47 protein-coding genes, 3 tRNA genes, 1 pseudogene and 1 riboswitch are annotated in these 57671 nt (G+C 45.4%); of the genes and pseudogenes, 21 read left to right on the forward strand and 30 right to left on the reverse strand.

The genetic code is table 11. The features are described 5' to 3' along the window. Window positions 1–10: 10 nt before the first annotated feature. From KO537_RS03895 to KO537_RS03905, 3 genes are all read left to right on the forward strand, one after another. Window positions 11–87, forward strand: a tRNA-Arg gene (locus KO537_RS03895). A gap of 45 nt (window positions 88–132) precedes the next feature. Continuing rightward, window positions 133–224: transfer RNA gene (locus tag KO537_RS03900), tRNA-Ser, on the forward strand. Between the two features lie 101 nt (window positions 225–325). After that, a tRNA-Arg gene (locus tag KO537_RS03905) sits at window positions 326–402 on the forward strand. 604 nt (window positions 403–1006) lie between these two features. On the opposite strand, the gene KO537_RS03910 is transcribed toward KO537_RS03905, so the two are convergent. From KO537_RS03910 to pepA, 3 genes are all read right to left on the reverse strand, one after another. After that, window positions 1007–3883 carry a valine--tRNA ligase gene (locus KO537_RS03910; protein ID WP_173243512.1) on the reverse strand — a complete coding sequence of 959 codons (2877 nt, stop codon included), beginning with the start codon at window positions 3881–3883 and terminating at the stop codon, window positions 1007–1009. 20 nt (window positions 3884–3903) lie between these two features. Further along, window positions 3904–4407 (reverse strand): DNA polymerase III subunit chi, encoded by a 504-nt coding sequence (locus tag KO537_RS03915; protein WP_219233905.1) that lies wholly within the window; start codon window positions 4405–4407, stop codon window positions 3904–3906. A gap of 340 nt (window positions 4408–4747) precedes the next feature. Further along, window positions 4748–6256 carry a leucyl aminopeptidase gene (pepA, locus tag KO537_RS03920; RefSeq protein ID WP_006082597.1) on the reverse strand — a complete coding sequence of 503 codons (1509 nt, stop codon included), beginning with the start codon at window positions 6254–6256 and terminating at the stop codon, window positions 4748–4750. A gap of 243 nt (window positions 6257–6499) precedes the next feature. Between pepA and lptF the strand changes: the two genes are divergently transcribed. Together lptF and lptG are read left to right on the forward strand one after the other, a co-directional pair. Next, complete coding sequence (gene lptF, locus KO537_RS03925) at window positions 6500–7612, forward strand: LPS export ABC transporter permease LptF (protein WP_113939369.1); 1113 nt, start codon at window positions 6500–6502, stop codon at window positions 7610–7612. Beyond that, window positions 7609–8667, forward strand: a complete 1059-nt coding sequence (gene lptG / locus KO537_RS03930) for an LPS export ABC transporter permease LptG (protein WP_105251819.1) — start codon at window positions 7609–7611, stop codon at window positions 8665–8667. Before lptF ends, lptG begins: the two co-directional genes overlap by 4 nt. Before the next feature lie 120 nt (window positions 8668–8787). Here lptG and KO537_RS03935 read toward each other — a convergent pair whose 3' ends face one another. The 5 genes from KO537_RS03935 to KO537_RS03955 all read right to left on the reverse strand — a co-directional run bounded on the left by KO537_RS03935 (window position 8788) and on the right by KO537_RS03955 (window position 12176). After that, the gene (locus KO537_RS03935) at window positions 8788–9297 is read right to left on the reverse strand and encodes an RDD family protein (RefSeq protein WP_131523600.1); all 510 of its coding nucleotides are present in this window, start codon (window positions 9295–9297) and stop codon (window positions 8788–8790) included. 59 nt (window positions 9298–9356) lie between these two features. Continuing rightward, a complete protein-coding gene (locus tag KO537_RS03940; RefSeq protein WP_006082593.1) occupies window positions 9357–9614 on the reverse strand; it encodes a DUF2960 domain-containing protein in 258 nt (85 codons plus the stop codon). A 31-nt stretch (window positions 9615–9645) separates the two neighbouring features. Continuing rightward, window positions 9646–9996 carry a DMT family protein gene (locus KO537_RS03945; RefSeq protein ID WP_006082592.1) on the reverse strand — a complete coding sequence of 117 codons (351 nt, stop codon included), beginning with the start codon at window positions 9994–9996 and terminating at the stop codon, window positions 9646–9648. After that, entirely contained in the window at window positions 9993–10490 is a 498-nt protein-coding gene (locus KO537_RS03950) for a GNAT family N-acetyltransferase (protein ID WP_113939489.1), read from the reverse strand. The genes KO537_RS03945 and KO537_RS03950 overlap by 4 nt, the downstream gene beginning before the upstream one ends. A gap of 180 nt (window positions 10491–10670) precedes the next feature. Then, complete coding sequence (locus KO537_RS03955) at window positions 10671–12176, reverse strand: carboxypeptidase M32 (protein ID WP_173243518.1); 1506 nt, start codon at window positions 12174–12176, stop codon at window positions 10671–10673. Between the two features lie 438 nt (window positions 12177–12614). Between KO537_RS03955 and KO537_RS03960 the strand changes: the two genes are divergently transcribed. Both KO537_RS03960 and KO537_RS03965 read left to right on the forward strand, forming a co-directional pair. After that, a complete protein-coding gene (locus KO537_RS03960) occupies window positions 12615–13250 on the forward strand; it encodes a YqiJ family protein (protein ID WP_173243521.1) in 636 nt (211 codons plus the stop codon). 36 nt (window positions 13251–13286) lie between these two features. Next, on the forward strand, window positions 13287–15065 hold the full coding sequence (locus tag KO537_RS03965; protein WP_173243524.1) for a flotillin family protein: 1779 nt from the start codon (window positions 13287–13289) through the stop codon (window positions 15063–15065). Window positions 15066–15223: 158 nt separating this feature from the next. Here KO537_RS03965 and KO537_RS03970 read toward each other — a convergent pair whose 3' ends face one another. Continuing rightward, window positions 15224–17593, reverse strand: a complete 2370-nt coding sequence (locus KO537_RS03970) for an OmcA/MtrC family decaheme c-type cytochrome (protein WP_173243528.1) — start codon at window positions 17591–17593, stop codon at window positions 15224–15226. A 355-nt stretch (window positions 17594–17948) separates the two neighbouring features. Between KO537_RS03970 and KO537_RS03975 the strand changes: the two genes are divergently transcribed. The 3 genes from KO537_RS03975 to KO537_RS03985 are packed head-to-tail and all read left to right on the forward strand — an operon-like array spanning window position 17949 to window position 21273. Beyond that, on the forward strand, window positions 17949–18593 hold the full coding sequence (locus tag KO537_RS03975) for a 4Fe-4S dicluster domain-containing protein (RefSeq protein WP_105251824.1): 645 nt from the start codon (window positions 17949–17951) through the stop codon (window positions 18591–18593). 16 nt (window positions 18594–18609) lie between these two features. Continuing rightward, the gene (locus tag KO537_RS03980) at window positions 18610–20733 is read left to right on the forward strand and encodes an aldehyde ferredoxin oxidoreductase (protein ID WP_105251825.1); all 2124 of its coding nucleotides are present in this window, start codon (window positions 18610–18612) and stop codon (window positions 20731–20733) included. Window positions 20734–20751: 18 nt separating this feature from the next. After that, entirely contained in the window at window positions 20752–21273 is a 522-nt protein-coding gene (locus KO537_RS03985; protein ID WP_173243531.1) for a hypothetical protein, read from the forward strand. An 80-nt stretch (window positions 21274–21353) separates the two neighbouring features. Here the strand turns inward: KO537_RS03985 and KO537_RS03990 are convergent, their stop codons facing one another. The 3 genes from KO537_RS03990 to KO537_RS04000 form a co-directional block, all read right to left on the reverse strand. Beyond that, on the reverse strand, window positions 21354–22106 hold the full coding sequence (locus tag KO537_RS03990; protein ID WP_173243534.1) for a transporter substrate-binding domain-containing protein: 753 nt from the start codon (window positions 22104–22106) through the stop codon (window positions 21354–21356). Between the two features lie 423 nt (window positions 22107–22529). Next, the gene (locus KO537_RS03995; protein WP_168822978.1) at window positions 22530–23165 is read right to left on the reverse strand and encodes a DUF2913 family protein; all 636 of its coding nucleotides are present in this window, start codon (window positions 23163–23165) and stop codon (window positions 22530–22532) included. 99 nt (window positions 23166–23264) lie between these two features. Continuing rightward, window positions 23265–23918, reverse strand: a complete 654-nt coding sequence (locus KO537_RS04000) for a peroxiredoxin-like family protein (protein ID WP_251071016.1) — start codon at window positions 23916–23918, stop codon at window positions 23265–23267. 307 nt (window positions 23919–24225) lie between these two features. Here KO537_RS04000 and KO537_RS04005 point away from each other — a divergent pair, with 307 nt between their 5' ends. Continuing rightward, a complete protein-coding gene (locus KO537_RS04005; RefSeq protein ID WP_346729593.1) occupies window positions 24226–24564 on the forward strand; it encodes an ankyrin repeat domain-containing protein in 339 nt (112 codons plus the stop codon). Window positions 24565–24603: 39 nt separating this feature from the next. After that, window positions 24604–25494 (forward strand): hypothetical protein, encoded by an 891-nt coding sequence (locus KO537_RS04010; RefSeq protein ID WP_219233906.1) that lies wholly within the window; start codon window positions 24604–24606, stop codon window positions 25492–25494. Window positions 25495–25611: 117 nt separating this feature from the next. On the opposite strand, the gene KO537_RS04015 is transcribed toward KO537_RS04010, so the two are convergent. Further along, window positions 25612–26913, reverse strand: coding sequence for a DEAD/DEAH box helicase (locus KO537_RS04015; protein ID WP_173243539.1), 1302 nt, complete (start codon window positions 26911–26913; stop codon window positions 25612–25614). Between the two features lie 361 nt (window positions 26914–27274). Further along, window positions 27275–28843: a methyl-accepting chemotaxis protein gene (locus KO537_RS04020; protein ID WP_173243542.1), complete on the reverse strand. Its 1569-nt coding sequence runs from the start codon at window positions 28841–28843 to the stop codon at window positions 27275–27277. A gap of 531 nt (window positions 28844–29374) precedes the next feature. On the opposite strand from KO537_RS04020, the gene KO537_RS04025 reads away from it, so the two are divergent. After that, window positions 29375–30640: an HD domain-containing phosphohydrolase gene (locus KO537_RS04025; RefSeq protein ID WP_028761335.1), complete on the forward strand. Its 1266-nt coding sequence runs from the start codon at window positions 29375–29377 to the stop codon at window positions 30638–30640. Between the two features lie 173 nt (window positions 30641–30813). On the opposite strand, the gene KO537_RS04030 is transcribed toward KO537_RS04025, so the two are convergent. Continuing rightward, entirely contained in the window at window positions 30814–32601 is a 1788-nt protein-coding gene (locus KO537_RS04030) for an aminopeptidase P family protein (protein WP_219233907.1), read from the reverse strand. 393 nt (window positions 32602–32994) lie between these two features. Between KO537_RS04030 and KO537_RS04035 the strand changes: the two genes are divergently transcribed. Both KO537_RS04035 and KO537_RS04040 read left to right on the forward strand, forming a co-directional pair. Continuing rightward, window positions 32995–33780 carry an ROK family protein gene (locus tag KO537_RS04035; protein ID WP_028761333.1) on the forward strand — a complete coding sequence of 262 codons (786 nt, stop codon included), beginning with the start codon at window positions 32995–32997 and terminating at the stop codon, window positions 33778–33780. 350 nt (window positions 33781–34130) lie between these two features. Beyond that, a riboswitch (cyclic di-GMP riboswitch) is annotated at window positions 34131–34219 on the forward strand. Window positions 34220–34332: 113 nt separating this feature from the next. Beyond that, window positions 34333–36939 (forward strand): glycosyl hydrolase family 18 protein, encoded by a 2607-nt coding sequence (locus tag KO537_RS04040; RefSeq protein ID WP_219233908.1) that lies wholly within the window; start codon window positions 34333–34335, stop codon window positions 36937–36939. A gap of 132 nt (window positions 36940–37071) precedes the next feature. On the opposite strand, the pseudogene KO537_RS04045 reads toward KO537_RS04040, so the two are convergent. From KO537_RS04045 to KO537_RS04055, 3 genes and pseudogenes are all read right to left on the reverse strand, one after another. Further along, a pseudogene (locus tag KO537_RS04045) lies at window positions 37072–37302 on the reverse strand (FKBP-type peptidyl-prolyl cis-trans isomerase); the annotation flags it as partial. Window positions 37303–37363: 61 nt separating this feature from the next. Beyond that, complete coding sequence (locus KO537_RS04050; protein WP_219233909.1) at window positions 37364–38392, reverse strand: DUF4062 domain-containing protein; 1029 nt, start codon at window positions 38390–38392, stop codon at window positions 37364–37366. Between the two features lie 216 nt (window positions 38393–38608). After that, a complete protein-coding gene (locus tag KO537_RS04055) occupies window positions 38609–39079 on the reverse strand; it encodes an FKBP-type peptidyl-prolyl cis-trans isomerase (protein WP_219233910.1) in 471 nt (156 codons plus the stop codon). Window positions 39080–39329: 250 nt separating this feature from the next. On the opposite strand from KO537_RS04055, the gene KO537_RS04060 reads away from it, so the two are divergent. Then, the gene (locus tag KO537_RS04060) at window positions 39330–40685 is read left to right on the forward strand and encodes a TIGR00366 family protein (RefSeq protein WP_219233911.1); all 1356 of its coding nucleotides are present in this window, start codon (window positions 39330–39332) and stop codon (window positions 40683–40685) included. Between the two features lie 82 nt (window positions 40686–40767). Here the strand turns inward: KO537_RS04060 and KO537_RS04065 are convergent, their stop codons facing one another. Further along, on the reverse strand, window positions 40768–41247 hold the full coding sequence (locus tag KO537_RS04065; protein ID WP_131523614.1) for an HPP family protein: 480 nt from the start codon (window positions 41245–41247) through the stop codon (window positions 40768–40770). Between the two features lie 277 nt (window positions 41248–41524). Here KO537_RS04065 and KO537_RS04070 point away from each other — a divergent pair, with 277 nt between their 5' ends. Continuing rightward, the gene (locus KO537_RS04070; protein ID WP_219233912.1) at window positions 41525–42139 is read left to right on the forward strand and encodes a TetR/AcrR family transcriptional regulator; all 615 of its coding nucleotides are present in this window, start codon (window positions 41525–41527) and stop codon (window positions 42137–42139) included. A 79-nt stretch (window positions 42140–42218) separates the two neighbouring features. On the opposite strand, the gene KO537_RS04075 is transcribed toward KO537_RS04070, so the two are convergent. The 4 genes from KO537_RS04075 to KO537_RS04090 form a co-directional block, all read right to left on the reverse strand. Further along, a complete protein-coding gene (locus tag KO537_RS04075; RefSeq protein WP_251071017.1) occupies window positions 42219–42758 on the reverse strand; it encodes a DUF1294 domain-containing protein in 540 nt (179 codons plus the stop codon). A gap of 29 nt (window positions 42759–42787) precedes the next feature. Further along, the gene (locus tag KO537_RS04080; protein WP_219234024.1) at window positions 42788–43993 is read right to left on the reverse strand and encodes a DUF418 domain-containing protein; all 1206 of its coding nucleotides are present in this window, start codon (window positions 43991–43993) and stop codon (window positions 42788–42790) included. Between the two features lie 199 nt (window positions 43994–44192). Further along, window positions 44193–44630 carry a nucleoside deaminase gene (locus KO537_RS04085; RefSeq protein ID WP_028761325.1) on the reverse strand — a complete coding sequence of 146 codons (438 nt, stop codon included), beginning with the start codon at window positions 44628–44630 and terminating at the stop codon, window positions 44193–44195. A gap of 65 nt (window positions 44631–44695) precedes the next feature. Beyond that, window positions 44696–45613 carry a LysR family transcriptional regulator gene (locus tag KO537_RS04090; protein WP_028761324.1) on the reverse strand — a complete coding sequence of 306 codons (918 nt, stop codon included), beginning with the start codon at window positions 45611–45613 and terminating at the stop codon, window positions 44696–44698. Window positions 45614–45749: 136 nt separating this feature from the next. Here KO537_RS04090 and xapA point away from each other — a divergent pair, with 136 nt between their 5' ends. After that, a complete protein-coding gene (xapA, locus tag KO537_RS04095; protein WP_219233913.1) occupies window positions 45750–46577 on the forward strand; it encodes a xanthosine phosphorylase in 828 nt (275 codons plus the stop codon). Between the two features lie 211 nt (window positions 46578–46788). Here the strand turns inward: xapA and KO537_RS04100 are convergent, their stop codons facing one another. After that, the gene (locus tag KO537_RS04100; RefSeq protein ID WP_219233914.1) at window positions 46789–47289 is read right to left on the reverse strand and encodes a hotdog fold domain-containing protein; all 501 of its coding nucleotides are present in this window, start codon (window positions 47287–47289) and stop codon (window positions 46789–46791) included. Between the two features lie 224 nt (window positions 47290–47513). Between KO537_RS04100 and KO537_RS04105 the strand changes: the two genes are divergently transcribed. Beyond that, window positions 47514–48428: a DUF368 domain-containing protein gene (locus KO537_RS04105; protein ID WP_028761321.1), complete on the forward strand. Its 915-nt coding sequence runs from the start codon at window positions 47514–47516 to the stop codon at window positions 48426–48428. A gap of 244 nt (window positions 48429–48672) precedes the next feature. Continuing rightward, window positions 48673–50247: a hypothetical protein gene (locus KO537_RS04110; protein WP_219233915.1), complete on the forward strand. Its 1575-nt coding sequence runs from the start codon at window positions 48673–48675 to the stop codon at window positions 50245–50247. A gap of 92 nt (window positions 50248–50339) precedes the next feature. On the opposite strand, the gene KO537_RS04115 is transcribed toward KO537_RS04110, so the two are convergent. The 3 genes from KO537_RS04115 to KO537_RS04125 are packed head-to-tail and all read right to left on the reverse strand — an operon-like array spanning window position 50340 to window position 52732. Beyond that, window positions 50340–50999 (reverse strand): PAS domain-containing protein, encoded by a 660-nt coding sequence (locus KO537_RS04115; RefSeq protein ID WP_028761319.1) that lies wholly within the window; start codon window positions 50997–50999, stop codon window positions 50340–50342. Window positions 51000–51049: 50 nt separating this feature from the next. Then, window positions 51050–52324: an L-serine ammonia-lyase, iron-sulfur-dependent, subunit alpha gene (locus KO537_RS04120; protein WP_219233916.1), complete on the reverse strand. Its 1275-nt coding sequence runs from the start codon at window positions 52322–52324 to the stop codon at window positions 51050–51052. A gap of 24 nt (window positions 52325–52348) precedes the next feature. Further along, the gene (locus tag KO537_RS04125; protein WP_173243577.1) at window positions 52349–52732 is read right to left on the reverse strand and encodes a RidA family protein; all 384 of its coding nucleotides are present in this window, start codon (window positions 52730–52732) and stop codon (window positions 52349–52351) included. Window positions 52733–52988: 256 nt separating this feature from the next. Between KO537_RS04125 and KO537_RS04130 the strand changes: the two genes are divergently transcribed. After that, the gene (locus KO537_RS04130; RefSeq protein WP_168823082.1) at window positions 52989–54260 is read left to right on the forward strand and encodes an amino acid permease; all 1272 of its coding nucleotides are present in this window, start codon (window positions 52989–52991) and stop codon (window positions 54258–54260) included. 113 nt (window positions 54261–54373) lie between these two features. On the opposite strand, the gene KO537_RS04135 is transcribed toward KO537_RS04130, so the two are convergent. Genes KO537_RS04135 through KO537_RS04145 form a run of 3 tightly spaced genes read right to left on the reverse strand, consistent with a single transcriptional unit; the run spans window position 54374 to window position 57534 of the window. Beyond that, window positions 54374–55993: a methyl-accepting chemotaxis protein gene (locus tag KO537_RS04135; protein ID WP_173497568.1), complete on the reverse strand. Its 1620-nt coding sequence runs from the start codon at window positions 55991–55993 to the stop codon at window positions 54374–54376. Window positions 55994–56037: 44 nt separating this feature from the next. Continuing rightward, entirely contained in the window at window positions 56038–56448 is a 411-nt protein-coding gene (locus KO537_RS04140) for a phosphate ABC transporter substrate-binding protein (protein WP_105251847.1), read from the reverse strand. Window positions 56449–56457: 9 nt separating this feature from the next. Then, window positions 56458–57534 (reverse strand): porin, encoded by a 1077-nt coding sequence (locus KO537_RS04145; protein ID WP_105251848.1) that lies wholly within the window; start codon window positions 57532–57534, stop codon window positions 56458–56460. Window positions 57535–57671 lie beyond the last annotated feature (137 nt).

Genomic DNA, 57671 nt, shown 5'->3' on the forward strand with positions numbered 1-57671 from the left:
CGTTTAACATGCGCGTGTAGCTCAGCTGGATAGAGTACCTGGCTACGAACCAGGCGGTCGGAGGTTCGACTCCTTCCACGCGCACCAATATAGTTAACGAGATACGTCTTGTTGATTTAAAGCGTTAAACGCGGAGAGGTGGCCGAGTGGCCGAAGGCGCTCCCCTGCTAAGGGAGTATGGGCTTTAACTCCCATCGAGGGTTCGAATCCCTCCTTCTCCGCCATTCTATTCTTTTAGTCGAGAAGAATAGAATAAATTTGCTAGATAAAAGTGCTTATCCTAGACTCAATCTTAATTGAATCTTAGAAGTACAAAAACGAGTTTGCGCGTGTAGCTCAGCTGGATAGAGTACCTGGCTACGAACCAGGCGGTCGGAGGTTCGACTCCTTCCACGCGCACCATATAGATAAGCCCTGCAAGCAATTGCAGGGCTTTTTTATTTTTTAATCTGTAAGGTTTAACTCATTATATTTTTACCCGCTTAGGTTTAACCTTAACTTTGCATCATCATCTTTTGCTTTACCTTAGCTATCTTCGGTGTTGCTATCTTTAGCCATTTCGTTTTAAACACTTCTCTTTCTTAGGTTCAACTCACTGAAGAATCTGCTTTTGCCTGTGTTGAGAGTCTATGACGACATTGGATATTCATGTCTGCACTCAATGTCAGTCTCTCAGTGCTGCCTCTGGAGGTATTAGCTGTTCTTTAGTCTACATGTGTGGTGTTTACTTATGTCGGCAGTGATGGGCTACGTGTGAGCTCGTGAGCGATAGACCACGGGGAGTGATGAGGATGAATGGTGAGGTGGTTTCAATACTGTGCCGTAGGTTAAATGGCAGTGTTTAGAATTGACTCGGGTTCAATGCGGCATCTGGCCCAAGAGCGTAGATTAAGGCTCATAATTGCTCATAGATTGCAGTGATATAGATACAAGAAGGGCAGCCAAGTGGCTGCCCTTCATTCAGTTAGAACCAATCATAACAAGTGAATCAGAGTAAATGAGAAGCTTAAGCTTCTAACTTAGCAAACTCAGATTTTTGTTCGTTGAGCTTGTCCATGTCACGCTTGAGATCGGCCATCTTAGCGCGCTCTTTGTCGATAACCTCGGCAGGGGCTTTTGCCACGAAGCCTTGGTTCGACAATTTGCCTTCGATGCGAGCGATCTCTTGGCCGAGCTTTTCAAGCTGTTTGTCGATACGGGCCATTTCGGCGGCGACATCGATTAAGCCTGCCATAGGGATCAGCAGCTCCATTTCGCCAATCAAACCTGTGGTCGACATAGGCGCAGTTTCGCCATCGGCTAAAATGGTCATGCTTTCTAAGCGGGCAAGCGTAGTGAAGAAGGTTTGGTTCGCTTCTACACGGGCTTTATCCTGCGCGCTAACACCACGAAGTAGGGCATTTAGCGGTTTAGATGGGGCAATGTTCAGTTCGGCGCGAATGTTACGCACCGCGACGATCACTTGCTTAACCCATTCTAAATCGGCCATTGCTGCGCTATCGACTTTAGCGGCATCAAATGTTGGGAACGGCGCAAGCATAATGGTATCACCAGTGACACCGGTTAACGGTTTAACGCGCTGCCAAATGGTTTCAGTGATATACGGCATCATAGGGTGCATCAGGCGTTGCATCGCTTCGAGCACTGTCACTAAGGTGTGACGGGTGCCGCGCATTTGCGTTTCGCTGCCGTTTTGCAATACCGGTTTGGTTAACTCTAAGTACCAGTCACAGAACTGGTTCCAAGTGAACTCATACAGGGTATTGGCCGCTAAGTCGAAACGGTAGGCTGTCATGTGATCGTCAAAGGTCTTAACGGTTTGATTGAACAAGCCAATAATCCAGCGATCTGCCAACGAGAGTTCCATCTCGCCGCCTTTGTGCTCTGGTGAGCCTGGGCCGCAATCTTGATCTTCTGTGTTCATCAGCACGTAGCGTGAGGCGTTCCATAACTTGTTACAGAAGCTACGGTAACCGTCTAAGCGCTTCATGTCCCAGTTGATGTCACGACCCGTTGATGCCATTGCCGCAAGCGTAAAGCGCAGTGCATCAGTGCCGTGGGCTTCTATACCGTCAGCAAACTCTTTGCGAGTGCTCTTTTCAATCTTGGCGGCCAGTTGTGGCTGCATCATGTTGCCGGTACGTTTTTCAACTAAATCTTCAAGTCCGATACCGTCGATCATGTCTAATGGATCGAGTACGTTACCTTTAGATTTTGACATTTTGTTACCCGCTTCATCGCGGATAAGACCGGTTACGTACACGGTTTTGAACGGGACTTGTGGTTTGCCGTCTTCATCTTTGATGAAGTGCATGGTCATCATGATCATACGGGCAACCCAGAAGAAGATGATGTCAAAACCTGTCACCAACACGTCGGTTGGGTGGAAGGTTTTTAAATCTTCTAAATTGTCAGGCCAACCTAAGGTCGAGAAAGTCCACAGGGCTGAGCTGAACCAAGTGTCCAGTACGTCTTCGTCTTGGCGTAATGTCATCGAGTCGGCGATATTGTGCTTAGCACGTACATCGGCTTCGTTGCGGCCGACATAGACTTTGCCATTTTCGTCGTACCATGCTGGGATGCGGTGCCCCCACCATAATTGACGCGAAATACACCAGTCTTGAATGTCACGCATCCACGAGAAGTACATGTTCTCGTATTGTTGTGGTACAAATTTAATGCTGCCATTTTCAACGGCTTCGATAGCGGTTTTCGCCATTGGCGCAACAGCTACATACCATTGGTCGGTCAGCATTGGCTCGATAACCACACCGGAGCGATCGCCGTAAGGCACTTTCAAGGTGTGCGGCGCGATTTTTTCGAGCAGCCCTAAAGTGTCAAATTCAGCGACGATAGCATCGCGCGCTTTAAAACGGTCAAGTCCGGCAAAGCGTTCAGGCAGGCTGCCATCGAGCGTTTTGTTAAAGGTACCGTCAGAGTTCACCACTTCGGCGCTCACGCGAATGGCGGCATCTAAGGTCAGCACGTTGAACATGGGTAGGTTGTGACGTTTACCGACTTCATAGTCGTTAAAGTCATGGGCCGGGGTGATCTTCACGCAGCCAGTACCAAAGGCCATGTCGACGTAATCGTCGGCCACGATAGGAATGCGGCGGTTAACAATCGGCAACAGAATAAACTTACCGACCAGCGCTTGATAGCGTTCATCATCGGGATGCACTGCAACCGCACTGTCGCCGAGCATGGTTTCTGGGCGCGTGGTAGCGACTTCTAAATAGTCTTTACCATCGGCTGTCAGTTCACCGTCGGCCAGTGGATAACGCAGATGCCACATGTGGCCCTGTTTTTCTTTGCTTTCCACTTCTAAATCAGAGATAGCTGTGTGCAGCTTTGGATCCCAGTTGACCAAACGCTTACCGCGATAAATCAACTCGTCTTCGTACAGACGTACAAACACTTCCTGCACTGCCTTGGACAAGCCTTCGTCCATAGTGAAACGCTCGCGGTCCCAATCTACAGAAGCGCCCATACGACGTAGCTGCTTAGTGATAGTGCCGCCCGATTGCGCTTTCCATTCCCACACTTTATCCATAAAGGCATCGCGACCTAGGTCATGGCGATTTTTACCTTCTTCGGCTTCAAGCTTACGCTCAACCAACATTTGGGTGGCGATACCCGCATGGTCAGTACCGACTTGCCATAGGGTATTTTTGCCTTTCATCCGTTGGTAACGGGTCAAGGTATCCATAATGGTGTCTTGGAAGGCGTGGCCCATGTGCAAGCTGCCCGTCACGTTAGGTGGCGGGATCATGATGCAATAATTGCCTTTGGATTCATCGCCGTGTGGCTTGAAGTAACCTTGCTCTTCCCAGTTTTGGTAAAGCGTTTGCTCGATGGACTGCGGATCGTATGTTTTTTCCATGGGAACGTGTCTGTCTCAAACTAATTAAGTGGATGTGTTGCTAAGTCTTGGGTCTGTAAATTGACCCCTAAGCCGCGATACTGTCGATAACGTTCGCGAGCGACCGCTTTATGCTGATCGTCATTGGCAACAAAATCGATAATGTGGCCAAAGTTTACCGCAAATGGGGGCGCTTGGTCTGCAAGATTAATCAGAACTTGGCGACTTTTGTTGGCGCCGAGGCGATCAAAACCAATTTCTACCGGCGATCCCGTCATCGGGCCTTCACCTTTGAGGTTATGAGGTACAAAGGCACTTGGCTCAAACTGCCATAAAAGTTCATCAATTGCATGGGCTTGCTGTTTATCTTGGCAATGGATATAGACCCATTGTTGCTTCACAAAAGCCTGTTGCGCCAGTTGGCATGCCAGAAGATGCATCTCGCAAAGTGCAGGGTTCGCATTCGCGGTTTCAACAGGTGAATCAGCCTTGGCTTTGGCAGGCGATGCCACTAGCGGCATAAGATAAAACAGCACTTGAGTCATGATTTCAATGCCTTGCTTCACTTGTTTTAGTGGCGAACGAGAGCAGCAGTTTACACTAAAAGTCAGTATGGGTTAATGCTTAGGGCAAACCTTACGGTGAGGTTTTATCTATCACTGTCTGGCTGGACTTAATGGGATGCTTTCAAACCGTTGGAGATGAAGAGGGTAGAGCTATAACTCTTTGAAAAATTATTCTAAAACCATTAGTTGTTCAGTTTTTTATTCAAGTTCTTATTCAGGAAATCGATTTTCTGATTAAATTAAGAAAATAAAAAAGGCGAAGATGAAATCTTCGCCTTTCATTTATCGAGCCTTTAACACACTAAGGCCGGATAGTCGGTTATTCGCCGAGTTCAACACCAGCACGATTGATCAGGAACTGAGTCAATAGTGGCACTGGACGACCCGTAGAACCTTTGTTAGCACCGCTATTCCAAGCTGTACCCGCAACGTCTAAGTGAGCCCAGTTGTACTTTTTAGCAAAGCGCGAAAGGAAACATGCTGCTGTGATAGCTCCAGCAGGACGGCCACCTAAGTTGGTCATGTCAGCAAATGGGCTGTCGAGCATATCTTGATACTCATCCCACAATGGCATACGCCATGCGCGGTCACCACTTTGCTCACCGGCACTTAATAGCTCGTGTGCTAGAGGGTTATGCGATGAGAACAGACCCGATGCGTGTTTACCAAGGGCAATCACACACGCACCAGTCAGGGTTGCAGTATCGATAACCAATTCAGGATCGAAACGCTCAACATAGGTTAATACGTCACATAGGACTAAACGGCCTTCTGCATCGGTATTTAACACTTCAACGGTTTGACCTGACATAGTGGTCAGAATGTCACCTGGACGGTAAGCATTACCCGATGGCATGTTTTCACAGCCAGCCAGAATACCCACAACGTTGATAGGTAACTTCATATCACAGATGGCTTTCATGGTGCCGATAACACCTGCTGCGCCACCCATGTCGTACTTCATTTCGTCCATGGCTTCGCCAGGTTTCAATGAAATACCACCCGAGTCGAAGGTTAACCCTTTACCGACTAATACGATTGGTTTTTCTGTGCTATCGACAGCGCCCTTGTATTCCATCACAGTCATGATGGATTCATTGGCACTGGCGCGACCGACTGCAAGGTATGAGTTCATGCCCAGTTTGGCCATTTGCTCTTCACCAATAGTGGTGACATGCAGAGTGTCGTGTATTTCAGCCATTTGGCGAGCTTGAGAAGCTAAATAGGCTGGATTACAGATGTTCGGTGGCATGTTGGCTACATCGCGACATAAATGCATGCCAGCAGATACTGCCATACCATGCTCGATGGCGCGCTCACCTAAAGTTAATTCACGGCGAGTCGGGACATTAAACACTAATTTACGCAGTGGACGGCGAGTTTCACCTTTGCGGGTCTTCAGGGCATCAAAGCTATAAAGACTGCTATTAGTGGTTTCAACCGCTTGACGTACTTTCCAATACGTATCGCGTCCTTTCACGTGCAGTTCAGTTAAGAAGCAAACCGCTTCCATTGAACCCGTTTCGTTAAGGGTGTTGATTGTCTTAGTGATGATTTGTTTGTATTGGCGTTCGTCTAGTTCTCGTTCTTTGCCACAACCCACTAATAATACACGTTCACTCAATACGTTAGGAACATGGTGCAGCAATAACATCTGGCCAGGTTTACCTTCCAGATCGCCGCGACGCAGTAGGTTACTGATATAACCTTCGCTAATTTTATCTAATTGCTCCGCGATACCCGACAGACGACGGGGTTCATAAACACCGACCACGATACAGGCTGAGCGTTGTTTTTCGGGGCTACCGCTCTTTACGCTAAACTCCATGAGCACTCCTAGATTCTTAAAGACAAATTTTTATATTTATTGGATAATGTCTGCTTGTCCCGAAAAGGGCCTAAGTTATTACTCCAAAGGTGATTTATTCTCGGCGCTTGAGTCACGCATTTCGTGACGTTAAGTTTACCTAGAACCCCTGAAGCTGGTCAGAAAACTATCAAAAGTAAACAGTTTACATGAAAGTTAGTCTGTTACCAGCAAAAAGATAAGTTTAGAGACCGGATCCTGCCTGTGATTGTATTTAAATACCTTATTCGAGAAGTTTTAAAGGCACAAATTGCGGTACTTTTAGTGCTGTTAACTATTTTTATTAGCCAGCATTTCGTGCGTATACTGGCCGATGCCTCCGACGGCGATTTTCCCGCCTCTTTAATCATGACTCTGATTGGGCTTAACTTGCCTTATCTGGTGATCTTAGTGCTGCCGTTAAGTTTGTTCTTGGGTATTTTACTGGCCCACGGCCGTATGTATTCCGAAAATGAAATGGTCATTCTCCACGGTGTTGGGGTCAGTGAGTGGTATGTCACCCGCGTAACGCTGATCCTCGCCGTGATCAATATGCTGTTTACTGGCTATTTATCCCTTTATGTTGCTCCTTGGGCAGAAGAACAGCAAAACCAAGTGCTCGAAAAAGCCCAGTCTGAAGCGGGTCTTGCCGCCTTAATCCAAGGGCGTTTTCAGGCGAGTCCCAATGGTCGCGCGGTATTATTTGTTGAGCGTATTGGTAAAGATAACGAGTTAGATAAAGTGTTTGTAGCACAGTTGCCAGATCCTGATGATGAAACTGGCGTGACCAATGTCGTGGTGGCTAAAGGTGGACGAGTACAGGAAGATAGTTCAGGTGCTCAACAATTGAACTTGAATGACGGCGTGCGTTATCAAGGCAGCCCGAAGGCGAAGGACTACCAAATGATCGAATTTGGTGGTTATAAAATGCAAATTAAAGAGCAGCAAGTTGATGAGCGTCGCCGTAAGTTATCTGCATTGCCCGTTGATGAACTCGTGAAAATTGAAGGTGCTGAAGCCGCTGCTGAATTCCACTGGCGTCTTGCTATCCCGCTCGCGATTCCAATTATGACACTAATTGCTGTGCCGTTGGCGCGGGTGAATGTGCGCCAAGGTAAGTTTGCTAAGATGTTCCCAGCAGTACTTTTATATCTTGGCTATTTTGGGCTAATGGTCGCGGGACGTAAGGCATTGCAAGATGGGATTATTCCACTGTATTTAGGTATGTGGTGGATCCATGTTTCTGCGCTCTTGATGGGGTTATTCTTGCTCGGCAAAGATAGGCCTATTTTCAGTCGTATATCGTCCTTGTTTGCCAATAAGAAGGTGGCAGCATGAAGATATTAGACCTTTATATCGCCAGAATATTGTTAAGCACTTCAGCGCTTTGTTTGCTGGTGTTGACTGGTTTGTCGGGCATCATCAAATGGGTTGATCAGCTGCGTTTAGTTGGCCGTGGCACCTACAGCATGATGGATGCTGGCATCTATGTTTTATTTTTAGTGCCACGGGATATTGAAATGTTTTTCCCTATGGCCGTCTTGCTAGGCGCTTTGATTGGTATGGGAATGTTGGCATCGAATTCCGAACTTGTGGTGATGCAAGCTTCTGGCATGTCACGTTTGCAGATCACTATGTCGGCGATGAAAACTGCTGTGCCTTTGATGTTATTGGTGATGGTTTTAGGAGAGTGGGGCGCACCGATTGCTGAGCAAAAAGCCAATGAGTTGCAAGCTGTTAAACTCTCTGGTGGGAGTTTAATTAAGTCCCATCGTGGAATTTGGGCAAAGGATGGTGATTTGTTCGTTAATATTGGTGAAGTTGAAAACATCAATAAACTCAGCAATATCACGCTTTATAAATTCAATAGCGAACTTAAGCTCACCAATGTAGTTCACGCAGACCGAGCGGTCTTTTCCCAAGATCGCTGGCGTTTATTTGACGTTAAACGTACCGATTTAAGCTATGAAAAAGTCGTGCTTGAGTATCTTGAAGAAGACCAATGGCAATCAAGTTTAACGCCAGATAAGCTCAGCGTAGTGTCGATTAAACCCGAGGCGTTATCTATACGTGGTCTGGTCGGTTATCTTGATTACCTTAAAACTAACAGTCAAGATCCCAGCCGTTATGAGCTTGCTTTATGGCGCAAGGTGATGCAGCCCGTGACGGTCGCAGTGATGATGTTAGTGGCACTGTCGTTTGTATTTGGTCCGCTGCGGACAGTGACTATGGGCGCGCGCGTATTACTTGGGGTCGTAGCAGGTTTTAGCTTTTATATCAGTAATGAGATTTTTGGCCCCATGAGTATAGTGTATGAGCTACCCGCTTATGTGGGGGCTGTTGCGCCAAGCTTGTTGTTTACTGGCGTTGCCTTCTACTTTATCCGGCGATGATACGCAGCTTATTACTTCTTACTCCGGATTTTGTCAATTAAGAATAGTCCATAAAAATAGTCCATAAAAAACGACGCTTTTGCGTCGTTTTTTGTATTTCGGATTTACTTAAGAATAAACTTATGCCCCATGCCAGTTACGCATTTGGTTGGCTTCTTTAGACAGCACGACAACTTCTGAGCGAGTCATCATATCCTGCAGTGCGCGCTTATCATCATTGATTAAAATCCATAAATTGCCAATGCCGAGCAGTGACCAAATGATGCGAGCGTAGGCAGTGATTAGACTTAAGTTTTGGCCATTAGGATGTTGAATTTTAAGCCGCCAAGCGCGCATCCCTAAGGTTTGACCGCCCTTACTCCAGAATAATGCGTAGAAAGTGCCGACACACAAGGCAAGCCAGAGTTGATAAATTCCCTGATAAACCGGCGTGCCATTGAGTGCATCTGAGACATGTTCAAAGCCATTCATGCCAGCCAGTCCTGAAGCGGTGAGGCCGTAGAAAATCCCAAAGCCCATTGCGCCCGCAACCATATAGACGGCCACGGCTAACATCGAATCGTAAATTGCAGCGCCTAGGCGGCGGAAGAATCCTGCGCGGGGGAAATTAGCATGTTCGGTATTGAGCATTACAGTGTCCTGTTATTGAAGTGCTTAAAGCTAATACAAAAAACAATTAATACATTAGCCTAGGCTTCAGGTTCTTCATCTCTGACAAAGTGGATATTGCTAAAACCAAAGCGGGCAAACTCTACTTTCCTGAATTCTTTTTCAGCCTTGGCACCTTTACGAGATGTCATGGCGACTTGTTGTTCCATAGCCAAAAATTTGGTCAGATCTATGCCTTCGGCTTCGGCCACAGCTTCATATAAATCATGGTGTTTGTCGTAGCTAAAGGCGATAGTTTTCGTCTTACCTTTGAAGGTATAAGTGACTTGACGGGCCATGGGGGGGAGCTCTCCTGAAATAAGTCTGAAATTAATTAAATTCACTTCTAAAAATAAAATACACAGCACCTAAGATGCACAGTCCTGCCCACAGATAATCGAGCTTCAATGGTTCTTTCATATAGAAATAGGCAAAGGGGACAAACAAACTTAAGGTGATGACTTCTTGTAAAATTTTTAACTGGCCGACATTCATTACTGTGTAGCCGATACGGTTAGCAGGCACTTGCAGCAAGTATTCAAATAGGGCGATACCCCAGCTCACTAAGGCCGCAATAATCCAAGGTTTTGAGCCTAGCGTTTTCAAATGCCCGTACCAAGCAAAGGTCATAAAAATATTACTTAAGCAAAGTAAACCGATAGTGGTTAGGGTTGGATTCATTTTTCATCTCTATGATTAAATTTATAAATCATATACATAGCATCGTCAGTATAGCTGCCAAGGCATTTATCGATTGCCTTAGGTTTAAAACCCATTTTAAGCCAATAGCTGTCGGCACCTTGTACGGCTACGAGGGATAAGGAATTGAGATTATAGCGATCCGCCAATAGTGTTAGGCGGGTCAGCGCCTTAGCGCCGGCGCCTAAACCTTGGGCTTTGGCCGAAATCGCAATATCGTGTAGGTATAAGGTATCAGCCTTGGGTAAATGTGTGATGGGCTGATATAGCGCGGGCGGCATATTGGCGGTCCAAGGGTGAGCCAAGCAATAACCGACAACCGACTTATCCACTTCGAACACAAAACAGGACTGAGGTGATACCTGCCATTTACTTTGCAGTACGTGCAGTGGCTCAGGATCCAGTTGTGAGTAACACTCGTCTTGGATCGCTAAAATGGCATCCCAATCCTCTGGGGTGATTGCACGCAGTAACATGGCCGACATTTATCCTGTTTCAAGAGTTCTGTTGAAGGAACTCCGTGGAAAGAGTCCTGATTCAAATAAGCTCGGCATTATAACCTCAAGCAGCGTTAAAATGCAGGCTCCAGCGGCAATATAAAGCGCTTTAAAACCCGTATAAACTGAGCTTTCAGCGCTTTTAAGCATTAGCAGCGGTTAAATGCCCAGATATCGTTGGCGCAGGTGACGCTCAAGATATTGACCATTTAGGGTTTCGCCCGTTGCTTGGCGTATCAGTTCATCGGTTGTGAGCAAAGATCCCTTAGACCAAATGTGTTCACTCAGCCATTGGAATACCGAGTTCAACTTGCCTGTATCGATTAGGGTTTCAATTGGCCCTAAGGCTTTTTCCATCGCAAAACGGCATTGGGCGGCATACATGGCGCCTAAGGTGTAACTTGGGAAATACCCTAGTTCACCAACGGCCCAATGAATATCCTGCATGCAACCGTCTAGGTAGTTGCCATCGGTATTAATCCCCAGTAGTTGTTGCATCTGCGTCGACCAAAAATCAGGCAAATCCTCTACGGTTAAGCTGCCGTCGATAAAGGCTTTTTCTGCCTCAAAGCGCAGTAAAATGTGGCAAGGATAGGTGACTTCATCGGCATCGACGCGGATCAGTCCGGGCGCTACGCGGGTGTAATGCTGTGCTAATTCTTGGGCGCTAAAATGACAATGAAGATGTTGCGCAATTTTAGGCTGCAATTGGCGTAAAAATGCCGGATTTGCCCCGAGTTGCATTTCGCAGAATAGACTCTGGCTCTCGTGGATACCCATAGAACGCGCCAGTCCTGCAGGTTGTCCGCGCCACGCTTGAGGTAAACCTTGCTCGTATCTGGCATGGCCTGTTTCATGAACTATGCCCATGATAGCACTGCTAAAATCAGCCTCATTGTAGCGGGTCGTTATCCGCACATCGCTTGGCACGCCGCCACAGAATGGATGGCTGCTGATATCCAGCCTACCGTGGTTAAAGTCAAACCCCAGAAAATCCATTACGTCTCGGCCAAGGGCTTGCTGCGCGCTAACATCGAAGGGACCATTTAGCGTTAACTTAGGCTCGTTTGCCTGTTTAGCCAGCACTTCTTGGATAAGTGTCGGTAGCCAATCTTTCAGTCCGCCAAAGGTTTGCTCTAGCTTTGCCGAGGTCATTCCCGGCTCAAATTTATTGAGCAGGGCATCATAGGGGGAAATATTCTGGGCTTCGCCGCGGATCTGCGCTTCTTCCTTAGCAAGTGCAATTACGGCTTTAAGGTTTGGTTTAAAGCCTTGCCAGTCATTATTTTTACGTTGTTCACGCCACGCATTCTCACATTGATAGGCCATTTTAGTTTTGGCTTGCACGAGATCGCCGGGCACTAAATTTGCCTGTTGATATTGGTACTGCATTTCCCGCAGGTTGGCTTGTTGTTCCGTTGTGAGAGATTCGTCCGTCGCGCCGTGTAAGTGTTCGGCTAAGACGGTTGAGGTTTTGAGTGTGTGGATATGTCGCGCCAGTTCAGCCATTGCATCGCCGCGATCGCTATTACCGCCCATAGGCATCATAGCTGCTTGATCCCAGTCACCTAGAGCGCTGAAATGTTCAAAGTGAGAAATTTTTTGAAAATGTGCTGTCAGTTTATCGTAACTTGGTGTTGGTACTTTGCTCTTGGGTGAGTCCATGGAATTTCCCTTCTGGCGCATCAAATCCTGCGCGAATAAATAACAATAACAGGATGATCATACAATGACGTCAACAGTATACTCAAACAACCTGAAGATGCAGGACTCAGTGGGCTGATATTAACGCTATAGTAACGCACTTGAGGCAAGGCCATTTATTGCTCTTGAATAAATGGCATCCACGCCATATATGGCGATTACGGCTATTTGCAGCTCTCGCGGGCTAAGCTAAAAAGGGAGTTGTAGTGTTAAAGTGGTTTTCGATAGGGTACTCGTAGCGAAGATGGCCACGCGATTTTGGCGCAGCAGAGCATAGTCAAAATCTGTTTTAGGGACAATTTTTAGTTTGGAAATTGTGCTTGCCTTGCTATTCTGTTGTGGTTAAGTCGATAATTACAGTGAAATAAATGGAATGCTGTATTGTTCAAGGAGATGACTATGTGGGCGTTTTTAGTTGAACAGCCTAATTTACCTTACACCATAGCTTTTGCCTGCGTACTGGCCCTTGGTGTGTTTGAAGTCTTCGCATTATTCATAGGTTTAAGCATGTTAAGTGCGTTAGACCAATGGGTACCTGCTGATGTGGAATATGATGCTGATGTGGGTGCGGGTGGACTCACGGGCATTGCCGGTTGGCTGTGTCTAAATAGACTCCCATTACTTATTTGGTTTGTGCTTGCGCTGACCAGTTTTGCGATTGCGGGTTATATCGTCAATTTTATCAGTGTTAGTGTTGCCGATTTTTTACTGCCGCAACTGTTCACTTTACCCATTGCTATTGTCGCCAGTGCATTTTCTTGCCGTTATTTTGGTCGAGTGCTTGCAGATCATTTGCCTAAAAATGAATCGAGTGCGATCTCGCTAGATGATCTTAGCGGCTATGTCGGCACTATCACCTTAGGTTGCGCAATTAAAGGCATGCCCTCTGAAGCTGTCGTTCGCGATAAACATCAACAAAAACATTACGTTTTAGTCGAGCCCGAAACTTCGGATATCGAGTTTGCCTCAGGCACTCAAGTCGTGCTGCTTAAGCGAGAAGGCCGCGTCTGGTCTGCTACGCGTTTTGATAATTAATCTTCCCAAGCCATAAATCAATTGAAAGGAAATCAAATGGATGTGTTAACAAACATAGGTTCATCCGGTAGTTTTATTTTGCTCGTTGCGGGTATGGTGCTACTCGGCCTCATTGTGATCGGGTTAATTTTCGCCAAGTTATATAAACGTGCAACCAAAGAAATGGCCTTTGTGCGTACCGGCTTTGGTGGTGAGAAAATCATTAAAGATGGCGGCGCTATTGTGTTGCCTGTATTACATGAAACCATCTCGGTAAACATGAACACTTTGCGTATCGAAGTGGAGAAAACCCAGAAAGATGCGCTGATCACTAAGGACAGAATGCGTGTCGATGTGAAGGCCGATTTCTACTTGCGTGTAGCCCCACATTCCGATGGTATTTCAATGGCAGCACAAACCTTAGGCACGCGTACAAACCGCGTTGAAGAGCTTAAAAAGCTGATGGAGTCTAAGTTTGTTGACGTGCTGCGTGCCGTGGCCGCCGAAATGACCATGACAGAAATGCATGAGCAGCGTGCCGATTTTGTGCAACGGGTGCAAAATAACGTCGCCAACGATCTGGAGAAAAACGGTCTCGAACTCGAATCGGTTTCATTAACGGGTTTCGATCAAACTGATTTGCAGTTTTTTAATGAAAACAACGCATTTGACGCCGAAGGTCGTGCGCGTCTGGCGAAAATTATCGAAGAGAAGCGCAAGGAAACCAACGATATTCAGCAGGAAAACCGCATTAAGATCGAGCAGCGTAACCTCGAAGCTGAAAAGGAATCCCTAGAGATTGAAAAGTCGGAAGAAGAAGCGCGCCTGATCCAGCAACAGTCGTTAGAATTTAAACGCGCCGATCAAAAAGCGGAGATTATTAAGCAGAAAGAAAACAAGGCTCGTGAAGAACGCGAAGCCGAGATTGCCAAAGAGCGCGCCATTGAAACCGCTGAAATCGAAAAGACCAAAGATATCGAAACCCGTGAGATTGAAAAGTATAAGTCGATTGAGCAATCGCGCATTCAACAGCAAAGGGATATCGAAGTTTCTGAGCAGGAAAAACGCATTGCGGTAGCGGCCAAATCTGAAGAAGAATCAGCAGCTCGTGCCCGTGCAGCTGAAGCCGAAAAACTGAAAGTTGAAAAAGAAGAAGCGGTAATCACAGCGCGCCAAGTGGCAGAAGCTAATCGTCGCAAAGAGATTGAAGTGATTGATGCCCGTAAGGAAGCTGAGCGTGATGCAGTCGGCGTAACAGTGCAGGCCGAAGCTGAGAAACGTGCCGCTGAAGACAGATCGAGTGCGATTCTGATTGAAGCGCGCGCCAGTGCCGATGCGAAAAAACTGCAGGCCGAAGCGGATGAAAAAGTGTATGCCGTTGAAGCAGCAGGTAAACAAGCGCTTTACGAAGCTGAAAACGTCTTGAGTGATGAGCAGATTGCCCTGCAAAAATCCCTCGCCATTTTGAAGGCCTTGCCTGAAATTGTGGCCCAAGCCGTTAAGCCGTTAGAAAACATTGAAGGTATTAAGATTCTTCAAGGTTATGGTGCAGGTCATCAATTTGCTGCGGGTGGCGAAGGTGCTCACCATCAAGGTGGCATCGCAGAGCAAGTGACCAGTGCAGCGTTAAACTATCGCGCCAATGCGCCTGTTATCGATGCCATGCTCAGGGAGTTAGGGTTAGTGAATGGCGACTCTGGAACTTTGAATGATTTATTGAACGGCAATAACACCTTAACCGCCGAAGCCTTAAGTGGTGTGACCTTGTCGAACTCTAGACCTAAGGACTATAGCCAAACGCAGGTAGTAGAGAGCCAAAGTGTGCTCAAGCCTTAATCTCAACGACATTAAACTAAGTCAAATCAAGTAAAGCGCTCGCCGTTGCTCTTTTGAGCCTTGTGCGGACAAAAGATTGATAAATAGGACGAATGAAATAAAACCGCTCACCATTATGGTGAGCGGTTTTTTTTTGGCATTAAATCAAATCTAACGGCTTATTTGTGTACCTTGTCGACCCCCGATGAGCGACCTTCGGCATGACAGGTTGCGCATGACTCCTGTCCTGATTGGTAAATTCGACCACCGCTGGCATCGCTTTGGTAAACCCCGCCAAAGCTACGTGCATGGACGACTAAACTATCGATAAGCGTGTGACATGCCGTGCAGGTTGCTAAGGTTGGTGAGTACTCGGCAATTTGCCCTATGTTGGCTGCATCGGGTGTCGCAACTAACAGGGATTGTTGTGCACTTAGCCCCTCGAGACTGAGCTGTCCTGCGCTATGGCAAACACTACAGTTATTTTTTGCATTAGGGTAAGTGAGTTCGGGACGTGGGTTATCAAAACCCACTACAGTGCGGGTTCCCGCATGCAGTGAATGCACCATTTCCCTGTAGCTCAAAGTATTGTTGATGGTGCGATAGGGCTTGATTTGGCTGGCCCCAGGAGTATGCATCACATTGGCATTGAGATACATAATCGCATCATTACTGTGGCAACTTTGACATTGCCCATCGGTCAGTGCGGTTGCTGTTTGCGGTGCATGACAGGTGCCACAGCTGCTATTGGGTTCAAAAATTCCTTTCATTTGATGCGCTGACAGAACTCTATCTTCTAATCCTTGATCATGACATTGGCGACAGGCCTGTTCATCGACCTTAGCTTTTGCCGTAACAGCTTGACCTTGCAGGCTTAGCGAATTAATGGCACTGAGACTCACCTCTTGATTTGCGATATTACAGTTAACGGCAAAGCCGGTATTTTTATCGGCACAGAGCACCAGTTTACTGTAGAGTTTTGACTGACTCAGATCGCCAAAATCGGCAGCCGACAGGTTAGATATAGTGACTGTTAGCTGATTGGGCGCGGTAATTTTTAAGGCGACGTCGCTCCTGTTTGCTAATAAATCCCACACTTTACGCTGGCCGTTATTGATTGGCATGTTCGCGCTATTTGTTTCACCTGTGGCAATCAACCAGAAGGATTTTATCATAGGTTGACTGGCGGGCAGTTGCTCCATTTGCTGCACTTGCAATGTCACCGCAAGGGTCTTAGCTTCAACGCTTAGCTGCGAACTCAGTAACTTAACTTGGTAATCGCTCACCAGCTTAGTGGCTGTTTTCACAGCGGCATTGTGGAAAAGCCCGACACCTTCAGGATTAGTGCTATCAGGGTGGCAGCCGCTACAACCCAGTGCCCATGGGGTGGCAAAAATTTCCCTGTTGTGGAATAAACCCGCTACAGTACCATTCCAATCTGCGGGGATTTGCGCTTTGTGACAGTCAAGACACGCGGTTTTACTGGGGATATTACTATTGCCACTTTGCGCCGTTGCGCCGGGAATATGGCATTGCTGACATTGGGCCATATCACCGGGAAAGGTCACATTGGCGTAGTCATATAGCTGTCCCTTGTAACCTACAATTTGATATTTGGCTTGGTGGATCTGGTGTGTCAATGTCGCCATATCAAGGCTATTACCCGTTTCAGGATCGCCAGAGTAAGTCGTGTGACAGACAACGCAGCCCTCAAAGGCAAAACGTTTATTGCCGTGCATCAAAAGGCGAGTGTCGGTATTGGCTAAGTCTGGGTTATGGCATCGAAAACAGGCTTGTTCTGGCGCGATCACTTTACGGCCCATATCCGCCGCGACTGTCTGTCCTGTGGCGGGCACAAAATCGTACACGCTGTTGATCAACTGAGTGTCGATTGGGCTATTTGCGAACGGTTTTAACTCTAGGTAAATTCTGTGGGTGAGCTCAGGCGAGTACTGGGTATCTATCCCCGTAAATTGTGAGTAACCCGTGAGTGGTTTACTCAAAGTGTAACGGTATTGGCCCGCGCCTAAGGAGGTTAGACACGCCGTTTTACAGTTGCTTTCAATGCCTGCTTGCCACTGAGTCTGTGCATTCGCTTGGGCATTTGTTGCAGGTTCTACTTGATTATTGATGTAACTGGTCCATTGCAACGCAGCATCTGTCGCGCTTGCTGCAGAGTTAGTGACTTCTGTGCCAGTTGTTGCCATAGCATTCGCCGCGGCTTGGGTGATTTGATAGTGCTCCTGCGGCGGTGCTAATTTGGCAATACCGACACCTAAGGTATCTAGCTCCTTCAGGTTTTCTAGCCCTGTGACCGCAATACCATTGGCATTGCTGAGGAAGAAATCGACCTGCACATGAGTTTGTGCATCGATAACCACATTTTCTATTGTCGCTTTGAGTGTATCCGCTTGTTCAATGCTGATACTCACAATCCCTGGTGGACCTTCTTTCCCATCGTCACCATCGGAACAGGCTGTCATCAGACAGACTGCGACTGCCATTGGCGTAAAGATTTTCCATTGAGAACGGGTATTCGTTTTCATCATTTTCCATTCCTTTTTAATTAGATTCTGTCGGGACTCTAATCGGAATGTATGCGGTATAGATATTAACTTAGTTATGAGTTGAGTTGCACTTAATTAACCAAATTTAAAAGTTATTTGTTAATTATATCAAGGTAATTTGAAGTGAGGCATTATTTAAATTTTCTAGATGTTGAATTGTTAATTCTTGAAAACGTTACTCTGATGCATGTCGTGTAACTTGATCTAATAATGCCCCAATATGGGTAATTGTGACGCAGGTTAAAAATCAAAGACATAATTACTTTAGCATAAATTGTCGGGAATCAAAGTGTATGCATATTTTAATTATATTGCTTTGACTAATAAAGGATCAAATATGATTACCAGAAGAGGAATGCTTAAAGGCGGTATGGGCGTTGCTGTCGGTACAGTTTATAGCGGAACATTAATAAGTTTTCTGACCGGTTGTGGCAGTGACAGTAATAGCCAAGAGATAGTAGAAGTCATGCCTGGTGGACTCATGGTGGTGAACCCTACGGTTTGTGTTAGCTGCAGACGCTGTGAAATTGCCTGTGGTTGGAACCATGAAGGGGATAGCAGTCCGACACTTGCCCGCGTCAAAGTAGAAAGAAATATGAACTATGGCCCACATGGTGTGCAATTTGATTATGAAATACAACGAGGAGAATGCGGCGATAAAACCGTTGTTCCTTCCACTTGTCGCCACTGCGAAGTCTGCACTGAAGTTTGTCCACAGCAAGCTATTTCAACGAACGAACAAACTGGCGCCAAAGTGATTGATGAAGAACGTTGTGTCGGATGTGGTTATTGTGCAGATAAGTGTCCTCAGCAAGTCATTAAAGTTGTTCGCAGTAAAATGAAAGCCGTCAAATGTGATTTATGTAACGGTAAACCTGCCTGCGCGCAAGTTTGTCCTACAGGTGCAATTAAATTTTATAACTGGGAAGAGGCTGAAGCTGCATTAGAACAATACGAAAAATATACCGGCTTAGTTTCTTAAATTCAGGAGAAATAATATGAGTGATAAAATAGGTGGTTGGGCGGGTAAAGTCCTCAGAGTTAATTTAACAACTAATCATATATGGTATGAGCCAATCAATAAATATTATGACTATATCGGTGGTATGGGGATTGGTTATAAAATATTGTGGGATGATCATAAGGATAATATTACAGCAATCGACCCAGATAATATTATTGTCTTTTCTGCCGGACCATTAACGGGTTCAGGCGTTATTTGTACTGGACGAACAACCATTACTTCCCGTAGTCCCGTAATTGAAAAACATCTGATTGCCGATGGTCACTTTGGTGGGCATTTTTCACCCGCAATGAAATTTGCGGGCTTCGATGCGATTGCGATAGAAGGCAAAGCGAGCAGTCCTGTGTGGCTTAAAATTGTGGATGATAAGGTCACGATTGAACCTGCCGATGCCCTATGGGGTAAAGGTATATTTGATACCCACGCTATGATCGCGCAAATGATGGGACCCAATGCACAAGTGGCGGCCATTGGCCAAGCGGGTGAAAACCAAGTGCCTCTTTCTGTCATTATGACTCAGGGCGGGCACTCAGCAGGTGGTCATGGCTCGGTAATGGGGTCAAAAAATTGTAAAGGGATCGGCATTATCGGCACTGGCGCCGTTAAAATCGCCGCCAATAATGAAAAGATGCGTGCCTTAGATGACCATATTTTAGGTATTATCGGTGCCAACAATAATGGTGTCGTTCCTTCAACGCCGCAATCTTGGGCTGAGTACTCAGCCCCCATCAGCCGCTGGAAATCTCGGCCCGGTTTGAAGTGGGGCGCTGCCGATCAAGAAATCGATTTAGGCGAAGTGCCATGGAATGAACGCAATCGTATTGGGTTTCGAACTTCGATGGCAGAAAGCTACATTGGTGTGGAATATGCCAATAAGTGGATGAAGCGTACGGGAGGCTGTCATTCATGCCCAATACGTTGCTTCTGCGAGCTAAAAGTCCCTGAATTGAAAAGCAAATACGGTCGTAAAACCGAACATATATCTAACGTCTGTATGGGATTCCTCGTACCACAGTATTTAATGGGCACCAAAAATGGTACAGAAGCACATGCGATGGCGGGCGCTTTAGGGGCTCATATTCTCGATGACTATGGTATTTGGTGTAACTATGGCTCCATTTCTCATCTATTTAAATTCCTAAAAACAAAGGATATGTTTAAGCATTTATTACCTGAAGATGAATTTAACAGCATTCCTTGGGCGCTCTGGGATAACCAAGATCCCGCTTTCTTACTTGATTTTTATCGCCGAGTGGCGTTTAAAGAAGGTGAAATTTCCCATATGGCCGACGGCTTATATGATTTGATCAAGCGTTGGGGGTTAGATGGAACCAATCCCAAGTTAGGTAATTGGGATATTCACAAAGAAAGTGCAACTAAGGTATTCAACAAGAAAACCAATGCTGCCGTGCACCATGCCAGTGAAACCGCGGGTCAGGTGGGTACGTTAATCAACGTCGTCTTTAACCGTGATGCTCAGTGTCATTCCCACATCAACATAGTTAACAGTGGGTTGCCACATGATATGACAGTGGCGATTGCCGAGAAAAAATGGGGTGAAGGTGCATTCGATAAGGTGAATTGGTATACCCCAATCAATGCGGCTAAGATCCGTTTTGCAAAATGGTCGCTGGTGAAAAACGTATTACATGACTCTCTGACACTGTGTAATTGGATGTTCCCACTGCTGGCATCACCGGATAAAAATCGCAACTATGAAGGCGATAGCACCATTGAATCGCAGATGTTCAGTTTAGTGACTGGGATTGAAACCACAGAAACTGAATTGGACTTTAAGGCGGAAAGAGTGCTGCATTTACACCGTGCCTTAACCGTATTGCAAATGAATGAAAGCAATATGCGCGAAGAGCATGATGTGCTCAGTGACTGGGTTTATGATTTGAATCCAGATAAAAACTTCGGTCAAGAGGGCACCATCAAGATGGACCGCGCTGACATGCAAACGGCGCTGGACATGTTCTATGAAGCCTTTGGTTGGGATATTCAAACCGGTGCGCCAACTCGGGCCACGCTCGACAAGTTTAGCCTAGGTTTTGTTGCCGATAGATTGGCGGCTAGAGGCCTGTTACCCAGTTGAACACTATAGTTGGACACTATGATTGAACTTGTCGGTTATATCAGGGTATTTAGCCAACACGGACGCTTAGTCACGGCGGAGCAAATCGCCGCCGTGGCAGGGCTCGAGTGGGATAGTGAGCAAACGGTTAACAGTTATATTCGCCTAATCCTCAATGAGGCTTACAAGGATGTGCAGATGCGTTTGTCGGATAAGCGGTATTTCTTCTATTCCGACAGAAGCATAGTTGAACGTTACGCTGAGCAATGGTTAGCATTGGAGCGGGGTGAAGCGTTTGAGGCGATTATTACCCAGATCCGTCGCAATAGTTGCCGCCATACTGAGGTCTATCTGGAGAGTGTACTGACGTTTGCCCCCTATCTTTATGATGAGCCTACATTAGCCAATGTGCGTGAGCAATTACCGCAACAGCTTGGGGCTGAGGATATCCATTATGCAGTGGACAATCAGGGGAAAGGTTATTACTACTCGACTCTGGGATTGAGTCACAGTTATGCGGCCGTCCTCGCTAATTATGATCCTTGTGAATGGTCAAACTGAGATTCTGCGACCTCATTGATATTGATTAAGCGCCTTCGGGCGCTTTTTTATCGCAAATATCTCATATAGCTAGCGTGAAATTAGCTTGCCAGCGTTTGAGTGTACTTTTTGATGATTTCGTCAATTTTACCATTGGCCTTCAGTGTCGCTATGGCTTGATTGATGGCAGGAAGCAAATCGGCATGTTCTTTTCGCAACCTAAACACTAAGTCACCATCAGAATGCACTGCCGCCAGTGCGACAGGGATCCGCAACTGAGTCGACCAATACAAGGCTGGGTAATTACCAGCAATAACGGCATTGACTCTGTGTTTATCTAAGGCTTTGATCAGCTCCTGCTCTGAGGTAAAGTCTGCGCGGATAAAATCTTTATCGTCGTGATATAAATAACCGCGCACTGTACCTATTTCTTGGCCTTTTATCTGGCTGATATCTTTATATTTACTGACATTCTCTGGTAATGTGACTACATATTCAGTGATTTGCATTATGGGGGCCGATTTGACAAACAGCGGCCCTAAATCCTGCTTTTCAAACCAACTGGGGCTGACGATATCAAAGTCGAGTTGACCGGTTTCTAGTGCATTATTGGTGCGCTTTGGCGGCAGGGCGAGGATTTCACCTTGGATTGCAGCCATAGATAAAATGATCGGAATAAGCTCAGTGATCATCCCCGGCGCCTCGGCTTGATCACCGATAAAATACGGATACCAAGAATAGGAGCCAGTGATATTGTATTTGAGCTGTTCCGCAAAGGCGTACTGTTGAGTCAAGTAAAGGGTGAACAAGGCAAATCGAACTAAGTGTTTATACTGCAAACATCGCTTAACCATATTGCTTTTATCCTTGTTATCTCTGCTTTAGCTAAGACCTATCCGATGGTCATTCTATCTAAACTGTGTGAATGAATTGTTTATTGGATCACAATCAGTCACATCCGCCATATTTAAGCTATTTTCTGCTTTTCGCTGTTATACCAATCACATTAAATATCTAATCAGTTCAGAGCCTCACAGGCATCTCAATCCAAGGCGCATTGACGCAGAAATGGTTATTCCCTTTTAAGTCAATGCAACACCGGAGTGGGATGCCTGTGTGGCTCCCGAAGGGCGGCTGATGTTCACTACATGGCAACGCGCTTTATACTGCGTTTAAGGCTTTCGGCAGAGCACCACTATGCCTTCAAGCCTTCGCCTTATCTAAAGCGCGTTGAACTCCCGCTGAATGAACAGATATTTAATACGATTGGTATTACCTTAAGCCAATAGCTGACACAAAGCTGGCTGCTGATTATTAGGGAAAATTTGATAGGTTTTATGGTGCTTAATCAAACTGGTTTTCTTGTTGCCTTGGCTGAGCAATAACCCATGGGACAGGGCGATACGCGTTAGTGTCTGTTCATCGGCGCGGACATATAAGTTGATTGGCTTGATCAGCTGATTGTCTTTAATATGTTGATTAAATTCTTTGGCATCAATCACTAAGCTAGATTGACCATCACCATCGAGTTTCAGCTTGGCACTGATTTCAGTGTCAGTAAAGACTAACCAATCGGCTTGTTTTAAGGTCTCAATCATGGCATTTAATGCCGTGCCTAAAGCGGGCTCCGATGTCTCAACTGATTGATATTGATACACTATCCTTTCTAGTAAACGCTTGAGTTCGGCGCCCGCACCTTGGCTGCGAGCCAAACGTATCCAAGCCGTGAGATCGTCGGCTACCAATTTAGAAAAGCGTTTTTCCTTTAAGGACTCGACCATCCAATTACACAAAAAATGACTTTCCTGCGCAGAGGTGCGCTGGGCTTTCTTGGTCTGTGCTGAAGCGGTTAAATCGGCAAGACCCGCAAGGGCGAGTTCGAGCACAGCTTGGTTATAGGTTTGAGAATTCATTATGACTCCGCCGCGGGCTGAAGTGATGTTATCTATTTGAACTTGGACGATATTGATTGCGGCGGAGCTAGTTTAGCAAAGCGGTCGTTAAACCGATATTTATTCTTGCGATCCCACCAAACTCGCGGCGGTTAAAATCAGCTTTGGCGCGGGCCTCACTTTGTAGTTAGGGTTGATATATTGAAAATGAATTAATCCCTTGTCGTCGCTGATATAAATGGCGGGTACAGGTAAGACTAAACGTTTGGCACCTTCTGGGGTGATCCATAAAGGATTCTCGAGCTTAAGGCGTGCGGTATAGGTTTCAGTCACCTTTTCGCTAGTGTAAAAAGCTAAACCAAAGGCTTGGGATGCCAGCATTTTTTCATCGGAAAGCAGCAGATATTTAAGTTCATTTTTTGCCGCCGAAGCCTTAAGTTGAGCTGGCGTATCGGGTGAAATTCCCACTAACTGAAAGCCCATTTTTAATAACTCAGGCTCAATGGCTTTTAGTTGCCCCATTTGATTGTTACAAAATGGGCACCAGCCACCACGGTAAAAGAAGAAAATGGTTGGTTTTTTCTGGGTTAATTCTGCTAAATCGACCGTTTTGTCATTGATATCTTGCAACTTTACCTTAGGGATTTGCTGACCATTAAGTAGCGGACTGATGGAAAATTCATCCTTAGCAATGGGTTGCGCCATAGCCGTTAGACTTGTTAGTAGTAAGATGGTTGTGAAGTAAAACCTGTGTAACATCGAAGCGGTTTGCATATAAAGTCCTTAATTTGGTTTTGTTTTCTTCGTTTTTTAAGTCGTTGTTGTTAATATTTCCCTCGTTTTAGACAAAGAGATATTGCGTAAATCTCTATTTGTTATGTCTAACTTGCTTAAGAGTGGTTCGAGTTAGCACTAAACGGGTATGAGCATTAAAAGAGCGGCAATTGCCGAACATTCTTACAAGCCAATGCAGATGATTGCACCAATGTGATACCAATTGGGTTGGTTGGTGAGGTATTTATAACGGTAACCATTTGGATTTTATCGCGATTACAGCGTAGTGTTGGAGTGGTTAAAACGAGTGAACGACAAGCTGATGGGGCAAGCCTTAATTGATGCCGTGGTAAAACACGATATCATTACCGTAAAACAGTTGGTCAAACAGGGTGTTGATGTCGAATATATCGACTCACAAAATATGACGGCTTTATTGCATTGCTGCCAACTGCAATTACTCGATATTCTCATGTTACTGGTTGAAGCTGGGGCCGATGTCCATCATGCCAATAACTTAGGTCACCTTCCTGTTGAGCTGGCCCATTGGCATGGCGAGTTTCATATAGGGAGTTATACCGCCACGAGTCAAAAAATGGTGAAGTATTTGGAGCGCTATGGTGGCGTTCAACATGGTCATCGATAAATTGTATTGCACTTCAATATTCAATCACGGGAGCTGTAAATGGATAAGGGATTATTTAAAATATTAAAGAAAATCTATTTTAAAAAGTCTTATATCAAAGACGAAAATGGATATATGCAAAGAATAGATAATGGAGACCAGTTTGATTGCGAGTCTGGGACTACACACTATTCTAATGACGGTTTATCTAATGCAGAAATACTAACACTTGAACAGAGTGGTTATCCTGTTAATCAGATAATCAAATATAGTCATGATGAATGTATTAACTCTTATAAAACGTTGCTTGAGCATCCTCACTTATCGATTGAGAATTTGATTTCGGCATATATATGTGGCTTTTCAAGTTTTCCAAGAGGAAGACAACCCATATTAAGTTATTTGTTCGCTCAAGCGGTTCCCGAACATAAAATGGTCAGCGAAGGGGATGTTTGCACCGTTTGCTCAATAAGAAGAAATGTTTGGATAGAAAAAGGACATAAAATATTCAGTTGCTATGCCGGGAGTGTATGGAATGAAAGGTGGTGTGGTAATCTTGTTGAATTAGAAGAGTTTACTGCCATTTCACCTTGTACTCCTACACCAGAGGATATCAGTATATTGATATCGTTAATCGATATGATCCGTCAAGCTCCTCAAGATGAAACACCCGGAAAATTAGAACAGCGCATCAAGAAAGCTAAAATTATTCCTAACTATGAGAAGTATAGTTTTCGCGGACAATTAATGGTATTGGCTGAATTGGGAATTATGCCAAATCCGTATGTAAAACCTTTATATGATGGATTCACCTATTTTACCGATATCTGTAGTGTGAAATACCCTGGAAGTACTCGATCGGATATTATGCTTCCTCTCGCGGGGTGGCGAGGCGAAAATAGTATAAATGAAACAAGGCTTCAAGCGTTATTGGGTAACATAATACGGTGAGATAAAGGTTACCAAGGTTATTATTGAGTGAGTATAAAAAAGCGTCCGGTTATGGACGCTTTAAAATCGCTGTTTTATCAATATTAACAAACACTGATAATATCAATCAACGGATAATTACTTAAGTTTTTTGGTCTTGCTCGGTGCTTGACCAACTTTCATTTTTACACGGCGGCCCTGCATGTTTTTCTCAGCAGCAACTTGAGCACCGACGTTGTCGGTTCTTTGTTGCTTTTTGGCAAAACTGCGGCGGGTTTGCAATTGCTTTAATAGCAATTCGCGGCTGCCAACTTCATAACCTGGCACAGTGACGCGGCGAATCTGTTGGCCAATCAATTTTTCGATATCAGCTAACGTGCGCTCTTCTTCGCGGCTCACAAATGAAATGGCTACGCCTGTTTTTCCTGCACGGCCTGTACGACCGATACGGTGTACATAATCTTCTGCGAGGAAAGGTAAGTCATAGTTGACTACGTATTCAAGGCTTGGAATATCCAGACCACGGGCGGCGACTTCGGTGGCAACTAGCACCCGTACATCACCCGCCACAAACTCACGCAGTGCTCGGCGACGACTGCCTTGGCCTTTTTCACCGTGGACCACTTCAGATGGGATACCATCTAAGTTTAATTCTTTGACTAGCGTATCGGCGGCTTCACGGGTCGCAGTAAATACCAACACTTGTTGCCAGTTTTTCTTGCCGATAAGCTCAGAAAGCAGTTCGCGTTTACGGCGTTGTTCAACCGGATAAACTACTTGGCTGACGGTGTCGGCTGTAGTGTTTTGTTTATCAACGCTGATCACTTGCGGTTTAACCATCATGTCGTTGGCGAGTTTTTTCACCGCACTTGAGAAAGTGGCCGAGAACAACAGGTTTTGACGCTTCTTATTTACCGCTTGAAGGATCTTTTGGATATCGGCGCTAAAGCCCATATCGAGCATTCGATCGGCTTCATCTAGCACTAAAAAGTCGACGTTCGACAGGCTTAAGTTACAGGCGGTAAGGTGCTCAAGTAAACGACCAGGGGTGGCAACAATCACATCGGCGCCGCGTTTCAGCTTTTGCGCTTGAGTCTCAATCTTTACGCCACCGTAAATGGTTAATACGCTGAAATTTAAATATTTACAGTAAGCCGTGACGTTGTCAGCCACTTGAGCTGCAAGCTCACGGGTCGGCGTAAGAATTAATACGCGGGCATTCGACTTTAGCGTTTCGCTTGGCTTTTCAACCATCTTTTGCAGGATCGGCAGCGCGAAAGCGGCGGTTTTACCCGTACCAGTTTGGGCACTGGCTAAGACATCTTGGCCGCGGCGGATAGCAGGTATCGCTTGCTGCTGAATAGGCGTCATTTGTTGATAACCGCAATCTGAGATAGCGCGCAAAATCTCGGGGGAAAAACTAAAAGATTCAAATCTCATTTTGGATTCCTATCATTCACTTATTCAAACATTCAAGCGCCACTAGCCTCTTTATCACTCGTCTAAAGGAGAGAGGTGTACCGGCTGGCTCATTCTTCCACACAGATTTTATAAGAAAAATGGCGGGCGCGGAGTATAGCAAAAATTTCGGTTAAAACCTGTACTTTTTAGTGTTTTGGCATTTTATCTGCATCATTTCATCAGGAGGGGATAAAAGGCTTGGCACTGGTTCAGGTGGGCTAGGTCTTATTGATCTATACAAGGGTTGAGTAAAATATGGACTCAACAATATGGATTAAAGCTCGCTACATTAGAAAATACCGCAACCTAGGCTGCGGTATTTTGGATCTTGTACTTATGTTTAACCGAAGGTGCGCCTCAGGCCGAGGGCTTTTTCGGCATTGTGTTTTAGAAGATGGGCTGCATCACCAATCAGATGGGTTGCAGCTAAGTTCTCGGCGCTGGCATGGGTGATGGAGTGAATATTACTGGCGATCTCATTGACCACTTGACGCTGTTGATCGGCTGCCACTGCATTTTGTTGGGCAAAGGTGTGGATATCACTCACTTCTTGGTAAATGGTGTTTACATTGTCGGCTGACAGCTGAATATCGCTGGCACAACGCTCCGCATGTTGACGGCTTTGTTCCATTTCTTTGGCCCATGCGTTGAGCATAGTGAACATCTTATCGACACTCTTAGAAATACTGTTGGTCGATAGCTGGGTTCTGCTCGATAGGGCGCGTACTTCATCGGCGACCACGGCAAACCCACGGCCTTGTTCACCCGCACGGGCAGCTTCAATCGCGGCATTGAGGGCGAGGAGATTAGTTTGCTCGGCAATAGAGTCAATTTCGCCCATCGCATTAGCGACTTGCTCGGCTTCTTTATTTAATTGATGGGCATTGTTGGTGGCATCGGCAACAGACTTTGCCAGTTGCTCCATTTTTTGAGTGTTGGCCTTCATGTTGGCACTGCTTTTAAGGCAGAGAGCATAGGCGGTATTGATGCTGGTAGAGGTGAGATGGGTATTCTGCGCCACTTCTGTGATGGTTGAACTCATTTCTTCCATCGCGCCAGAGAGCTGTTCTAGCTGACTTTTCTCTTGATCTAGGCTGACATAGGTTTGCTCGGTCGCGACCACTAATTGATCGGCAATGGCATGTAATTGATTGGCTTGATCTTGGGTACGCCCAAGTACGCCATTCATTTTGGCCTGTAGCATGATGAGCTGGAAATCGAGGATAGAAGAGGTATCTGCACCCGAGTAAATGTAACGACTGATAGAGTCATATTTGTTTTGCATTTCAATCAGTTTAGCGGGAATACGAAAAGCCTCATCGTAGAAAATGGCGAGGTTTAAACTCATCAGAATCGCCCCTGCGATAATTACGCCCCAGCCCCAAAAGTAGCCAGCGATCAGTAAACCTGTGGAGGCTACAACCGCAGATACGATACGTTTTTGCATTAAACTTAAGGGTTTAGGAATGGATTTGTCTAATTTGAGTCTTTGGTAAATCTCATTAGCTTTCGTGACGTAGGCGGCTTGAGGCTGAATGCGCACCGATTGGTAACCAATAATAGTGCCGTTTTCAAACAAGGGCGAAACAAAGGCATCAACCCAATAGAAGCCACCATTTTTACAGCGGTTCTTGACTATGCCGCGCCAAGATTGGCCCGACTTAAGTTTTCCCCACATTTCTTTAAAGGCGGCGCTCGGCATATCCGGATGGCGCACCATATTGTGTGCACTGCCAATCAATTCTTGATCGCTATAGCCTGAGACTTCGGCAAAACGGGCGTTAACGTAAGTGATGATACCGCGAGTATCAGTGGTGGAAATGAGTTCATCTTGTGGTGTTAAGCAGATTTCTTGATCTGATCTCTGTGTATTAACTATTTTATTCGCTGAGGCGTTACTCTGGCTCATTTAGTGTGTCCATTCAGGGCCGATGTGGTTCATTAGGGTTCAGGGCGCGGTGTTAGGCGCGAATTTTCTTGTGCTGACTCTCATCGGAGTAAGCTTGTTATGTGATAAGAGTATCATTTTTGTGTGGGTATAGGAGAGCGGTTTCTCATGGCTGACTGGTGAAAATCAATCGTTCGTCGTATTTATAAGCTATTGCAATATATAAAGTTTTTAAGTAGCGAGAATGTGGAGTTAAACGAGCGTTTATCCTGTTAAATCGTTAATTCTAGTATTTTGTATAGGGTTATTCTTTTATGTCTTGAGTGGGTATTTGTCATTCATCTTAAATATAAATTATGTTCGATGATATTGGACTAATGTCGTTGATTCGGCTTGATATCGCAGTATTCATGGAGCGCTTTATTGGCCTTAGTCTATTCTTTAATGGGCAACAAAAGATGGTTTATTTTTCCTTGCTTCAGTGGTGTATCTTGATTTTGCTCTTCTAGTTTATTAGCTCACAGCGGGAATGCTACATAAGAGGAACTTCCCATGGCGATATCACTTAGGCGTGGTGTAACTAAATTAGCCACAGCGTCCTTGGGAACAGCGGCGGCACTGCCACATTGGCGACGTTTGATTTTTGAACGTTTATTTGGCTTTCTAGCGATTCTCTGCGTGCCTGTATACATCACTAGTGTGTATTTATGCGTCATCGCCGATCTCTGGTTTATGGTGGTATTTGATACGCTGGCTTATCTGTTTTTACTGCTTTTACTGTATTTTCCTAAGCTTGCTGATAGTACGCGTTTTGGCTGTGGCTGCTTGCTGGGTTATGCAATTGGCATCGGTTTTTTAATTGCGATTGGCCCTTCGGGAGCAGGTTTTTTCTGGTTATTTATTTTCCCGCCGTTAGTCGGTATATTTTTAGGAAATCGAGCCAGCTTATATGCCCAGTGTTTGAATGGGCTAAGTTTGGTATTGATTGGTTTTGCCTATCATTTTAATTGGCTCAATTGGCCTGAAACCCAAGGTTATAGCGTCGGTATTTGGGCCGTTGTGGTGGTCAATTTTATCGTGACCAATGCCATGTTGACGTTAACTATTACTTATTTATTAGGTAAGTTGGCTGACGCACTCGATTCAACCTTAGCATCACGCCAAGCTACCGTATTAGGCTTAGCTAAACTCGCCGAATACAGAGATAACGAAACGGGCGCGCATTTGCTACGTATGCGGCAGTATTCGAAAATGCTCGCGTCGCAGCGACTACTGGCCGCCAATCCTCCTGCAGAATTGAACGAAGATTATATTCAAGACATTAGTTTGTCGGCCATTTTGCACGATATAGGTAAGGTCGGTATTGCCGATGCGATTTTGCTTAAACCGGGTAAACTAACGCCGCAGGAGTTTGAACAAATTAAAGCTCATCCTGTGATCGGGGGACAAGTGCTACGCAGTTTGTTGGAATATGCGCCCCAATGTACTTTTATTCAGATGGGCCGCGATATTGCTTCGGGTCACCATGAAAAGTGGGATGGTAGTGGTTATCCCCTTGGTTTGAAAGGTGAAGATATTCCGCTTTCGGCGAGGATAGTGGCCCTAGTTGATGTTTATGACGCGCTGACTTCTCCCCGATGTTATAAGCGGCCCTTTAGCCACCAAGAGGCTATCGACTTAATTATTGAAGGCAAAGGTCAGCATTTCGACCCTGAATTAGTCGATTGTTTTATTGAAATTCATCAGGACTTTGAAGTGTTGTCTAAAGCATCGCTGGATGATGCTTATCAGCCGATGGCACAACCTACTATGGTTTAGCGACTCATGTTTTTAAATCGTGTTTTGAAATCATGGTTTTGAAATAAGGCGTGGGTTTTAAAACACACTGATAGCGCTAAAAAAACGCCCAATGCTAATTGCCTTGGGCGTTCTATTTTATAGCGCGTAAGTGACTAAAATAACGACTTAAATCGCTATTTATCAGCGGAGTGCTAAATTGCTTTAGTCACTTGAGTTAACCAAGCCAATTCATCCCCTGACATCAACGGAGAAAGTGTATTGAATACTTGCTGATGATAAGCATTAAACCAGTCTATTTCCCCTTGCGTTAACAGGCTCTTATCAATAAGGCGCGCATCCATAGGGATCATAGTCAACGCATCGAATTCATACATTTCACGCTCAGCCCCTTTAAGTGCTTCACAGTGTTGCACTACGACGAGGTTTTCTAAGCGAATGCCAAAACTCTCAGCGCGGTAGTAACCCGGCTCGTTGGAAAGCACCATGCCGGGCATCAATGCGATACCGTTGACATTTTTACCTATGCGCTGCGGACCCTCGTGCACACTTAAAAAATGACCCACACCATGGCCTGTACCGTGATCGTAATCAAAACCATGTTGCCATAAATATTGGCGGGCGAAAGCGTCGAGCTGCTGACCTGAGGTGCCTTTTGGGAAGCGTGCTTGGTCGAGGGCAATATGACCTTTTAGCACCAGCGTAACCATTTTTTTATGCTCATCGGTCACTTCACCTATCGCAATGGTACGGGTCACATCTGTCGTGCCATCAATATACTGAGCGCCAGAATCCACTAAGTAGATGCTGTCCATTGTCATCATGGCTGGTGTGCCATTGTTGTGATTGTAATGGCACATAGCGGCATTAGGACCGGCAGCTGAAATCGTGTCGAAACTTGGCTCGCGGTAACGCTCATCTTCTAGGCGAAAGCTTTCCAATTTATCCGCAAGGGTGCCTTCATCGTGCATACGATTGGCTGCCACTTCGGCATCGAGCCATGCAAGGAATCGACTCACGGCGACGCCATCGCGGATATGACAGGCACGCATGCCGGCCAGTTCTGCGGCGTTTTTCTGCGCTTTAGGTAAAGCGACAGGATCGATTCCAGCTATCAATTTTGCTCCTGCCTCACGGGCAATGTTTTGTGCCCAAGCGTTTGCAGAATTCGGATCGGCCAGTAGTTTTACGTCCTGCATGCTGGCGAGTGTATCGGCAAGAGATGCCTCGCCCTTAAAGCTTACGCCAGCACCAACATGCTCCTCAATGCCCTCTGGGAGTTTGCTTAAATCGGTGAAAAGCTGCATATCGCCATTGGCGTGGAGCAGGGCACTGCCGAGTACAACGGGCAGGCGCGGTACATCATTGCCGCGAATGTTGAGTAGCCAGCAGAAAGAATCTAAGGCGGCGATTAAGGCGACATCACCACCGGCTTTTTTTACTAATGCACCAATTTCAATGCGTTTTTGCAGGCTGGTTTTACCAGCACTCTCGTTGCTAAACAAAGTGATAGGAGCGTTCGACGGTGCTGGCCGATTCTGCCAATGCAAATCGATGGGGTTTTGTTCAACTGCAACTAATTCGATTTGGGATTTATTTAAGGTTGCTTTGGCATTTTCATACCAAGCTAAGGTGTGTAAGCGCGCATCGAAGCCAACGCGAGACCCCGCTGGTAACGTGTCACATAACCACTCAATTTGTGGTGTATCAGTTAGGCTTTCATAACTGAAAAGTGTGGCATCGACTTGCAAACGAACTTGAACCGTATAGCGGCCATCGGTAAATATTGCGGCTTTATCTTTCAATACGATAGCCATACCCGCCGAACCGGTAAAGTTGGTTGCCCAGTACAAACGTTCGTTATGTGCTGGCACATATTCGCCCAGATATTCGTCGGCACGGGGAATAATAAAAGCATCGAGATTAGCAGATGTTAATTCGTTACGAATAGCACCGAGACGGTTAGCGATTGATTGTGACATAAGGGCTCCAATTAAGACTGGCATGCTATGCGAGTCGGTAGGCGAAGATCGCCTAAGGATGAGTAGGTTTATGTTGATTTGAGTTTTAACCGGCTCGGATTATCGCAAGTCTAGCGCGCTAGATGCAAGGGTAGCGAATAAAGGATTTTGTATACAATCGTGAATTTGTGCAGGTAAGACGCTTGAGGTTATGGGGTTTGTTGTTAATTTATTTATGTGATTTTGAGCATGAAAAGTGAATTAAATAAAAGGTTGGTCATGTTTTAATTAGGACTTGTTCCTTACAAATTAGCAACTTAAGTTTTATTCAATCGCTAACATTTGGACCCTATGCTAACATTTGCCATCTCCACTCGGGGTCAGAGTGGGGCACATGTATCAGTGGAGTAAGCGATGCAAATACTAACAATAGATGTGGGCGGTACTAAAGCCCTGTTCGAACTTCAGCTCGCGGGACATACAGAACAATATAAAATCCCCACAGGTGAAGGTTTTAAAATTGAAGAGTTAAATAATCAAATCGCGGCGTTTGAACGTGATTATGATTTACAGCATTACCAACTAGCGATTGCCGTACCTGGACTGGTACAAAATAATCGTTTGGTTTCTTGTAAATCTTTACCTGGACTCAATGGATTGAGCTTCGATACAGTCAAAACCCAAGGTGAGCTTAAGTTTATCTGCAACGATATCGATGCGGGTATGCAAGCGACTTGTGATGCTAAATATGCCTGTGAGTTATTGGTCATGTGCGGCACTGGGATCGGTATGTCTATTGCCTTTAATGGACAAGTCTTTACGGGAGCGACGGGCGTGGCGGGGGAGTTGGGGCCTTGTCGCGTGATGACAGAATCTGGCGAGTTTAGTTTAGAGCAACTGGCCAGTGGCGATTCAGTGCGCAGCCGCAAAATCTCCACTCAGGATGATTTATATCGCGCTGGCAGTTATCTCGGCATGGGATTAGCGTGGGCGGTTAATTTATTTAATCCCAATCGAATTTGGCTCGCTGGCGGTATGATGAATAGCGCTCCTTACTACAAAGGCTGTCTCGAAAGCTTAAAGCAAATGGCATTAAGCGCGCCCTTAGCTGAGATGAAAATCAATCGTGTCGATGATATGGAGACCTTGGTTTGCCGCGGTTTATCTGTGATGCTCGCAAGGGACTATCCCCGCGCATAAGGATCATAAATACCCCGCGCATAAAGATAATAAATATTGCTCGACTATGGTTTGCGCTATGAATGTTTAGTGATTGAGGTTTAGCTGCATAAGCGACGTAAATTGTGAAATATAAAGCAGGACTTATGATGCCTTTGGCATATCGAGTCCTGTTTTTTTATTCTTAAAGTATTCAGATAATCCTCATTATCCAAAGTAAATATTAGCGATAGTTTAATTTGCATAATTCCTTTCTTATCAGATGCCTAGTTCTATTTACGATTTTAGCCAATAACACAGTTGATAATATTTTGTTGCAATTTTATTGCGCTTACGCTTATGCTGATATTTGCAATGACAACGTTGTCATTGTGTGTAAAAGGCAAACCAGTTGAAAAACTGGGACGCAAAGCCTCCGGTCTAAGGGTTCGTCTGTACCTATGATAGCGGGGATACCACAGGTTTTTCTTCGTGCAGTTGTCAGTCGTTTTGCATGGTTTTAAGAGAGTGCTGTTTCCTGTCTACGCTTTGTTTGCCTTATTGATTCATATAAAAATTCAATAGGGATATCTCATGTTCAAGACTCAAATTTCAACATCAGCCTTGCTAGTGGCATCAGCGCTGGCATCTACCATCAGTGCCAGCGTTTTTGCAGCGGCGCCCGGTAAACCGACTTTAGGTTGGGGCGAAACTAAGTTCGCTATTATTGAAGTGAATCAAGCGGCTACCGCTTACAATCAATTAGTTACGGTGAAAGATGCCGCCGATGTCTCCGTCAGTTGGAACCTTTGGAGTGGCGATGTGGGCAATAGAGCCCAAGTGTTACTCAACGGCAATGTAGTTTGGGAAGGCCCATCTGGCGCGTCGGGAACCGCTAACTTTAAGGTGAACAAGGGCGGCCGTTATCAGATGCAAGTACAACTGTGTAACAGCGATGGCTGTACGGCGAGTGATGCTAAACAAATCCTCGTGGCTGATACCGACGGCAGCCATTTAGTGCCACTCAATGCTCCCCTAAAAGAAAACAACCGTCCCTATGCTAATAAATCAAGCAAAGTGGTGGGCGGTTACTTTGTCGAATGGGGCGTATACGGTCGTAAATTCCCGGTCGATAAGATACCTGCGCAAAACTTAACCCATATTTTATATGGCTTTACCCCAATTTGTGGTGGTGATGGCATCAATGATAGCTTGAAAGAAATCGAAGGCAGTTTCGAAGCGTTGCAACGTGCCTGTAGTGGTCGTGGTGATTTTAAAGTTGCGATTCACGATCCTTGGGCAGCGATTCAAATACCGCAGGCGGGAGTGAGTGAGCATTCAGATCCTTACAAAGGGAACTTCGGTCAATTGATGGCACTTAAGCAAGCACATCCAGATTTGAAGATTTTACCTTCGGTCGGTGGTTGGACCCTCTCGGATCCCTTCTTTTTCTTCGGTGATAAAACCAAGCGCGATATCTTTGTCGCTTCGGTGAAAGAGTTTCTACAGACATGGAAATTCTTCGATGGCGTGGATATCGACTGGGAATTTCCAGGGGGGAATGGCGCTAACCCAAATTTAGGTAATGCCAATGACGGTGAAACCTATGTGACTCTGATGCGTGAACTACGGGCTATGCTTGATGAACTAAGCGCCGAAACGGGTCGTACCTATGAGCTGACCTCAGCTATTAGCGCTGGTGACGATAAAATTCAAAAAGTCGATTATCAGGCTGCTCAGCAGTACATGGATTACATCTTCTTGATGAGTTACGACTTTAATGGTGGTTGGACTAATACTGAACTCGGCCATCAAACCAATCTGTATGAAGCGAGTTGGGATCCCAATACCCGTTACACCACAGCTAATGGCGTTAATGCGCTGTTAGGCCAAGGTGTGACCCCAGGGAAAATTGTGGTCGGTGCCGCTATGTATGGCCGCGGCTGGACAGGTGTGAATGGCTACAGTGGTAATAATCCTTTCACGGGGACGGCAACGGGCAAAGTGAAAGGTACTTGGGAAGCTGGTGTGGTGGATTATCGTCAGATAGCGAACGATTACATGGGAAGTGGTTGGACTTACAGCTACGACGAAACGGCCGAGGCGCCATCTTTGTTCAAGGCATCTACTGGCGATTTAATCACTTTCGATGATGCTCGTTCAGTTAAAGCCAAGGGGCAATATGTGCTTTCTAATCAACTTGGTGGGCTTTTTGCGTGGGAACTTGATGCCGATAATGGTGACATTCTGAATGCCATGCACGAAGGTTTAGGCCATGGTGAAGGCACCACTCCGCCAGTGAATAAAGCGCCCATTGCCAATGCGGGCGCGGATGTGAATGTCACCGGTCCCGCCGATGTGACGCTCAATGGTAGCGGTTCGCGCGATCCTGAGAATAACGCGCTGACGTATCTTTGGACGCAAGTGTCTGGCCCAACTATTACCATCGCAAACGCAGATATGGCGAATGCGACTATTCAACTGGGAGCAACCCAAACCGATGTCGCCTATGGTTTTAGCCTTAAAGTCACCGATCCTGAAGGGCTATTTGCCAGCGATACTGTGCTGGTGACGAACAAGGCTGATACGCCTAATCAAGCACCTGTAGTGACTCTGGCTCCGACTGCGACAGTTGAAGCGGGTAAAACCGTCAGTATAGTGGCGAATGCCTCCGATGCAGATGGTGATGCCTTAACCTACGCTTGGACTGTGCCCGCAGGCGTGTCGGCAGCCGGGCAAAATAGTGCCACGTTAGTCGTTACTGGCCCCAATGTTACCGAAGCGACTCGCTATGGTTTGAGCGTGCTGGTTTCCGATGGTGCCTTAGATGCAAGTGCATCGACGAATCTGACCGTGACGCCAAAAGTGGTCGGCGGTGGATGCGATGCAACCGATCCCAATGCCGGTAACTATCCTGCTTGGCAAACCAGTGTGGTATACAACACGGGTAATACTGTGAGTCATAGTCAGTTGGTATGGAAAGCAAAGTATTGGACTCAGGGCAATACGCCATCTCGCACCGCAGACCAATGGCAGCTACTCAGCCAAGTTGATCTCGGTTGGGATGCGGGTGTGGTGTATAACGGCGGTCAAACTACTCGCTATAACGGTCGTGTTTGGAAGGCGAGTTACTGGACTAAAGGTGATGTACCGGGTGTTGCAGCAGTATGGGTTGATATTGGCGCGGCAACCTGCCAGTAATTATCCAAAATTTTGATATTATTGGTTAAAAAATAAAGCCCTGCGAAGATTCAGGGCTTTTTTCTTTATTAAGCGTTAGGTTTTTTTATGAATACAGCCGAATGCGTTAAGACAGACTCATTGAAGACTGATTTAATCAATCTTAAGCAGTTCCACATCAAAAATTAACACAGAACCACCACCAATCTTGCCCGTGCTACGGTTACCGTAGGCGAGTTCACTGGGAATAAAAAACCGCATTTTATCGCCAACAACCATAAGCTGTACGCACTCAGTCCAACCTTTAATCACCCTATTAAGCGGAAATGCGATGGGTTCGCCGCGATCAACCGAACTGTCAAACACAGTACCGTCAATCAAAGTGCTGTTTGTAATGCAACTACAGTTTAATTTTGAGTTTCAATCGAGTAGTTAAAATCATCATTTAAACAATGAAAAATAAGTTCTGAAAGATATGATCCCTTGTAAAGTCATCAACTTGTTTTAGTGCCTCGAATGCTTCTTGTATACCTTGATGATTTGCAAGAGTTGTATTTTCTCGCTCAGTTTCCCATATTTCTATCGTTTTACAGGTGCTTCGATTGGTTATAAATACATTTTCACCTTCATCGTCCTTATAGAACTCAATCTCAAACGCTTTAGTTGCAGCTAAATAATCAAACCATCTATCATACTTACGAATATCTGGAATTTTACTCAGTTCAATTATTATTTGAGCGGTCCCAAAGTAATCATATAGCCACCCCATAAAGCTTTCTGCTTTGGCTTTTAAGTCAATTTCACTAATTTTTTCTTCAATATGGTCAATATTAGTTGAGCGAACTAATAATTTCGTTAGTTCTTCAGTTTTCTTTGCCGCAATACTAAGATCATCAATTAATCTGTTTGTTATTCTTGCATTATCAGCTCTCTTTCTTTCGGCAAGCAAGTCATACATCATTCCAGCCCATTGTTTTTTTAGGTAACTTTCCATATCAGAAAAATTATTGAATGCAACTAATGCATTGTTAAGACTGTTTTTTCTTACTTCATCGATGAAACCAAAAATTTTGATGTTATCGATACTTGTGTATGCGATCTTTTCGTAAAAATCAGGGTTACTTTTTTTGTTTGAAAGATAGGTGTGATGGTCTGAGTAGACTGCACTCTCGACTAAAGCGAAAATTGGGATCTTATTTTTGACTGCTTCTCGATATTCATTGTTGGTGATAGAGCCTTCTTTGTCTTTATGTTCACCACCGTAGCGGCCGCCAATGATCAAGATAAACAATTGGCAAGTGGCTACTTCACTAAGACAAGCATCATGTGTATGCGCATCTACACTGTAGTAAACATCGCCATCGTCAGATAGAACAGGCTCGTAACCTATAGTTTTAACAAAGTATTTCAGATTTTCTCTGATGTGTTTTAAGTCGTAACAGGTGGAGCTGATGAATACTCTGGGAATGGCCAATGTGCAATCCTTTACCGCTGAAGTCTAAAAATATCGAGGGGATTAGGGTTATGTTTAAACTATTGGCGAGAGGTGTCAACAATTGTTTGAAGTGAATAAGAGCTAAGTGACTTATTGCACAGGGTAAATTGATAAATTATCCGTTCGGATTAACTTATTAAGTAAAATGGAAAAGCCTCCGTGGAGATTGGAGGCTTTCATCTATAGAACAAACATTTAGTTTATCTTAAGCAGTTCCACATCAAATATTAACAATGACCCGCCACCAATCTTGCCCGTGCTACGGTTACCGTAGGCGAGTTCACTGGGAATAAAAAACCGCATTTTATCGCCAACAACCATAAGTTGTACGCCCTCGGTCCAACCTTTAATCACCCGATTAAGCGGAAATGCGATGGGTTCGCCGCGATCAACCGAACTGTCAAACACAGTACCGTCAATCAAAGTGCCATGGTAGTGGACTGTCACTGTATCGCTGGCTTTAGGATGAACTGTGCCATCGCCCTGAGTTAATACTTGATATTGCAAACCTGAAGCTGTGGTGATCACACCTTCTTTGGTTTTGTTTTGTGTTAAAAACTCATTGCCTAAACGGATATTTTCTTGGGCGGCTTTTTGGTCGTTCATCGAGGTAAAGAAGTAAAAAATCACCCCAGCAATCACCACAACGGCAAGTAACATTTTCATATAAAGAGCACCTTAGTTAATTTTTGCCATATTATCAGTTTTTTAGCATCAGATGCTATCGGCACCCGCGTGTGCGTTGAGCTGGATATCTGGTGCTACCAGTTCAAACCGTTAAAAACTCCCTCAAGACTTTATCCTGCTTTAGAGATCGCTTAATCTGTGGGCTTAAGACTCAATAAAAATTCAATAAAAACAAATAAGAACTAGGGCGTGTTGACGTTTTAGTTCAGATAATAAACAAGGAAAGTCTATGTTAAACAAAGCGGCAAAACCTCTGGTCAAACTCGTCGACCGATATCTACCCGATCCCTATATTTTCGTGCTTTTACTTACCTTAGTCGTATTAATTGCTGCTGTGGTTGCCGAACATAAAACCCCGCTGGAAGTCATCAATTATTGGGGTGATGGCTTTTGGACGCTGTTAAGTTTTTCGATGCAGATGCTGTTAGTGCTGGTGGCAGGATTTATGTTGGCAAGCTCCCCGCCGATTAAAAAGCTGCTCGATGCCATTGCTGGATTGGCTAAGTCGGCACCACAAGCCATTATTTTAGTGACTTTGGTGTCACTGGCCGCCAGTTGGATTAACTGGGGTTTTGGGCTAGTGGTGGGCGCGTTATTTGCCAAAGCCTTAGCTCACAAAGTAAAAGTGGATTATCGGCTGCTGGTCGCCAGCGCCTATTCCGGCTTTGTGGTTTGGCATGGTGGGCTTGCGGGTTCGATCCCATTAACCATAGCGACGGTGGGGCATTTCTCTGAATCGCAAATCGGTATCATCCCCACCAGTGACACCATTTTCGCGAGTTATAATTTATTGTTAGTGGCAATTCTGTTTGTGGTCATGCCCTTAGTGAATCGCTTTATGTTGCCAGAAGAAAAAGACAGTGTTTATGTCGACCCAAGCGCCCTTGATGACAAAGACGCTGAACTTGATTCTTCGGCGTTAGAGCTTAACTCTGCAAATATGAGCGAGCGTCAGCCTGAAAGCCGTCCTGCGGATAAGTTAGAAAATAGCCGTTTACTCGGCTGGAGCGTCGGTGGCGCTGGGCTTGTATATTTAGGTTATTACTTTTGGGTGCAGGGCGGCAGCTTAAACCTCAATTTAGTGAACTTCTTATTTTTATTCCTCGCCATACTGTTACATCAAACACCACGCAGTTTATTAACCAGTTTGAATGAGGCCATTAAGGGCGGCGCAGGTATTGTTATCCAATTTCCCTTTTATGCGGGCATTATGGCTGTGATGGTGCAATCGGGTTTGGCCCAAAGTATTTCGGAAGGTTTTGTGGCCATCGCTAGCGCCGAGAGCCTGCCATTTTGGAGCTTTATCAGTGCAGGAATTGTGAATATTTTTGTGCCATCGGGAGGTGGCCAATGGGCGGTGCAGGCACCGATTATGCTACCCGCTGCACAGGCTTTAGGTGCAGATGTTGCTCGGGTCGCAATGGCCGTTGCTTGGGGAGATGCGTGGACTAATTTGATTCAACCTTTCTGGGCACTGCCCGTGCTGGCGATTGCAGGCTTAAAAGCGCGGGATATTATGGGCTTTTGTTTAATGCAATTGATGATCACTGGCGTGATTATCAGTATCGCGTTGAGCTGGTTTTAAAGGCAAAATGACAGCCAATTTTGCATTTTAGAGTAAAGTGTAGGGCAATTTAAAATTGCCCTTTTTTATTGGCGATGAATGATTAAAACCACTTTTGTGGGTATTGCCGGCGGCAAAGTAAGTTGTGATACAGCCAACCAAAAGCCAGAATGAGCGCAACACCACTGGCGACGGGCATATACAGAAAATCCCAGTGCTGCGCCGTGAGCATAACGACCAGAGGATTAGCTCCCGCGGGTGGATGCACAGTATGGGTTAGCATCATCACCGCTATGCCTAATCCGACCGCAAGCCCTAAGGCTAGCGGGGAGACTCCTAAAGTATTTAGAATGATCAGTCCAACCAAACTCGTGAGTAAGTGGCCGCAGAGAATGTTTCTCGGTTGAGCGAGTGGACTTTCTGGCAAGGCAAACAACAACACCATAGTGGCACCAAAGGGGGCCATCAACCAAATGGTTTGCGGTGTTAGTTGTTCAAGCGTCGCTAAACTACTGATACACAACGTGGCTCCACACCCTGCGAGCAAGGCCATCTTTAGATTCTGTGGATTGATTCTTTGCATCTTTTCTCCCATTAATGGCTTGTGTTAAGCCCTTATTTTGATCATGAATTGTGGACGTGAATGCTCAGGCAAACCATCGCCGCTAACATGCTGTGGTGTTCCGTGTTCACTCTTGATTTCACTATTAACTTAATTTAGCTATCGAAGTAGACAGATTTGTCTACCGATGTGAATGTTCTCACGAGTAGACTGACTTGTCTACTCGTGAGAAGATAGGACTCATATTTGTTAGCTAAGATTTGCTAACAAATGTTTACCAAAGAAGAGGAATGAGTTGATGCAGGGCACTGAGATTCAGGCAGGTACGCCATCGGATAAACGGCAGCAATTGGTCACTACCGCATTTAAACTGTTTTATTTTCAAAGTGTGCATGGGGTGGGGATTAACCAGATTTTGCAGGAATCGGCGATCGCCAAAAAGACCCTGTACCACCACTTTGCCAGTAAAGATGAGTTAGTTGAAGCCGTGGTTCGCTATCGTGATGAGGTATTTTATCAATGGCTTAGCGAGCGAGTTAACGCATTGCCAGCGGGACGGGAGGGCATTGGTGGGTTATTTATCGCGCTCGATGATTGGTTTAATCAAAGAGTGCCGCAACTGTGTGAGTTTCGCGGCTGTTTTTTTATCAATGTCAGCGCCGAATTTACTGAGCCGAGTCATCCAGTGCACCAACTCTGCGCCCTGCATAAACTGCGAGTGGCGAGTTTAATTGAACAGCAAGTATCGGCATTGGGCTTGCCAGAAGCAAAGACCCAATTTCTCGTTGCGGCAATAGGTTTACTCAAAGAGGGTGCGACAGTGTCGGCGCAACTAAAAGGTGACACTCAGTCAGCACTGTTGGCGTTGTCTGTGGTTGAGCAGTTGATCGATACCGCGACTCATGCTGCTTAGAGTGCCACCCTTAGATAGCGATTCTTAGATAAGGCGCCTCATATAAAGGCCATTGTATAAAAGCCCTTACATAAGAGCATTAGATAAACATATCTACGGCGCCAGTTTTTATGCCATAACCCAGCACGGCTAAGTTGGCGACAACGGTGAGCCAAAAGACGTTTCTAAATGAGGCTTTAACGGACTTGTGTCTTAACAGGTTTTGGGCAAATAGAGCGCCGGGCCAACCGCCCATGAGGGCGAGCAGATGTAATGTGCTTTCTTTAGTGCGCCATTTGTTACGTTTAGCGGCGGATTTATCGATGGCATAGGCGATAAAGGTGAGCAGGCTTAGTGTGAGATACATGCCCGTAATTCCGACTGGCAACATATGTTGCTGCGCTGCGCCGATTAAGCCTGCAAGAAAAATCACCACCAATAACAGCGGCATAAGGCTTGATCCTGAAGTGGCTGCATTTGATTTTTGAGTACGGCTACTTTGGGCGCGATTGGTTGTTTGAGCACGATTATTTGAAGTGCGACTGTTCTGAGCACGACCGCTTTGTGCTCGATTCTTTTGCGGGCGATAGTTTTGAGGTGAAGCGCTGTTGCCTGTTTTGGCAGGTTTTTTGTTTGTCATTATCTGGTATCAATCTCGTGTCAGTGTTTTTAAGCTTGCTTGTGTTCTTGTGATGCCGTGTATTTTTTAAATGCGAGGTGGCGCCACAGTTTCTCCAGCGGCCCTTGCTTGAAATAGCGTAAGTACAGGCTGGCTAACAGTAATTGCACTACTGAATAAACCAGCGCCATGGCCATGTATCCCCATCTATCTAAGCTCAATAGCAATTCGGGAGCTAAGTGTCTAAACACTAACACGCCAACGATGGATTGCAGAATATAGAGACTAAACGCGAGTTTGCCAACATTTTGCAGCGGAGTCAGTATATTAGGATTATTCTGGCAAACTTTAACTATAATATGGATGTAAATCAGCGCCATAGGAATAGCACTTAGCATGATTAACACATCTGAAAACGCAACAAGAATAGTATTTTTCGTTAAACCTAAGATGGTATCAAGCAGTGATAGCGTTACGCTTGCTAGCACTAACTTCACCAGTACCGATTTGCTAAAACCTTGCTCAAAAGTCCCTTGTTGATACAAAGCCATGCCGAGCAACATCAAGCCAGCCGTAAACCACATTATGGTAAAAGGGATCACCAGTGCCATATAGCCAACTTGCATCAATTGCAGTAACAGTTGGTCGGCATAGCCAGAGGTCCATGCGCTGTATTGCTCTGCAAATAGACTCGATTCTCGAGTGAAAGGTTCATCGCTGCCCGTAAGGCTAACCAGCGTGATGATAACTAAGGCGCTTAAAATAAAAATATTCGCTTTGCGCTTAAGGGCTTCAACACTTAAATCTTTGTAACACAAAGCTAAAAATCCGCTGATGCCATAGGTGAATAAAATATCACCTGACCAAATAAAAATGCCGTGGAGTAGGCCAAATACAATTAACCATTTTAAACGTGATCGCAGTAGGGAATAAGCTTCTAGGCCTTTGGCGCTAAATCGCTGATATTGAATAAAAAGCCCGACACCAAACAAGATGGAAAACAGACTGATAAAGCGTGCCTCGATGAAAAAGTTACTGAACACTTTGATAATGTGATCCGACAGCGGCTGTGTTTCATGGGGCGCATAGCCAAAAAAAGTAATGCCCATAAAATAGATATTCATAAAAAATATCCCCAACACAGCTAAGCCGCGAATAGCATCGAGGTTGGCATTACGCTGTGCGGGTATCGTCATTACAACAGGTTGCGTGGAGTCTGATCTTGACCAAGGGTCTTTAGGTAAGTTGGCTGGCACGTTAGCTGAGTTCCTTTCGCTAGTAGACATGTTCCACTTTTCACTGGAATTTGGGAGGGCTAGCCTAGCAGGCGCTAGCCTCCAATGAAATACAGTCAACACAAAAAGTAAAATACAGGAAAGGTAGAAAGTGAACTAGCGCCAACGTAAAAAGTGAAATACAAAAATGCAGAAACGGATTGAGAAGACTGTCGAACCATTACTCGCCGATATCTTCGTTCCAGAGTGTTGGATTACTGGCGATAAAGTCCTGCATCAATTGTTTGCACTCGGCATTATCGACCACAGTGACATCCACACCGCGGGATTTTACATAGGCTTCAGGCCCTTGGAAGGTAGCGTTTTCACCGACGATGACTTTTGGTATGCCATAAAGTAATACTGCGCCGCTGCACATATCGCAGGGCGATAGGGTGGAATACAAGGTCGCCCTTTGGTACTCGGCGGCGCTAAATCGGCCGGCATTTTCGAGACAATCCATTTCGGCATGCAGTACTGAACTGCCTTTTTGTACCCGTTTATTGTGGCCGCGCCCGACGATTTTGCCATCGATCACTAATACCGAACCAATGGGGATGCCGCCCTCGGCGAGTCCTTGCTTAGCTTCTTCAATGGCTGCCGCTAAAAATTCATCCATCTTGATATCCTTAAAATATGAACCCTGAGTATTGAACTCAGCATAGCACTCGTTTGGGAGACAATCTAAATGGTTTTGATTTGTTGCTTCAATAAGTCCCTCAGGCTATCGAGAATTGGCAGCGAAGCCATTTCTGGCCGATAAATCAGGCAGATATCAGCGGAGATGGTTTGTTTTAACTTAATAAACTTTACCCTAGGCCAAGGTTGTGAAGCATAACTTTGCGGCACTATGGATACCCTGTTATCGCCAGCGATGATAGCCATCAAGCTATTGGGCTCGACCATTTCCTGTACTAATTGCGGCATAAATTCTGCGGCCTGACAGCTGGCGATAATTAAATCGCTAGAGGCAGAATTGGCACGGCTGAGTAAGGTAAAAGGCTCATCTTTGAGTTCACTCAAGTCGATGCTTTTACGTCTGGCTAAGGGATGCTTACTTGCCAGTGCTAATACCATAGGTTCGCTGGTGATGGTTTCGGCGAGAAGGTGCGGCAAATTTAAGGTGTCGGCGTAGCGCACTAGGCCAAAATCGATTTCTTGATGTGCTAAGGCGACTTTTTGAGTTTCAGGTGATAATTCTTGAAATATCAGCTCATTATCAGGGCATTGCTTGCGAAAGCTTTTCAGTATGTCACCAAATCCCATCCAAAACAGCGAGCTCATGATGCCAATCCGAATATGGTTTCTATCGAGTCGCCCAAGCTGAGCCACTTGTTCCAATGAGGTATTCACCAGCTCGAATATTTGTTCGCACTTCTCTCTTAACAATTGGCCATAGGGCGTGAGTTCGACCTGACGAGTGCTGCGGGTGAACAGCTCAACGCCAAGGAGCGATTCTAACTCTTTGATTTGTGCGCTCAGCGGAGATTTCGATAAATGCAGTTGCTCGGCGGCAGCGGTAAAGTTTTTCACTTCAGCCACTCGATGGAAATACCGCAGCATCTTCAAGGTGACGAGTTCAGGTGCGTTTATCTTGCTCATCTTAGGCTCACCATTTTCTAGTTATTGTCATTTTTATCAGCACAATAGTGCGATTAATCGCGATTATTTGCAACCCTAAGCCCGCTTATACTGAGGGTCGCTTACTCTTTCATTCCCTTGCTATGAGGTACCTTGTATGAGCCATGATCCCGTTATTAATGCCCTTGCGACGATTCGAGCCCGTAAACCGAATTTCTCACCCCGTGCTGCTATGATTTTGGGCTCAGGGCTTGGCGCGTTTGCCGATAATTTAGATAATAAAGTGGTAATCCCCTATGAAGAGTTAGACGATTTTCCTGTGAGTACCGTCGTCGGCCACTCGGGAGAGCTTGTGCTCGGCAGCTTACATGGCATCGATATAGTGTGCATGAAAGGCCGCGGGCATTTTTACGAGCATCAAAGCATGAAGGTGATGACGACGCCTGTGCGTACTTTCAAACGTTTAGGGTGTGAATTGTTACTCGTGACTAACGCTGCGGGGTCATTACGGCCAGAGCGGATCGGCGTGGGATCATTAGTGATTTTCAGCGATCACATCAATACTATGCCGGGTACGCCCATGACGGGCGCAAATGATGATAACTACGGCCCACGCTTTTTTAGCCTAGCCAATGCTTATGATAAAGATCTGAGAGTAGAAGCCTTAAGTGTCGCAAAAGCCGCAGGCATTGAAGTGAATCAAGGGGTCTTTGTGTCTTACTCTGGCCCGTGTTTTGAAACCGCGGCTGAAATCCGCATGATGCAAATTATCGGTGGCGATGTAGTGGGAATGTCCGTGGTGCCAGAGGTGATTTCGGCGGCGCATTGTGGTTTGCCCGTGTTGGCTGTGTGCGCTATTACCAATATGGCAGAAGGATTGGGGGACGTGCAGTTATCCCATGAACAAACCTTAAAGTGTGCCAAGCTTGCTGAAGCCGACTTTATCCGTTTAATTGAGCAATTTACCGCAAGCCATTTCGCTTAATATTTTGCATAACGGTGCAGCTATATTGCGATAGGGCTGGGATTTTAAAAGCTCGTATCTAACAGTTCGTACTTAAACGTGAGCGAGCAAGGCGCCGCGCAATTCAGTTCACCGAATGTTTTTGCGAAATACGGCTGAAGGTTAAAAAGTAAAGGGAGCAAAGCTCCCTTTTTAAATGCTGACATTAAGTGTAAGTCTTGATTCAAAGCGTTTATTTTTGCGGTTTTTCTGAAATCCACAATTTGATATGTCCTTTCACCACAACCACTCCTTGGGTGTCGTAGGCGGTGACGGGGACCAGCATATCGCCGGGAGTCCATTGCTCTGGGGTCACTTCGGCGACACATAAAATATCGCTGCCTGCTTTAGCCGTATAATCCAAACTCATGCCCTTAGGTATCCAACGTAAATGTTTTGGAATAGAGGCTTCGGCCATCACGCCCATGGCCATTTCTAGACCATTACAAATCGCAATCACATGCACAGTTTTTATATGATTATGAACGGCATGGCGTTTTTTAATTAAACAGGCGCAATGATTAAGGCGTAATTCAGTGATCAGTGGTTTGATGGTGCCGAAATAGGGCGCCATGCGTGAAACTATGATTGAAAACAGTTTTTGGCCGAAGGGATAACGGCGAGTCTTATGGTAGAGCGCGAGCACTTTATTAGGTTTTTGTTCTGCAGTGCTAGAAGAGTCTGTCTGGCTCATGGTTATCCTTAATAATGGTGCAAAGGGGTGTTGTTATTTTGAGCCTGTTCCAAGTTGAGCTTGGGTTGCTCTGGTCGGATGAGTGTAACATTAGGATAACAACAAATACCAGTCGGCTTAATTAAGTAAACTTCATTTCGCGGTTTTAAGTGTAACACCGTATAATTGCGGCCAATTTGTCGTGTAGCGGCAATGGTATGTTGATTTAACTACAAGGACTCACAGTGAAATATTTGCTGACGTATTTTAAGGGAATGGCCATGGGCGCTGCTGATGTTGTGCCTGGCGTTTCGGGCGGCACCATAGCGTTTATTACCGGTATTCTCGATACTTTGCTCGATAGTGTAAAACGCATTAATCCTTCCCTTTGGGGCGTAATCAAGTCGCAGGGCATAAAAGGGGCATTTGCCCATATTAATGGTGGCTTTTTAGTGAGTCTGCTGGCGGGGATCCTGACCAGTATTTTTACCTTTGCGAAGCTGATTTCTTGGTTGTTGGCGGTACATCCCATCCCGATCTGGTCGTTCTTTTTTGGGCTTATTCTTATCTCTGTCGTGCATATGCTTAAGCAAGTGAGTGGTTTCACTGTAGCACGTTTAGGGTTATTTGCGCTTGGTGTGCTGGCTGCATGGGCGATTACTGTGCTGAATCCGGTCGCGGTAGAAGCCAGTTACATGAATATCTTTTTCGGCGGCGCGATTGCGATTTGCGCTATGGTATTGCCGGGAATTTCAGGCAGTTTCATCTTATTATTGTTAGGCTTATATCCTGTGGTCCTCGCTGCTGCTAAAAATATTCAGCTGGATATTTTGGCCTGTTTTGCTGCTGGTGCCGTGATGGGATTACTGACGTTCAGCCATTTATTGTCGGCGCTGCTGCGTAAATACCATGATGCCACTATCGTGTTTCTAACCGGATTAATGTTAGGTACCTTAGGTAAAATTTGGCCATGGAAAGAAATCTTAACTTGGCGGACCAACTCCCACGGCGAACAAGTACCTTTGCTGGAGCAAAATATTTCCCCGCTTAATTTTGAGCAAGTAACGGGTCAGCCTTCACAACTGATGTTAGCCATTGTGTGTATGTTAGCGGCGATTGCACTGGTTTGGGGGTTAGAGAAAGTGGGCAAAAGAGATTAGCCCTTTGTTACCTCAACATCATATCCAATAAAAGCAGCGAGATACGCTGCTTTTATTTTTTGCTCATATGCTTATCTTACTTGAATCAGGCCAGCTTTCGACTTTATTTCGACTTTAGGGCAATGTCATTTTAGCCCTGTTTTGGTTACAATCACAGTTCACATTTAGCGTACTCAGTCGACAGTCGACGTTATGTTCCAGTTTAAACTCAGTGAGAGTTTGCAGTTACGATAAGGATATACTTGTGGATAAAAAACAGGTCTCGTGGGGCGGTGTAGCGCTGGCGATTTTTGCTTTGGGTCATGTGGTTAACTTACTCATAGATAAACAGGATTCTGATATATCGCCCGAATTAAAACAGCAAATTTCTGACACGATCTTGGCTCACAGATCACCATCCACCGCGAATAATTCATTAACGTCCATCCCGAGCAATCTTGAGGTGGTCGACGATTCTACCAAAATCCCTATGCCTGCCCAGTTAGCCCAAGTGAGTCAAATCTACAGTAATCTCAGTGCATTTGCGGCACTCAAGCAAGACGGTACTGTGGTGGCATGGGGCGATGCTGAATGTGGTGGCGATATCAATAATGCCGCAGAGCCTCTGGTCAATGTAAAAGAGTTATACGCGGCGGAGAATACCTGTGGTTTTGCGGCCTTAACCCGTGATGACAAACTTATCCCTTGGGGGATGGGGATGAAGCAAGTGCTGACAGGCGTTCGTTCTTTTGTGTTGGCAGAAGGGCTTTATGCGGCCATCAAACAAGATGGTAGTGTAGTCAGTTGGTCTAATCTGGATTCAACACCAGCCGAACTGCTCTCGGGTCAATATGCTGCGCCTGCGATGACCAATATTGATTTTGTGTTGATTAATAAAGGTGCCTTTGCTGCCTTAAAGCTGGGGGGAGCAGTAGTGACTTGGGGCGATGCCGCTTATGGTGGCGATAGTCGCCACGTGGCCTCTGAGCTTAACCATGTCGATCTGCTCTATGCCAACAATAATGCTTTTACCGCGAGGACTGCGACAGGGAAATTAGTGTCTTGGGGCGGTGGCAGCGATGATCAAAAAGGCCGCGAACAACTGGCAAAACTCAGCCAATTAGCGCCTGCCGTGAAAGTTGTCAACACGGATCATGGGTTTGCGGCGCTGCTGGCGGATGGCAGCGTATATACCTGGGGTGAGGGCGAATTGACTGAGCATCATGTCGCGTTTCCAGCGCGTTTATCTACTACAAAACGCGCCAATAAAGTGATTGATATTTATGCAAATCGTGGCGCGTTTGCCGCCTTAACCATCAGTCGTCAACTGCACGTATGGGGCAGTAAATTCAATGGTGCCGATACATCAGTCCTACAGGATAAGTTGCAAAAAGTGCACAAGGTTTATCCCTTTGAGGAGGGGTTTGTCGCGCTACGCAGGGATAATACGGCCATTGCTTGGGAAGGTTGGGACTTGGTAGACAAGCAACCACGTTATCAAGAAGTCACTCAGGTGAGTAAAGTGGTGACCTATGAGCGGGAGTTTGCCTTTTTAAAACAGGATGGCACTGTGGTTGATGGCCACTCTGGACCCAAAACTGAAATCACCCAAGCAACGGATATTTTCCCGACAGGCTTAGGGTTTACGGTTAAACGCCAAGATGGTTCGATTGCGGTGTGGATGGGAGGCGAGGCTGCGTTAACATTAGATAAACAAGCCGTTGATTTGAGCCAAATGCGCGACATTCGCAGCAATTTGCTCGATGCCATTGCCTTAATGGCCGATGGCACAGTGCAGGCATGGAATATGATGGGCTTTAGCGGACAAGCTGCGCAATAACAAGCGCAATCACAAGTGCAAAAATAATAAAACCAAAGGGCTAAGGTTATTTACACCTTAGCCCTTTCTATTTAGGCGAGTTTTTTCTTGCTTTAAGCTTGATTGGCTTTGATTTCCCGCAGATAGCGATAAATCGAATGCACCGAAATCCCCAATCGAGTTGCTGCTACTTGAGCACTGTCCTTGAGTTCGAAAATCCCTAACTCGTGGAGTTGATTGACGATTTCGCGACTCTTTTGTGAAGTTGAAATCGCGGGATTCGCGCGAACCTCATGGTTCACACTGTCGATAGTGCTATGGAGCGCTTCATCAATATTGCGGGCAAACACTTCGGGCGAGCTGGTAAGTTCGCTGCTAAGGAGTTGCTCTGGCATCATAGTGCGCAGTACTGATTGCAGTGGTGCATCCATGTCGCTGTTAATACACAGTAACCCTATGGGTTGATTTTTACTGTTACGGATCACCGTCGTAATTGATCTTAGCGTCTTACCATTAGCACATTTAGTCAGGTAAGAGTTGGAAATATCCTGACCGGTTTTGAGCTTGAGCAAGGCAAGGTTGGTTATTGGAGCACCCACTTCACGGCCTGTGACATGGCCATTGGCAATTTTGACCACAGACGGATGTTTCGCATCTAGGCTGTGCAATACCACTTCTGTGTGTTGACCATACATGGCAGCGATGCCATCGACGATATTTTCGATGGATTTCAGAATATCCAGATCACTTTGCGTTAAATCTTGCAGTTTCACAATTTCAACCTTTAGTTATTAACCCGCAAATATTCAGCGGGTTAAAATCATCATGCCGACATAATATCGATAATAGTGACATCTGTGGATGACATGCCATTGAGGATCATTTTGCCAATGTTTTTAATGGTTTTCTCTACATCGGTAGCAATAATACCTTGGCCTGAGACATTGTGACTACTGAGCGCCATCAAAAATGAGCGCACGGCCGCACTGGATGAAGTGCTAACCTTCATGGCGCAGGACGCTTTAGCGCCGTCACATACCATGCCAGAGCTGTCGCTGATCACGTTTTGAATCGCGAAACAGGATTGTTCGAACGAGCCACCAGCTAAATACACCATGGCCATAGAAGCGGCTGCGCTGGTGACGGTATTGCCACAAAATGCCGACAGTGGTGGGTAATGGGACTTGATATAAATCGCCCCTAGATGGCTCATAATTAAGGCGCGGGCGAGTTTTTCTTCTGAAACCTTATAGCATTGTGCCGTCAATACCACAGGGATAGTTGCCGCTATGCCTTGATTACCACTACCAAGATTGCTCATGGCGGGCAAGTTCGCTCCGCCCATGCGAGCATCGGATGCTGCAGCAGTTAACATGACAATTTTGTTCAGTAAGTCTTCACCAATAATGCCGGCGGCTATGCCGCTTTTCATGGTGCGGCCGACTTCAAGCCCATAGGGATTCGCCATGCCTTCATCGGATAATTTGCCGTTTAGCTCAGAGGCTTCGAGAATGAATTTGATCTCTTTGAAGGGGACTTCTTCGGCGAAGCGATAAATAGACTCGATAGTGATATCCACGCCTTCACAGATGGAACCAGTGGCTTTAGCTTGCGTGCTATCGACACTGAAGACGGATTCGCCGTTGAGGCGCTTCTCGGCGATCAGTGTATGGCCGCCGCAGATTTTCACTAGGGCTTCGCGGTCGCCTTTTTTCGCGATGACACAACAATAGATAAATTCTGCTGTTTCGGTGCGCTCAACCGTCACCTTGCCCGCATCGATAAGGGCCTGTGCTCTAGCGACTTGTTCTGGCGTGATCACGGCCAATACTTCTAAGCCCGCATCCGGATTACCCGCAATGGCGCCTGCTGCAGCGGCAATTGCCAGACCGATTTTGCCTGTGCCAGGCACAAACACGCCCATAGAGTTTTTATAAAGATTGTCAGACACTTGTACTGCAATTGAATCGGGTTCAACACCCAGCAAGGCGCGGGCGACGGCGGCGGCGTAAGCGGCGGCGATGGGCTCTGTGCAGCCTAATGCGGGCTTAACCACTTGTTTAATGATTTGAATATACTGCTGCCATTGGGGTTTCATGAGCTTACAACCTTATGTTAATGCTTAGATTTTAACGTGTGCTATCGCTTCAACTTCTACTTTAACGCCCAGCGGAAGGTCCTTCACCGCAAAACAGCTACGAGCTGGGCAGTCGGTTTTAAAATAGGTTTTATACACTTCGTTAAAGGCGGCAAAGTCACTGATCTCTGCAAGATAACAAGTGGTTTTAAGAATCGTTTCTAAGCTGCCACCACCTGCTTCGAGCACGTATTTGAGATTCTCTAATGATTGAATCGATTGCTCAGTAATCCCACCGTCAACTACGCTGCCTTTCTTTTTACAAACAGGGAGTTGGCCAGAGGTAAAAATGAGGTTGCCATAGGCTGTGCCATGGGAATAAGGGCCAATGGCCGCGGGAGCACGTTCTGCGTGAATAATGGTTTTCATTGTCTCTCCAACTTGCAAATAAAATTGAATGCCTAGGTCGGCGTATGTGCAACATTATTTGTATTTTTATGTTTTATTGCAATTATTTTTTAATGAGTTTCATTTGTAACTGCGGTTTGTGCGCTATTTATCTCGTTTTCAGTCAAGTTGTGAGCTTTAACTCTTTGTTCAACAAAAGTTGAGTATTTTGATTGCTGAGTTTGTTTTGTTCAAATATATTTGCACAAAATAATACCAAATAGGTAAAGGTGAAATGATGGATGCAACAATTACTGCTGCACAGTGGAAAGCAGATACCCGCTTCGATAGTACGGATTGGGGCTGGATTATCATGAGTATCGGAATGGCGATTGGCGCGGGGATCGTATTCTTGCCTGTGCAGGTCGGTTTGATGGGGTTATGGGTTTTCTTACTGTCTGGCATTATTGGCTATCCTGCCATGTATATGTTCCAACGGTTGTTTATCAATACCTTAGCGGAATCTCCAGAATGTAAGGATTACCCGAGTGTGATTTCGGGTTACTTAGGTAAAAACTGGGGTATGTTGTTGGGTGGTTTGTATTTCATCATGTTGGTCATTTGGGTGTTTGTTTATTCAACGGCCATTACAAACGACAGTGCTTCATTTTTGCAAAGTTTTGGGATCACCAAAGCGTTATTGTCAGAAAATCCTTTCTATGGTTTAGCCTTGATCTGCGGTCTTGTTGCTTTAGCCTCCCGCGGTGAGAATCTTTTGTTTAAGATCTCTACTTTTATGGTACTGACCAAGTTGGGCGTTGTCGCCGTGCTAGGGTTATTGATGGTGGATAAATGGGATATCAATAATATCGGCGCTATCCCAGCAACGGGAGATTGGTTAAAAGATGCGGTCGTTATGCTGCCCTTTACGCTAACATCGATTCTGTTTATTCAAAGTTTAAGCCCTATGGTGATTTCATACCGTTCGCGGGAAAAATCCCTTGCGGTAGCGCGCTTTAAAGCGATGCGCGCTATGAATATTGCCTTTGGCGTCTTGTTTGTCGTGGTGTTCTTTTATGCCGTGTCATTCACCCTAGCAATGGGACATGATCAGGCCGTGCGTGCATCGGAAGAAAATATCTCGGCTCTTGCTATGGTTGCCCAAGGTATGCAGGGACAAACACTGAAATTGCTGAGTTTAACCTTGAATATTTTTGCGGTGATGACGGCTTACTTTGGCGTATATCTCGGTTTTAGGGAAGCTTGCCAAGGATTGACCATGAACATGCTGCGCCGTTATATGCCTGAAGATCGTATCAACAAAAAGCTTGTTGGTTACGGCATCATGATTTTTACCATTCTATTATCTTGGGGCGCGATTGTGTTGAATGCGCCAGTGCTGAGCTTTACGTCGATTTGTAGTCCAATTTTTGGTTTAGTCGGTTGTTTGATACCCGCTTATTTAGTGTACCAAGTACCTGCATTACATAAGTACAAGGGTGTGTCGCTGTATATCATTATTATCACAGGCTTATTGCTGTGTGTATCCCCCTTCTTAGCGTTTAGTTAACAGGGATAAAGTGGTACAAAAAGATAAGCTTTAAGGAATTAAAAAACCGGTATTAAGTGTAAGCTCAATACCGGTTTTCTATGTTGAGCAATCATTTCGATAATGCTCTATGGTCAAAGTTTGAATTGAGATGTGGCGTTTTTCAGTTCATCGGCAAAATCGACTAATCCCTCAGAAACATTGCGAACCTGCGACAGAATTTGCAATGTCTGTTCAAATGAAGCGTTCATATTGACGACGTTATCGACCACTTGAGAAGCAACCGAGGCTTGCTCTTCCGTTGCCGAGGCGATGTGAGTATTCATACTATTGATACTGACAATCTGCTGTTGAATTGATTTCAGAGCGCTCCCTGTATTTTGAGCATTGGTTTCATTTTCCGATGACTTCGACATCGCCACATTCATGGTATTGACCGAGGAAATGGCCGCCGTTTTAAGGTTTTGTAACACATGGCGAATTTCAGTGGTTGCATCGGCTGTTTTAGAGGCAAGGGCGCGGACCTCATCAGCGACTACGGCAAAGCCTCGTCCTTGCTCACCTGCGCGGGCGGCTTCGATGGCGGCATTAAGTGCCAACAGGTTGGTTTGCTCGGCAATAGAGGTAATCACATTTAAGATAGAAGTGACATTTTCAGTATCTCTGGCGAGCTCGTTGATTGAGTTAGAAGCCGCCTGAATTCCTGTATTTAATTGCTGTGAAATATCGATGGTACGCTGAACGACTGTCATACCTTGCATCGCTTCTTTCTCCGCGACCTGTGCTGCACTGGCGGCTTGGCGGGCATTTTGCGAGATTTCGATGACAGAGTGACGCATGTCTTCCATTGAGACTTGTACTGCGCTGGCATCATGGCTTTGCCGCTGGGTGGCATGCGTCGCATCTTCCATGCGCTGTTTCAGTGAGCGCGAGCTATCAAGTAAGGGATCGGTAACATTCACCACCCTTCGAATAGAATCTCCGAGCAAGCGAAGAAATCGATTGAAGTTACTTGATACTTGGCCGAGTTCATCACTACCAGATACTTTGAGCTGATGACTAAGATCGCCTTTTCCATCGGCCAGCTCACTCAGTGACTGGGCGACATTACGCGCAGATGAGCTGATAGCGCGTGCAATGGCAATAGTGACAATCAACATCACAATCAGCAAAGCGATGCCAATGGAGAGGGTGAGCCACAAACTTTGCGCAGATCTGTCGCCAGCTTCTTTTATCGATTGTTTAAATTCGAGTACTTTGCTTTGTTTGTAATCTTGTATTTCATTAAGTACAGCTTCATAGGCTTGGGATTTTTCTTGGCTGATCTGGCCAATGTTTGCCATATCAATCGTACCCGCCAACATGCCTTTAGCCAGCTTAATCGTCATGTCGTTATAGCGGGTTAACTTAGCGGATAGATTGCTGAGTTTATTGGCTTGTGAGGGATCGACACTATTTAATTGTTGTAGGTTTTTACGTAAAGATTCATACATAGTACCTGCATTAGTTAACAGGTCTTCGTCGGCAAAAGAAACCGATTGAGTATAAAGTTCATCGAGTCGTTGGATAAAAAACACGTTTTGATTGGCGAGTTCAACTCTTTGGTAAACTTGCTGCTCCATATAATTAAGTGTGGTGCGATTTTTATTTATGGAGATGACACTAATGCTTAAGTTTAAAGCGAAAATGATGACTGCTAAAATAAATATCGCGATAACTTTTTTAAAAATAGAAATATCATTAAAGAAATTCATCCCTTGCCCCCAAGTTGTGCCGAGCTTGAGCTCGGCACTCCAATCTAAAACTCGGCAATAACTTTTACCGAATCATTGGCCTCACTACTATCAATATAGCCAATAATATTGGGGTTCGATGCAACTAATTTTATCATCTCCGCCCCACTAGTGACTTCCTTGGGTGGCGTTCCTTTGCCTGTAAATACTTTTTGTGACCAATATGACTTAAGTTGGCTGGATGACTTGCCCAGCACTTTAGTATCAAAGGTTTCCCTTAATGGCATAGCACTGTCAAGATTGACCGGCACGGCCTGCGCTCCACCAGGAAAGGTCTTTGTTTTCCCTAGAAAAATATTTTCAATAACCTTTTGGTCGACAGTGTCTGCATTACTGGGATGAACGATGACAACCACACCAGCAAATAGTGGCATTGAGACTAAGCTGAGTAGGATTAAGCAAAGTAACTTATTCATTTCTCTCTCCTAAAATACTAAGTCAATGCCAAGACTGATGGATTTCGAATCCCCTGCGACTTTCATGCCTGGGCCACCATCATCTTTAACGTCATCATACTGAATTTTAAAGGCCGCCGAAGGATGGAAATCCCAACGTATACCTGCAGAACTTGTATGGTGAACTTCACCGCCTTCACCATCATTGAAGTCCGAATAGGAAATGTAAGGCATCACTGAATCGATACGATAGCCGAACGAGAGAAGATAAGTATCTAGATTACTCCCATCGAGATCTAAGCGGTTAAGCTCAGATAAAAAAAGGAAATTCTCATAATCTATATTAACGGATAGGCCATAAAACTTACCCGTACGTTGGTTGTTACCATTCCATTCCTGCTGAATACCACCAATATAACGTTCGTTAGTATATTGCATATGCGTGAGGCGAATATCTAACCAATCTTTGTTGAATTGAACAACAATACCGCCTATATCCTTCCATACTTCTCGGGTCTTTTCGAGGAAGAAAAAATCAGATAAAAGCTTATTAGGTTCGCTATCTTCGCTACCGTAATAAACTTGTCCAGACATAGTCCAGTCGCCAATTAAATAGTTATATAAGGCGCTGACACCTGTGTAGTTAAATATTTGCCATGTGTAGTTATCTGCGGGTGGACGTATCCAAGGATAAGCATATCCAACATCAAAAAAGTCACTGTAATAGTAGAGCGGTAAGCGTTTTTTACCTCCTTGTACTGTCCAATGATCATTGATCTCATAGGACAGATAAGCCCATTCAAAACTTGCCGAAAAGTCATCAGCCCCGCGGGAAACAACCTGTGCAGTGGCAGATAAACCTTCGAGTAAATCTGCTGAGAATTGAATACCAAATAAGGTATCGGGTTTGAAACTAATATCTTCATCATAGGCGCCAACGAGTGGATAATCGGCGAGAAAGGTGGGGCCTAAATCAAACTCTGCAACGCCCGATCCTTCGAGAACTTGACCAGCAACAACTGAGGCAAAACCTGAAATGTTGACTTCTGCATAAGCGGTAGAACTGAGCAAAAGTGAGCAAAGACCTAATGAAAGCTTATGTTTCATAAAAAAGCCCTTTAAGTGAGTATATTCGTTTTTAAGCCTAGAACAGGCACAAACATACGCAAACTTTTATTAAACATTTTTGCAACATGGTGGTCTGGCTCTCATTTTGAAAGATAAGTTTGATATTTTATGAGTAA

Origin of the sequence: Shewanella sp. NKUCC01_JLK, assembly GCF_019345615.1 — a bacterium.
GTDB lineage: Bacteria > Pseudomonadota > Gammaproteobacteria > Enterobacterales > Shewanellaceae > Shewanella > Shewanella oncorhynchi.

Excerpts from the sequence above, each read along its gene's own strand:
- KO537_RS03910 (WP_173243512.1), bottom strand. The coding sequence starts at position 3,883 with ATGGAAAAAACATACGATCCGCAGTCCATCGAGCAAACGCTTTACCAA.
- KO537_RS03915 (WP_219233905.1), bottom strand. The coding sequence starts at position 4,407 with ATGACTCAAGTGCTGTTTTATCTTATGCCGCTAGTGGCATCGCCTGCC.
- pepA (WP_006082597.1), bottom strand. The coding sequence starts at position 6,256 with ATGGAGTTTAGCGTAAAGAGCGGTAGCCCCGAAAAACAACGCTCAGCC.
- lptG (WP_105251819.1), top strand. The coding sequence starts at position 7,609 with ATGAAGATATTAGACCTTTATATCGCCAGAATATTGTTAAGCACTTCA.
- KO537_RS03935 (WP_131523600.1), bottom strand. The coding sequence starts at position 9,297 with ATGCTCAATACCGAACATGCTAATTTCCCCCGCGCAGGATTCTTCCGC.
- KO537_RS03940 (WP_006082593.1), bottom strand. The coding sequence starts at position 9,614 with ATGGCCCGTCAAGTCACTTATACCTTCAAAGGTAAGACGAAAACTATC.
- KO537_RS03945 (WP_006082592.1), bottom strand. The coding sequence starts at position 9,996 with ATGAATCCAACCCTAACCACTATCGGTTTACTTTGCTTAAGTAATATT.
- KO537_RS03950 (WP_113939489.1), bottom strand. The coding sequence starts at position 10,490 with ATGTTACTGCGTGCAATCACCCCAGAGGATTGGGATGCCATTTTAGCG.
- KO537_RS03955 (WP_173243518.1), bottom strand. The coding sequence starts at position 12,176 with ATGGACTCACCCAAGAGCAAAGTACCAACACCAAGTTACGATAAACTG.
- KO537_RS03960 (WP_173243521.1), top strand. The coding sequence starts at position 12,615 with ATGTGGGCGTTTTTAGTTGAACAGCCTAATTTACCTTACACCATAGCT.
- KO537_RS03965 (WP_173243524.1), top strand. The coding sequence starts at position 13,287 with ATGGATGTGTTAACAAACATAGGTTCATCCGGTAGTTTTATTTTGCTC.
- KO537_RS03970 (WP_173243528.1), bottom strand. The coding sequence starts at position 17,593 with ATGATGAAAACGAATACCCGTTCTCAATGGAAAATCTTTACGCCAATG.
- KO537_RS03975 (WP_105251824.1), top strand. The coding sequence starts at position 17,949 with ATGATTACCAGAAGAGGAATGCTTAAAGGCGGTATGGGCGTTGCTGTC.
- KO537_RS03980 (WP_105251825.1), top strand. The coding sequence starts at position 18,610 with ATGAGTGATAAAATAGGTGGTTGGGCGGGTAAAGTCCTCAGAGTTAAT.
- KO537_RS03985 (WP_173243531.1), top strand. The coding sequence starts at position 20,752 with ATGATTGAACTTGTCGGTTATATCAGGGTATTTAGCCAACACGGACGC.
- KO537_RS03990 (WP_173243534.1), bottom strand. The coding sequence starts at position 22,106 with ATGGTTAAGCGATGTTTGCAGTATAAACACTTAGTTCGATTTGCCTTG.
- KO537_RS03995 (WP_168822978.1), bottom strand. The coding sequence starts at position 23,165 with ATGAATTCTCAAACCTATAACCAAGCTGTGCTCGAACTCGCCCTTGCG.
- KO537_RS04000 (WP_251071016.1), bottom strand. The coding sequence starts at position 23,918 with ATGCAAACCGCTTCGATGTTACACAGGTTTTACTTCACAACCATCTTA.
- KO537_RS04010 (WP_219233906.1), top strand. The coding sequence starts at position 24,604 with ATGGATAAGGGATTATTTAAAATATTAAAGAAAATCTATTTTAAAAAG.
- KO537_RS04015 (WP_173243539.1), bottom strand. The coding sequence starts at position 26,913 with ATGAGATTTGAATCTTTTAGTTTTTCCCCCGAGATTTTGCGCGCTATC.
- KO537_RS04020 (WP_173243542.1), bottom strand. The coding sequence starts at position 28,843 with ATGAGCCAGAGTAACGCCTCAGCGAATAAAATAGTTAATACACAGAGA.
- KO537_RS04025 (WP_028761335.1), top strand. The coding sequence starts at position 29,375 with ATGGCGATATCACTTAGGCGTGGTGTAACTAAATTAGCCACAGCGTCC.
- KO537_RS04030 (WP_219233907.1), bottom strand. The coding sequence starts at position 32,601 with ATGTCACAATCAATCGCTAACCGTCTCGGTGCTATTCGTAACGAATTA.
- KO537_RS04035 (WP_028761333.1), top strand. The coding sequence starts at position 32,995 with ATGCAAATACTAACAATAGATGTGGGCGGTACTAAAGCCCTGTTCGAA.
- KO537_RS04040 (WP_219233908.1), top strand. The coding sequence starts at position 34,333 with ATGTTCAAGACTCAAATTTCAACATCAGCCTTGCTAGTGGCATCAGCG.
- KO537_RS04055 (WP_219233910.1), bottom strand. The coding sequence starts at position 39,079 with ATGAAAATGTTACTTGCCGTTGTGGTGATTGCTGGGGTGATTTTTTAC.
- KO537_RS04060 (WP_219233911.1), top strand. The coding sequence starts at position 39,330 with ATGTTAAACAAAGCGGCAAAACCTCTGGTCAAACTCGTCGACCGATAT.
- KO537_RS04065 (WP_131523614.1), bottom strand. The coding sequence starts at position 41,247 with ATGCAAAGAATCAATCCACAGAATCTAAAGATGGCCTTGCTCGCAGGG.
- KO537_RS04070 (WP_219233912.1), top strand. The coding sequence starts at position 41,525 with ATGCAGGGCACTGAGATTCAGGCAGGTACGCCATCGGATAAACGGCAG.
- KO537_RS04075 (WP_251071017.1), bottom strand. The coding sequence starts at position 42,758 with ATGACAAACAAAAAACCTGCCAAAACAGGCAACAGCGCTTCACCTCAA.
- KO537_RS04085 (WP_028761325.1), bottom strand. The coding sequence starts at position 44,630 with ATGGATGAATTTTTAGCGGCAGCCATTGAAGAAGCTAAGCAAGGACTC.
- KO537_RS04090 (WP_028761324.1), bottom strand. The coding sequence starts at position 45,613 with ATGAGCAAGATAAACGCACCTGAACTCGTCACCTTGAAGATGCTGCGG.
- xapA (WP_219233913.1), top strand. The coding sequence starts at position 45,750 with ATGAGCCATGATCCCGTTATTAATGCCCTTGCGACGATTCGAGCCCGT.
- KO537_RS04100 (WP_219233914.1), bottom strand. The coding sequence starts at position 47,289 with ATGAGCCAGACAGACTCTTCTAGCACTGCAGAACAAAAACCTAATAAA.
- KO537_RS04120 (WP_219233916.1), bottom strand. The coding sequence starts at position 52,324 with ATGAAACCCCAATGGCAGCAGTATATTCAAATCATTAAACAAGTGGTT.
- KO537_RS04125 (WP_173243577.1), bottom strand. The coding sequence starts at position 52,732 with ATGAAAACCATTATTCACGCAGAACGTGCTCCCGCGGCCATTGGCCCT.
- KO537_RS04130 (WP_168823082.1), top strand. The coding sequence starts at position 52,989 with ATGGATGCAACAATTACTGCTGCACAGTGGAAAGCAGATACCCGCTTC.
- KO537_RS04135 (WP_173497568.1), bottom strand. The coding sequence starts at position 55,993 with ATGAATTTCTTTAATGATATTTCTATTTTTAAAAAAGTTATCGCGATA.
- KO537_RS04140 (WP_105251847.1), bottom strand. The coding sequence starts at position 56,448 with ATGAATAAGTTACTTTGCTTAATCCTACTCAGCTTAGTCTCAATGCCA.
- KO537_RS04145 (WP_105251848.1), bottom strand. The coding sequence starts at position 57,534 with ATGAAACATAAGCTTTCATTAGGTCTTTGCTCACTTTTGCTCAGTTCT.